The sequence below is a fragment of the Microcoleus sp. POL10_C6 genome (genome assembly GCF_036701585.1).
Lineage (GTDB): Bacteria > Cyanobacteriota > Cyanobacteriia > Cyanobacteriales > Microcoleaceae > Microcoleus.
This window is the reverse complement of record NZ_JAUBRB010000014.1, coordinates 1-57671: the sequence shown is the minus strand read 5'-3', so window position 1 is coordinate 57671 and position 57671 is coordinate 1. Positions and strand designations below refer to the sequence as shown.

Here is a 57671-nt window from a genome sequence, read left to right as displayed (position 1 = left end):
TGGGAAGTTGAAATCGGGTCGAAAATTTTTCTCTCTCCCCGACAAAACTCGGGGACTGGTATCCGTTTTTGGGCGGGGTCAAAAAAATTAACTTCTAGCTGCAGCATCCTTCCTTGGGCTTTCTAATCCTGTGATTGAGGAAAGTTGAGTACGGGAAGGCGCGAACCCCGAAAGACTTCTTCGCTTTCAACGCCGATCGACGCAACAAACTCAGCAGCAGCTTTAGCCGCCACCAACCCGCCCAGCATGGGTAAAGCGACCAAGCTCAACAAAATATCTGAGGGAACTGGCAACTTTGGACTCTCAGGTGTTTGATTTTTGAGCAAGTCTTGGTTTTCCGACGGCATAAATTCCTCCTGTGTCAATCCATAATCCTCAGTTTACAAGCCAAATAATGATCTTGACCGCTGCTTTCTGACTAATAACTTCTGAGATCAAATCCGGTGACATCCGACGAAAGATATCCTGCAAGCGATCGTCCCCGCGTAGCCAAGTCTATAAATATCTTCTCGCGAGATATTAAGCTCGCACTCGGAAAAAACGCTTTGTATAAAATCGGGATACTCCCCGAATGCGATCGTCGATCGTGCGACTCTCTCCGCGGAGCATGACGAAACCACAGCACTACAGTCGGAAAATAATAGACATTTCCAGAAAAGCCAGTCTTGAACAGGCAGGATGCCTGTTCCACAAGAATTATGAGAGAGGTCTAATTATTATTCGGATGCAAACGGAAACGATATGACTAATGACGAATAACTTGTTGATTGGCTTAATTTGGACCTATCTGTGCCAAAATGTCGAGGTATTATCAAAAAAATATTCCCCAACGGCTCGAAGCCGAGGGAATACAAGGCAAGACACTAAGTCCAGCATGGCTTAAACCAGACAAAACGGTTAGGCTCGGCAAATCAAATAATTGTCTGTAAAATCTGTAACTGTGCTATTTCTAGAAAACAAAACCAGCTTTGGCAAAATTTAGAGTTTCATGTTGAATGCGAACGGGAGCATATTGGCAGACAATCGATCGAGCGCGTCGCAGTGGGCCGGGGAAGCTTTAGGGCTTCCCGAAGTTCAAGTACAAGCGCGTTTGCGGGGAAATCACCTGCACATTTTGTGCGAAGCAGCGCAGTGCCCGTCTCAAGAATTGGTGACGGCGAGATTTACCAACGCCCTCGAACACACTGATTTAACGCAACTGCTGCCCGATCGACCTAAAATTTACCAGTTGTTTCTGTGCGGCCGCAAAATCGGTTCCCGACAAAATGACTGGACAGTCCGGCTCGATTGCAGCAGTCCCAAGCGACAGCAACAGCAACAGCCACAGCAACCGGAACCAAAAGTTGCCGAAGTGCCGCCGCCAGCGAGTTCCCCCGACGAATCGCCAGCAAGCCCTAAAAGAGGCGGATTTTTCGGCAAATTTAAGAATGACAACCAGAAACTCAAACAGACACCAAAACCGGTAGAAACAGCAGCCCACCCGCCGCAAGTACGGGAAGAACTAGATTTTGACGCCGAAAGTCTGCCCATCGCCTCCCGCATTCAATACCCAGAAGCTTTTGAAACTTCCCCCGTGACGATCGACACTTCCGCTGCTGCGACGAGGGAAGTTGTCGGTTCCGCCGTTCCCCCGCAGCAGAAAACGAACCGTGGCGCGGTGGCTTTGATTCAATCCCCCCAAGCTGACTCAGGCGAGGGCGATCCTGATGGAACATTAACGGTTTCGCCGGAAACGTTGGCGCGCCGGGGCTATCCAGATGCGATCGCCAGCTATCTCAGCGAAATCCTCGGCCCGATGGGAGTTTCGGTGAAAGTCAGCATTCGCGAAAAAGAACTCAAAACCAGCCGAGAAACCCTGCCGGTGAATGGGCCGGAAAATATCCAGCCCAAAGAACGCCGACTGCTGGTGCTGTGCGAGTCAGCCTACAGCCCCGACCCCTCATTGCTGGCCGAACCCATCGCCGGCCGGCTGCGGAAACTGCAACTAGAGGATTTCCGGGAAGCAGTGATAGCCAGCCAAGTCAGCGGCGAAGCGAAGCCGGACTGGCTGCTGCGAGTGGATTTGACTTCGCCGGACAAAATTCTCAAGGAATGGGCCAGGTGGGGAGACGTACAGTCGATCGCCAAACTGCTAAATCAACACTTGGCTGCATCAAGAGTCGAAGTGCGGGCAACCCTCAAAGAAGCAACCCTCCACCTGTTTTGCAGCAAAACTACCAAAAAAGGACAAAAGCCTAAACGGCAAGAATACCCCGACAAGCAGCAAACCACCGACGCGATCGCCCCTTTGTTAGCCTCCTTTGCGCCCCAAGGCATCCGCGCAGCTACTATCTACGGCGTAGAACCAGCCCAGGACTCTCAGGCCGCGCCGGAGTCCCCCGTGTGGATAGACTGGGTGGACTTGCCTGCCGCCCACCACCCCGACTTGGCTGCAAACGCTAGAACGCTGGCAGTCGAGGGCGACCAATTGGCTTTGACTTTTTTATTGAACAGGTTGCTCAACCCCAATCTCAGACGCAAGCTGGAAACAGGAGGGATTCGGGCTGTCGTGCTGCAAAAAGCCAACGTGCTCCACGTCATGACTGAAGCTCTGACTTGCCCTTCTCAGTCGAAGGTCGGCCCGCCGGTGGTCAAATTTTTGCGGCACTTACAAATTCCGGGAGTGGCAGGGGTGCGAGTCTACGGACGCCGCGCCGGCCAGAAACTGCCCCTGTGGCGCTACGCAATCGACCTCAGAACGGTTGTTGACGAGGAATCAGCGGCACCTGCACCGGTTCCCTCGCAAGTGGCTGTGTTGGAAAAGGAACCGGTGCCGGAGTTTGCGCCGGCGGAGGATGGGAGTTTTTCGGGTTTGGGCGACAATTTGGTGTTCGATGCTCCCACGCCCAACTCGTGGCGGCCCCGCTTCAAAATCAGACTCCCCGGATACAATCTGGGCGAGCAATTAGTTCAAGCTGCGGTGCAACCGCTTGTCGCTTCGGGTTTGTTTGTTCCCAACGATGGTTTGTCAACGAATGCTGCTGCGCCCGGTGGCGTGAGAGCCGATCGCGCGGCGCGAATGGCTTTGATTTGGGCGATCGCCGGCTGTCTGCTGGCTTTCAATACCGATTGGCTCCTCGGTCAATTTCTGCAATCTGCGACGGTCAGTCAAGCTCCTAGCGCTTCCGAAGTTTGCAGCGGCCCAAATTGTCAAAATTCATCCCCCAAGGCTGTGGAAGACGTTACAGCCCAACTTCCGAAGGCAACCCCGAAACCAGTTCCCGCTGCTGAGGAGGTGAATTTGCCTCAAACTCCGTTGCAGCCGTCGCCAGAAGCCAACCGGGAAGAAGCTTTTAATGGCTCTGGGTTTACGAAACCGGGCAATACTAGCGTTCCTGTAGCTGATGTTTCTGCTCCTCCGGTGTTCCCCACTTTGAGGAGCGAGCAGCTTGACGACCAAATAGCGCGCTATCAAGAGTATATCCACCTGCACAAAAAACCGCCGGATATTTTAATTGTCGGTAGTTCGAGGGCGCTGCGCGGTATCGACCCGGCGGTTTTGGAAACCGCTTTGGCAGCTTCGGGCTATCCGGGGCTGAGGGCTTACAATTTTGGGGTTAATGGAGCTACTCTCCAAGTTGTAGATTCGCTCATCCGCCGGATTTTGCCGCCGCAACAACTGCCGAAATTGCTGGTGTTGGCTGACGGGGCGAGGGCTCTCAACAGCGGGCGACCGGATTTGACTTTTAGTGCGATCGCTTCTTCGGAAGGTTACAGGCAATTGAGCCGGGGTAGTTTTCTGATCCGCACCAATCAATTAGAATCCGAAACATCGAAGGAAAGCGCCAACAATCCGGTGGCGACTGCGACTGAATTGGTGAACAATTTGGGAGAAGCTCAAGCTAATGTTCAGCAATTGGTGAGTCAAAAGTTGGTTGAGGGTTCTGCAACTTACAAAAAGCGCGATCGACTTAAAGGGTTTTTGCGATCGATCGTTAATCCCTCAGCCCCTGTTGCAACCGACAGCCCCCAAACCGCAGCCCTAGGTGAACAAACAAGGGAAAATAATGCCCAGCCAACTGCTGTGAGTAAACCAGTCAGCGAGTATCAACCAAATGGCTTTTTGCCGATCGATATACGCTTCAATCCCGAAACTTACTTTCAGAAGCACCCGAAAGTATCTGGTTATTACGACTCCGACTATCAAAATTTTAAATTGGTAGGCGAACAAGCTCTAGCACTCAAAAATCTGATCGAATTTACCAAAGTTCGCAACATCAATCTCGTGTTTGTGAATATGCCTCTGACTGAAGATTATTTAGACCCTGTGCGGACAGGTTACGAACAAGAATTCCGGCAATATATGCAAGAATTAGCAGCTCAAAGCGGACTAATTTTTCTAGATAAGAGTTTATTGTGGCCCCAGGCGCGGGAATCTTTTTCCGACCCCAGCCACCTCAACCGTTACGGTGCTGTTGCAGTTTCTAAACGGTTGGCTCAAGATCCCATGATTCCCTGGCCGGCGAAACAGTAGTTTTGACTTTAGAGTTGTGAGTTATTTTAGAAGTTAAATGAACCCAGCGTGTCGAGTGCTGCGCGACTATCTCAAAACTATTCTTTCCGGCGGCTAAATAGTAGTGAAAATGAAAAGATTGATATTTCCAGAAAATAGCAAAAATCAACAGATCAAAAGTCCAAGAAAAAATTGGCCTTTGATATTTTTTATATTATCTTTAGCATTTTTCTGTTTCAGTTTGTATAAAGGTTTCTTTTTACCTTTAGCTTTATCATCTGGGCCGCCCAGCAACGAACAAAGTAGCGAACAGCCAACTCTGGCCCCCTTTGAAGAGGTTGTCAAAGACGCGCAAAAGTTAGAGGGATTATTTACTCTTTACCGCAATCAAGCAACTGATAAAGTATATCTGGAAATTAAACCGCAACAACTAAACAAAAAGTTCCTGTGCTTTGTGACATTGGCTTCGGGTTTGGGGGAGTCGGGCATTTTGAGCGGAATGCCGATCGGCGATTTCTTGTTTCAACTGCGGCGCGTCCAAAATAACGTGCAGTTTGTGATCCCAAATATAAATTTTCGCACAAGTCCGGGCGACCCGCAAGCAGGTTCGGTAGCACGGGGATTTAGCGACTCGATTCTCTATTCTTTGCCTCTCAAAAGCATTCATCCGCAAAAACAAACTCTGCTGATCGATTTAGGCGATTTGCTGATGAGCGAAAAACGCGATTTACCAGGGGTAAAAGCGATTTTGCCGATGCTTTTGGGTTCTTCTTACTCGATCGATGCAGACAAGTCTTCTTTTAAAGATGTTAAAGCGTTTCCGCTGAATGTGGAGATTGCTTCTGTCTATGGTTTTTCTAGCGATAATGACAGTGAAGTTAACTATTTACCTTCGGTTCCTGACAGTCGGGCTTTTAACCTCCGCATTCACTACAGCTTCTCGGAAGTCCCGCTAAATAACGGCTATCGGCCCCGACTTGCGGACGAGCGAGTAGGCTATTTTCTCACAGCATATAAGGACTTTTCTGACAAGAGCAGCCGGGAGCCTTTTGTGCGCTATATCAATCGCTGGCATTTGCAAAAGCAAATCCCGACGGCGCCGATGTCGCCTCCGGTACAGCCGATCGTCTTTTGGATTGAAAATAATGTGCCTCCCGAATACCGAAACGCAATTCGCGAGGGGGTTTTGGAGTGGAACAAAGCTTTTGAAAAGGCAGGTTTTACTGAGGCAATTCAGGTCAAACAAATGCCGGACAATGCTAAATGGGACCCGGCTGACGTTCGCTACAATACTATCCGCTGGTCGAGTTCTTTTGAGCCTCAGTTTGCCGGCATCGGGCCGTCTCGCACTAACCCGCTGACGGGGGAAATTTTGGATGCTGACATTCTGTTGGATGCTAATGTTGTCCGGGAAATCAAACAGGGTTATCGGGCTTTGGTGGAACAAAATAAATCGCTATCTAAGAGTTTTCAAGGCCGAAACGGTTCTAATACCAATCCCTGTCAGTTTGGGATGTATTCTCGCTATTTAAATGTGCTAGAAAATGGGGATTTAGGAAAAAGCAGCGGGGAAAATGATCGAGGTGGAATTGCTGAGGATTTGCCGACTTTGGTAGAAAGATACCAAGAGCAAAAGCGCTCCTCTTTATCGCGGTTGATGTCGAGTTCGGATATGTGTTTTGGGTTGGAATCTAGCCGGCAGTTTGCGATCGGGGCAATGTCGATGGATCTGTTGCAAAATGCAGCGCCTAGCAGTGGGACGATTGACAATTATGTTAATGAATATATCCGATTTTTGACGGCCCACGAAGTAGGTCACACTCTTGGTTTGAGGCACAATTTTCACGGGAGTACGATGCTGCAACCGGAGGATTTGAACAATACTCAGGTAACTCGCACGCAAGGTATGATTGCGTCGGTGATGGATTATGTGCCGATTAATTTGGCACCGCAGGGAACTGTGCAGGGCGACTATTTTCCAACGATTGTAGGGCCTTACGACGATTGGGCGATCGAGTACGGTTACAAGGTGATTGGCGGCCCAAACCCGAACAGCGACTTACCAGCGCTGCAACAAATTGCCAGCCGCGCTGCGGAACAGCAATTAGCTTACGCGCCGGATGAAGATTCTTTTGATACTCTCGATCCCGCTGCAAATACTTTCGATCTCAGCGCTAATATGCTGAGGTATTCGCAATGGCAATTGGATAATGCTAGGGCGATGTGGAAGCGTTTAGAAAAGCGAATTCCGGCTGGGGAAGACGGTTATAACGAACTGCGGGTGATGTTTGATTCGGTGTTCGGGTATTATGTTCAGCAGGTGATGAATGCTACTTTGTACGTCGGCGGGCAGTCGTTTAACCGGCTTCGCCCTGGAGATGCTAATGCGAAGTTGCCGTTTGTGCCGATCGAGCTTTCTCAGCAGCGAGAAGCATTAGCAACATTAGAAAAGTACGTTTTTGCCCCGGATGCGTTTAGTTTTGCGCCGGAATTGCTGAATAAATTGGCGCCTTCCCGCTGGGAACACTGGGGAAGTCCGGCTTTAGTGTTTCCTCTAGATTACCCGATCGGCGATCGAATTACTTTTTTGCAGCGGTTTGTGTTGCGGGTTTTGCTATCTCCGATGCGTTTGGCGAGACTGCGGGATGCGGAGTTGAAATCATCACCGGAAACTGCTTTGAGGTTGCCGGAAGTGTTGGATACTGTGCAAAAGGATATCTGGCAAGAGGTTTTGCAGTCGGAAAAGAAGATACAAATTTCCACTTTTCGGCGTTCTTTGCAGCGGGAACATTTAGCAATTTTGATCGGAATGGTGCTGCGAAAAACCAGTGTTCCAGAGGATGCGCGGAGTTTGGCTTGGTACGAGTTGCGGCAGTTGCGGGAGGGTTTGAGCAAGAGTATTCGGAATTTGGATCGGAATGCTGATGCTTATACGCGGGCTCATTTGGAGGAAACGCGCGATCGAATTTCTAAGGTTTTGAATTCGCAAATTCAGTCGAATTAAGTCAATAAAGCTTTCATGGCGGGTTCTTCCGCCTACCCCACAAAAAACTTTATGTGTTGTGGGGTGGGCCGGAGAACCCCTTCTTGTGATAAAAAACCCGGTTTCTGTGGTGGGAGTGCATAATTTCTGATTTATTAATTAGATGATTATTGATAAAATCAAAAATTATGACTACAGATAGTTCCAAAAAACATCACCTGCGATTGGCGCTATTTTGGGCCTTACTGGGCACTCTGGCAGCGTTGGCATTATTTCCTTATGCGCTGTCTCTGAATCCAGCAGTCGCGCAACTGCCTACACCGTTACCTGTTATAGCTATTGCGTCCGCCCTTCAAACTGGACTTCTTTTGATTCTCCTGAATTGGATTGGACTACGCCTAGGCAACTCAATGGGACTCGATACCCCCCTCATTCGTGCGCTGGTGTATCGACAGCCTGTTCCAACTCTTTCTAAATCTGCCCTTAACACGGCGCTAATTGTAGGCTGCATCGGTGGCATTGTCCTGATAGGATTGAGTTTAGCTTTCCAACCTTGGATGCCGCCAACGGCAACTCCAACAACGCTCGAAATTGACCTCTGGAAACGCCTCTTAGCTTCTTTTTACGGAGGCATTACCGAAGAACTGTTGCTGAGGCTATTCGCTATGACATTGATGGCGTGGCTACTTTGGAAGATTTTTGAGCGAGACAAACTGCAACCCTCTACATGGATTTTTTGGCTGGCAATTGTGGCGGCGGCAATATTGTTTGGCGTGGGTCATTTGCCTGCCGCTGCCAATCTTTGGGGGCTAACCCCAATCGTCATTCTCCGCACCATTACACTCAATGCCCTCTTAGGAATTCCCTTTGGTTTTCTTTACTGGCGTTGGGGATTAGAATACGCTATGTTATCTCATTTTTTGGCCGATTTAGTACTGCACGGAATTGGAGGAAGTTAGCAGGAGATGCAAACAATGCAATGGTACAACGAACCTTTACAATGGCATGAGGATAACGACGTTATCCATATTACCGCCGGGGCAAAGACTGACTTTTGGCGGCAAACTCATTACGGATTCATTCGCGATAACGGCAACTTTTACTACCGTCAAGTTTCAGGCGACTTTACAGCAGAAGTCAAAATTACTGGTTGCTATCAATCGCTCTACGATCAAGCAGGATTGATGATTCGAGAAAGCGAAAATATCTGGCTCAAGTGCGGCATTGAGTTTGTTGAGGGAGTGCAAAACGTGAGTGCGGTTGTGACACGAGACTATTCCGATTGGTCTGTTATGCCGCTTGAAGTGCCACCAGTTTCCCTGTGGCTGCGGGTAAAGCGCCGAGCTGAAACGGTGGAAGTGCAATACTCTTTGAATGGGTCAGACTATTCAATGATGCGATTGGCATATCTAACTGACTCACCAATCGTTCAAGTTGGGTTAATGTGTGCGGCTCCCCAAGGTGAAGGATTTGCAGTCAAATTTGAAGGGTTTAAGCATAGTAAGCTGATATAATGTGGATGGTAAAAAAAACGATTTCTGCGCCAATCCATATATAAAATTAAAATTAGGGGTGAGTGCTTTTCACTTACCCCTGCCATTGATTTTTTGGGCGGTTTTGAACCTACTTAATACAATTTGTAGCACTAAATCGCCACAAAAACGATGCTATTTATCCTAAAAATACTTGTCGATGTTGAGGGTCAAAATCGTGAATGCTCCGAGCAAATGACCTGCGCTCATGCAAGCCAGAAATGCCGGTACGCTAACATTGTTGAACAAAGAGGGAAAGGGTAAAGGCATTTTCGGTCCGACGTGGGGATACCAAATTCGGCGGCTGAGAACTAGCAATGCTAAGATATTGCAAACAAACATCACCAGAGGCTTTTGCCAATTTCCTGATGCTGTGTCAGTCACAGTCGATGCTACTACTGCCAGTAAATTTGAGTTAATCATCGTTGTTGATGCTCCTATTTTTCATAAATTATCAGAAATGCTCGATGAGATTTCTTGCCAAAAATACAGCAGGGGCGATCGCCCTTACGCCATAAATATCTGTTGCTGTCAATATTCACTGCGTCGGCGACAGCGCCCCCACCCGTAATCATGGAATCACAGCAAGAAGTCTTTTAATGCCATTCAAAAGTAACGAAAGATACAAAGGGACAAAACCATACTCGCTGCCATTTGTAACTTTTAGCCTGTCTGGCAGTGGCGGCATTTAGTCACGCTGCCAGACAGGAAATACCGCTACTCATTACTGAGCAATGTAGGTAGGCAGAAAGTGAAGTATGTCACGGAGAACGCTATATCCAGCGGCATCCCAAAGCAAATAAGCTAAGAAACCGATCATCGCTAAGCGACCGTTCCAAAGTTCTGCTTGCGGGTTGAAGCCAAACAAAAAGGCATTCCGATCTTTGCCGTTGTAAGCATTCGCTGTAGGAGGCAAGTTAGTAGGACGAGTTTCCATGTTTTTACATTCCTTAACAATGTTTCGCTTCTCATGGTAGCGGCCTAATTTCTGCTTTGCTATCTGCCTGTAGGCTCAAGATAAACACAAGTCTAAAGGAGGATTTTGAAACCGAAAATAAAGTGTTAAGTTTTGTTGAGGGAGATTTTTAAGCGATCGCCTGTATCTGTAGATACTAAATACAACTGCAAGTTGATATGCCCGCTGTGAAAGGCTCCATCGCCCCCTAGCGACAAACAACGGCGCTGGTGACTCGACAATACCGAATCCGCGAGCTCCTAGACGCAAGAAAATTTAGTAAATTTCAGCTCAAAAGCCGAACACATCGCGCGGGAGTTAATTAAAATAGGAGATAAACAGAGCGATCAGGAGAAACAGTTATCGAAACCATCTACGGCCATCTTCAAGGTTTAAAGTCCAGCCAGCTCAAGCAACTCGAAAAGCTGTACCACCAAAGACTACCGGGCGATCGCATCACCACTGCAGAATTCGCCCAGCGCGTCGCCGCCATCAGCACGGAAATAGACAAACCAATCTGCACCTACATCAACCGCCGCGGACAAGTAATTCGCGTCGGCGTGGGTTCACCCCGGCAAACGCAGATTGCGCCCCTAGAATTGCCCCGCTACGGGGGAGGTCGCCTCAGCGGCATTCGCTGCATCGCCACCCACCTGAAGCCAGAAACCCCAAGCGAAGCAGCCCTCACAGCAATGGCAATTCAGCGCCTGGACGCCCTCGTTTGGCTGACACTGACCGGGGGAGGATTTCAGCGCCGCGGCGGCGGTGCGACTGGTTACATCCAAGAAACTTATCTCGCTCACCTGATACCCCAGGGAGATCAGCCAAATTTTGAGTTCTCTGTTTTGAGCGCTCAGTTAGAACCAGATGCAACTGATGAAATAGAAGAGCCTTCTATTCCAAAGTCACTAATTCAAACTCCACACTTTCCCTGGAAAATATCAGAACCGCTGAATTTGGACGAACTCGCTGACCAAGACTTTCTGGATTTGGTGGAAGGACTCGAAGCAGAGTTTCAAGCAGAGTTTGTCGCTAAGCAGGTCGATGCAGACCAAGACAAAGTGCTGTTGGTAGGTGTCATGACTCAGCACATGACTCAGTTGGAGTTTGAGGACGGGCTCGCAGAAATCACGCGGCTGGTTGAAAGCGCCGGGGGTCAGGTTCTGCAAACAGTGCGCCAAAAACGATCGCGCCCCCATCCGCAAACAGTCGTCGGCGAAGGCAAAGTTCAGGAAATTTCCCTCACCGCTCAGACGATTAGTGCTAATCTCGTGGTATTCGATCGCGACCTGGCCCCCGCACAAATACGGAACTTGGAAACTCAGATAGGTCTTCGCGTTGTCGATCGAACAGAGGTAATTCTCGACATCTTTGCCCAAAGAGCTCGATCGAGCGAGGGTAAATTGCAAGTCGAACTCGCTCAGCTAGAGTACGCCCTGCCCCGGCTCAGAGGTCGCGGTCAGGCAATGTCGAGACAGGGTGGCGGCATCGGTACTAGAGGCCCTGGGGAAACCAAGCTAGAAACCGAACGGCGGACGATCGCCAAACGCATTTCTCGATTGCAGCAAGAAGTAAATCAACTGCTGGCGCACCGCTTCCGGCTGCGGCAGAACCGCCATCATCACGATGTACCCTCAGTGGCGATCGTTGGCTACACCAACGCAGGTAAATCGACTCTGCTCAACCTGCTCACAAATTCCGAGGTCTACGCCGCCGACCAGTTATTTGCCACCCTCGACCCCACAACTCGACGGTTGACCATTCCCGGCACTGTCACCAGGGAACCGCTGTCGATCGTCCTCACAGATACAGTGGGCTTTATTCGCGAACTGCCCCCCGCCTTGATCGACGCTTTCCGGGCTACCCTCGAAGAAGTCACTGATGCCGATGCTTTGCTGCACCTCGTCGATCTCTCCCATCCCGCGTGGCAGAGCCAAATTCGATCTGTCATGAATATTTTGACCGATATGCCCGTAACGCCAGGGCCAGCCCTTGTAGTTTTTAACAAAATCGATGCCGTAGATGGAGATACTCTCGCTCTCGCCCGAGAAGAATTTCCTCAAGCAGTATTTATTTCGGCCGCCAAAGGTCTTGGGATGGAAACTCTCCGCGACAGACTTGCTCAGCTCATTCAATACGTCCTCTACCCTCGGTAAATACTTAAATATTCCTTTTGAATAGTTGACATCGGGGAATATACGTACATATACTGAGGACAGATCTAGTCGAACTATGAGATTATAAAAGAGTAGTCAGATTGTGCATTGCAAAGTACAATACAGCATCTCTATTTTGCGCTCGGTTAAATAAATAATTGCCCGAGACCGCGGTCAAGGTAAAAAGACTCTTTGTTAATGGCTGTAAGGGCTGTTGCTTCAGAGGTTGCAAAAAGAGGTTGCTTCACTCTGGCCCAACCACGGTACGGAATGTCAAGGTGAAAGAGAATAATATTATTAAAGTGTTTGGGCACTCATCTCAAGCGCTATACTATCTTTTACAGGCGTCCGCGAGAGAATACATCCATTTATTGTAAGAACTCTAAAATCCTTGCCCGTCGTACAGCGCTAATCTCTAGGACTATTTCTATTTTTCGATTTTACCACTGTTTAACTAAATAGTTATGTGTACGCCACTGGCAAAACTAGCAATTGGACTCTCTGCCACAATGGCAACAGCGTTTTACTATCTAGCTGCCGCCCCTCCGGCAGCAGCAGTAGATGTCTGCGGTCCGGGAAATTATTCTACTGCCTGTGCCTCCAGCCAGACATCAACAGCAACGACATCCGACCCGCAATTGGCGACCGAGGGGAGTTTGTCCCAAATATACATCACACCTTCGAGAAGCTCAACTTCTATTCCTGAACCGGGTACTGCGATCGCAGTCCTACTGACAGGTGCAGGAATGATGTGTTCGTGCAGAAAGCGAAACAAGCAGGTTGGTCCGCAGCGCTAGGCAGGCTGATGACCAACCTGTTTGCCTTTACCATGTCTCCGTTTTTTTAAGCATGGGTATTTGTTTACTTAAATTTATATAAAAAATTGTATAAAAAATAACTTGACACCTCGCTTCGGTTGTGCGCTGCAAATAGAGCCGGATGTTGAAGGAAGAAAGCGATAGCGACTTCAGTCAGGGTAAAAAAAAGGAAGAAGGCAAATGCAATTGGTGGCAAGGGTTTCAGCAATGAATAACCTCCGGTACAAAAGATAAGGTTGCTATATGTTGCTATATATAAAAATTAAAATATAAAAATTAAAATAAGATTGGTTAAGATCAATCCTTCGGACAGTTTTTTATAGGCAACCGTAGAATAAGGGTTTCAAGGTTCCAAGGCAAGTTGGCTACCAAGGAAAAATCGAGGGTTTCAGCCGAGGAACTAAAAACAGTCCGCACTATGGTTAAGATTACAATTAAAAAATATTGTTATTGTTTGAGCGTCCCATGACCCCTAAAGTAGAAATTTACACTTGGAGAACCTGCCCGTTTTGCATTCGTGCCAAAGCACTGCTGAAACGAAAAGGGGTTGATTTTACAGAGTACGCGATCGACGGAGATGAAGCAGCACGGGCTCAAATGAGCGATCGAGCCAACGGAGGCCGCACCCTGCCCCAGATATTCATTAACGACCAACACATAGGCGGCTGCGACGACATCCACAAACTGGATGCTCTAGGCCAGCTAGACCCGCTGCTAGCGGCAAAATGAGGCATTCCCTGTCGAATTTTGCGTTAGCCCAAATTTGCCTGCGACCAATTCTTAATTTTAATTGACAATGAAATTTGCATTCATCATCGATCCCCTCGCGCGACTAATTCCAGGACACGATACCAGCGTAGCGCTGATGGAGGCAGCTCAAGAGTTGGGTCACGAAGTCTGGGCGGCTCAAGCCAACGAACTAAGCGTCATCGGCGGCAAAACCTGGGCAATGCTCAGTCGGGTAGCCCTCACCCCAGTAAAAGTGGTAGATGGACGCTGGGAGGCTGCTGAGGCTTGGTACCAGGTAGAACATCCTACTTTGCAGCCTCTGGAAGCAATGGATGCAGTATTTATGCGGACAGATCCCCCAGTCAACATTCCTTACCTCTACGCTACTTACCTTCTAGATGGCATCGATCCCGCTAAAACTTTGGTAGTTAACAGTCCCAAAGGATTGCGGGCGGCGAATGAAAAGATGTATGCTTTGCAATTTGAGGGAGCGATTCCTGAGACAATTGTTTCTCAAAACAAGCAGGTAATTCGGCAATTTGTGGAGAAAAAAGGAGCAGCAGTTCTTAAACCCTTGGGTGGCAAAGCTGGCGAGGGGATTTTGTTCTTGGAAGCGGGCGATCGCAATCTCAACTCCCTGGTGGAAATTAGCACTCAACAAGGGCAAATTCCAGTGATGGTTCAGACTTATCTGCCGGAAGCCAAAGAGGGAGATAAACGGATTATATTGTTGAACGGCAAGCCCATCGGTGCTATCAACCGCATTCCCACCGGCAATGAATTTCGTGGCAACATGGCCGTCGGCGGCCGAGTCGCAAAAACAGAAATTACCGATCGCGAACTGCAAATTTGTGATCAGTTAGAACCAGTGCTGCAACGGGACGGACTGTACTTTGTCGGCATTGATATTATTGGCGGCTATCTCACAGAAGTTAATGTCACCAGCCCTACAGGGATCAGAGAAATTGACTTGTTTGATGGCGTTAGTTTGGGAAAACAAGTAATTGAATGGGTGGTTAGTCAGTAGTCATTAGTCATTAGTCAGTAGTCATTAGTCAGTAGTCATTAGTTATTAGTTATTGGTTGCAGCTAACAACTAACAACTAACAACTAACAACTGCCAACTGCCAACTGCCAACTAACAACTGCCAACAGTGAACAGTCAACAGTCAACAGTTAACAATTCCCAATTATTAAATTATGTCAAAAATAGGCGTAGCAGTAGTCGGTACAGGTTTCGGTCAAAAAGTGCACCTTCCCGGCTTCCAGGCCCATCACCGGACAGAGGTTGTGGCTGTTTACCACCGGAATTTAGACAAAGCAAAGGATCTCGCCTCTACCCACAATATCCCCTACGCTTGCGACTCGATCGCCGATATAGTAGCCATCCCAGAAGTGGCGGGCGTCAGCATTTCCACGCCGCCATTTTTGCATTTTGAAATGGCAAAAACCGTTTTGGAAGCAGGCAAGCATTTATTATTAGAAAAACCCACAGCCCTGACAGCAAATGAAGCCAGGGAACTTTACCGATTGGCCAACAACGAATCTCCAACCGATTTTAAAAATGGTGGTTCTAGAGCAATTGCCACAATGGACTTTGAGTTTCGCTTCATCCCCGCATGGCAAATGCTAGCAGAATTATTGGCAGCAGAATATGTGGGAGAGAAGCGTTTAATTAAGATTGATTGGCTGGTGTCGAGCCGCGCTGATGCTAATCGCCCCTGGAATTGGTACGCGCAAAAAGATCTAGGCGGCGGAGTTTTGGGCGCGACTGGTTCTCACGTTTTTGATTATATTAGCTGGCTGTTCGGCCCGCCCCAAAGGCTTTCTGGGCATTTGATTACAGGAATTTCGCGGCGGCCCGATCCGAATGATTCAGGAAATTTAAAATTAGTTGATGCAGATGATTCGTGCGCGTTGATGTTGGAATTAGCCGGGGGAACTCCTTGTCAAGTTTGTTTGAGTTCTGTTACTTATCAAGGGCGGGGACACTGGGTGGAAATATACGGAAGTAAGGGTACGTTGGTGTTAGGAAGCGACAACCAGCAAGATTACGTCCACGGATTTCGCTTGTGGGGTTCCCAAGGTGGAGAACCTTTAGCTGAAATCAAAATTCCTCAAAGATTGGAGTTTCCTCAAGTATATCCAGACGGGAGAATTGCCCCGTTTATTCGAGTAGTAGATAGGTGGGTAGAAGCAATAGATGCCGGTAAATCTTTGATACCGTCCCTCAGAGAAGGGGTTTACTCACAGTTGTTGATGGATTTGACCCAGGAGTCGAATGCTACGGGAACTTGGGTAGATTTACCTAATATAGATAAATTTTTGGGCACTAAGTAAAAGTAAAAACTGCCAAAGCAATCTCACGCACTCGATCGCACCCCAAACCCGATAAACTACAAATAGAGAAACTCAATCCCACCCTATATCCAGAGTCGGTAGTTGTGAATGGCGCGCCCTGAAAGTCCTTGCCTCAGTATAGCGATCGCTCGCCTGAGAACCGCTGGGGCAAACCATTTTGCCACTTGGGTTCTACAAGCTCCTTATCCCAGCGGGTACGTTCACCACGACTGTATGTGGCCCGATACCCTCTCCCAATCTTGGAAAGCTTGGCAGGAAATGTTTTCGCCCTCCGGGACAATTCACGAATTGCCCCTAAATCCTGATGGAAGTTTCGTCTCGCCGGAAAACAACCAGAATATACTGGCAGAAACTGAACAACGAAGTCCTCAGTCGCTCCACCTCGCTCCAGCGACGCCCTCTGTTCCGCTCCACCTCGGTCAACAGGGGTGGGGCGACAAAGGGGATCAGCATCCGCCTCGGCCACCGGCAAGCTACAGCAGCCGCCTGATGCAGCATTTGGGGATTAATCTTTGGCAGTGGCTGTTTGAAGGGCCGATTCAGGGTAGTCTCCAGGAAAGTAAAGGTATCGCGATCGGGCAAAATCTACCTCTGCGAGTGCGCGTAGACTTGCGCGAACCGTATTTAATTGCTTTACCTTGGGAAATTATGCAGCCTCAAGCCGGTCAACCGGCAATTTCTCTGTCGCAGCAACTGCTGTTCAGCCGAACTACCAGCAATGTTGAACCTTTGCCACCCCTGCAGCCTGCGGAGTCGCTCAACATTTTGCTAGTTTTGGGACAAGCAGAACCCGGCGGCGGTGCTAATTCTCAATTTTCCAAGAGTAATAACGGTCATTTGCAGTTGGGAGAAGAAGCACTCGCCCTAGCTGGCGTTCTGGAAAGTGCTTTTCAAACCGACGACAGCGACAAATATTTTGACATCAGCGTTCCGACTCGCGTCGATACTCTGATCGAACCTACTCCGGCGGAACTCATTTCTCGGCTGGAAACGCAAGCTTACAACATTCTGTTTTACGCAGGCCACGGGATACCGGGCCCCGACGGCGGTTTGCTGTTTTTGGGGCCGGAAACGGCGATTAATGGCACTGAACTGGCTCAGGTTTTAGTTCGGTGCCGCGTGACTCTGGCGGTGTTTAATGCCTGCTGGGGAGCTCAGCCGGCGGTGGAGAGGCTGCACTCAACTAACGGTCAGCAACAGGCGATCGCCCGCAGCAGTTTGGCTGAGGTACTGATTCATCACGGGGTGCCTGCGGTGTTGGGGATGCGGGACTCGATCGCCGATCGCGAGGCCCGGAGTTTTATCCAAACTTTTGCCCAAGCTTTGGCCGGACGGATGTCGATCGATCGGGCAGTCGCCGTCGCCAGACAGCAGTTATTGACCCTCTACAAGTTCAATCAACCGGCTTGGACGCTGCCTGTGCTTTATATGCACCCTGAGTTTGACGGTCAGCTAACTGAGCCGGTAGATGACCTCAAAACAGAATTGCCTTTAAATTCTTCTACTTGGTTGGGACGGTTGCCGTCTTGTGCTTATTTGCGGGGGCGCGATCGACCAAATGCCAAATCCACCGAATCGATTAATCAGGTTTGGCCGATTCGCGCAGGTATGGTTCGAGTCGGACGCTGGGAAGAAAATGACGTAGTGATTCGAGAACAGTGGGTTTCTCAAAAACACGCCGAGATTTTCTGCCGGAACACTATCGGAGATAGCCGGGAAGAACCTAGCTACTTCCTGCGCGATTTTTCTCGCTACGGGACTCTAGTTTTGGGATCTGAGGGATGGCAGAGAGTTCACCACCAAGAATTTCTGCTACGCAGCGGGACTCAGCTAAAATTTGGCAGTTCTCAAGGTCAGATTTTTGAGTTCACTATTGAGGTTCCTAAAACTTCGGGGTACAGTGAGACTGATTGCGGAACGAATTAAGGTGCGGGTGTAGCTAATGAAGACAAGCGGCTACTGGCACAGCAAAGTTCTGGGCCTTGAGTGTCCAGTCTGAATTTAAAAGAGTTACTCACCACTGATGGCTCGCAACTAGCTCTTGGCACAGTCCCCCTTCTGTCTTTTCCTTTTCCCACCTAGGTATTACATCATGGCTACCCAATCTACTGATTCTGAATATTTTCGCGACTCACAAACTCAAGCCCAGATGGAACTTCTCGCCACAATTGTTCAGACTGATGTTGCTTATCCCTGGAATCCTGCACAGCTTGAATCCGAATCTTATTTAGCTGCCCTAGAGCAGGAATTTGCGCTATCTGATTCCTTCAGCGACAGCGATATTGCCCTGAAGTCGCAAGTTTTATTCTCGCAATTAGAACAAGTTTGGCTGACGACTGCTCTGCACAAGTCTTTGCGCGAGAAATTTGCTCGCGTTCCTCAAGATTTTCTGGCCAGCATCGCTCAAAGCGTGCAAAACGCCACTGTTAAGTATCAATCTTTAGCTGACCAAATGGTAGAGTGCGTCTTAGATATTTTGCCTCAGTGGGCTGAGGAAGATTTGCAGGTGTTGGCACGTCCTTTGGCTTATGCCATGCGAGATGTTGATTCGGAAGGGGGGGAATTAGTCATGGCTACTACAAGACCTTGGGCCCAATTGTCGGAAATAGAACAAGCCAGAGTTAGTTTGGCTGTCGCCCGCTATGCAATCTCGCAATTAGAAATGGCTGATTAGTTTTTGGATGGCTAAATTTTTGTGCTGCGAACGCGGTAATTTTTTTAAATTAATATAAAATTAATCTACCTTTAGTTAGATGTCACATTCATCTAATTGCTAAATTTTATGGATTGCTATAGTTTGATATAGCAATCCTATTTGATTTGTAGACAAGATATAGCCTTGCTCAGTAACATGAGATCCACGCTTGATAAGCGGGCATAGGCCTCCGTGGGCATAGGCCTCCGTGGGCATAGGGCATACCTCACCAAGATTGAGAACTTCTGTAATTTTTTTTGAACTATAGCAAGCGTGCCCGACGTTTATGACCCAGATGTGGCAGTATTTTCAATCAGCTTTTTATGGGCGGCGTCGCAGAAACGGCCCACAAGAATTATTTTTTATTATGGAATAGGCCCGAAAGCCTGTTGCCGACATTGCTGAAATCCTTGCCGAAGATTGCTTCTGATATCTTTTCCGGTTGAGTGGGAATGATAAAGTCAAGGTCAATAATTCCACATTCCCCCACTCCCCACTCCCCATCATTCCAGTGTTACCGGAATCCATATGACTTCTCTCCTGGGTAACTCAAACCTTCTTCCTTCTTCCTTCTGCTATATTTTGCCAGGTTTGGACTCGCTAAGCAGTTTGGCAACAGCAAGCAAGATGAATTATCATACAATGGTCAGAATGTTAAAAAATGTAAATATACTAATGGGGGTGTGTCGGAATTTTCCACAGAATTAAAAAGTGGACAGCAGCAAACCCTTACTGTTGCATGCACGATCGGGACTTTAAAATTATTTTATGACAACTTCAAGATTTGATTTTCAAGACTTGAAACGCCGCTTTGGGCGGATTTCGCGGGTGCAGACGGCAACGCTAGTCGTGTTGGGGGCGGTTGCTTTCGCAGGTGCGATCGCCGCAGCCTGGTTTGGCAGTGAAGGTACAGTCAGCGGTATTTTTGCCACAATCAACACTTGGCAACAAAACCCGCCTGTGTGGCTGCAAGTGCCTGCTACGAGCAAGATGTATTTGTTAGTGCCGACTATCGTGCTTGTCTCCGTTGCTTTAGCTGCAATTAAAATTTCGCCTCAACCGCAGAAATGGTCGCGCGCTGTGGTAGTTGCAATTGTTCTGGCTTTAACCATTCGCTACGTTTTATGGCGATCGCTCGCTACTCTAAATTTAACCGATCCCCTCAACGGTATCTTTAGTTTGGGGCTGTTTTTCCTAGAAATGTTACTGGTTTTCAACACCAGTATTCAACTGTATTTAATGCTGAGAATGAAAGACCGGCGTCGAGAAGCCGATCGCATGGCAGTTGCAGTTGAAGCTGGAAACTTCACCCCGCCAGTAGATATTTTCATCCCAACCTACAATGAACCGGCTTTCATTTTACGGCGCAGTGTAATCGGCTGTCAAGCATTAGATTATCCCAACAAAAAAGTATATTTGCTTGACGATACTAAGCGGTCTGAAATCAAGTTGCTGGCAAAAGAACTGGGATGCGAGTATATAACCAGACCAGATAATATTCACGCCAAAGCTGGAAACATTAATCATGCCACAGCCCTTACAAATGGAGAACTAATTGTAGTTTTCGATGCGGATTTTATTCCCACTAAGAACTTTTTAACTCGCACAGTTGGATTTTTTCAAAATCCCGAAATCGCCCTCGTTCAAACACCGCAAAGCTTTTACAATCACGACCCCATCTCTCGTAATTTAGGTTTAGAAAATGTGCTGGCGCCGGAAGAAGAAATCTTTTATCGGCAAATTGAAATCATCAAAGACAGCGCCGACAGCGTGGTTTGTTGCGGTACATCTTTTGTTGTGAGGCGGACTGCTTTAGAAGCAGCGGGAGGATTGGTCACAGATTCAATCTGCGAAGATTATTTTACCGGAATTCGGCTGTCAGCAACCGGATATCAATTAGTTTATTTAGATGAAAAATTGAGTGCTGGTTTGGCGGCTGAAAATATAGAAGCTCATCTAAATCAAAGGCTACGCTGGGCGCGAGGCACTCTTCAGGCATTTTTTATTGATTCCAATCCTTTAACAATTCGCGGTCTCAGATTCGTACAAAGGCTGTCTCATTTAGAAGGATTGCTGCACTGGTTTACCAGTTTAACCAAGGTTTTATATCTGTTGATACCTGTAGCTTATTCATTTTTCGGCATAATTCCTTTGCGGGCAAGTGCGCGGGAATTACTGTACTTTTTCCTGCCTTACTATTTGGTGCAACTTACTGTGTTTTCTTGGCTGAACCGCAGATCTGGATCGGCTTTGCTTTCCGATGTTTATTCGTTCGTCCAGTGTATTCCTTTAGCGGTGACGGTGGTGAGTTCCATGCTGAATCCCTTTGGGAAAGGGTTTCAGGTGACGCCAAAAGGAATGGCGAGCGATCGCTTTCGTTTTAACTGGAATTTGGGATGGCCTTTGATTGTATTGTTCGCAGCTACAGCAGTCAGTTTGTGGCACAATTTAAACATTAATTTAGTTAAAAATGTTGACACCGTACAGTCAATATCCGAAAGTGCACATTTGTCAAAAGGAATGAGTTTGGGCTGGATTTGGAGCGGTTACAACCTGCTGATGATCGGGATTGCATTGCTGATTTTGGTGGATATTCCTAAGCCGGACATTTACGAATGGTTCAATTTACGCAGGGTTGTACAATTGAATATTGGCGGTAAAAGTTTTTGGGGTATAACCACTGTAATTTCGGAAAGTGGCGCGGAAGTTGCTTTGACGCAGTGGCCAAGTTTTGCGGTGAAAAATAAAGGCAGTAAAGAAAGTTTTACAGCACCAGAGATGTCGCAAAAATATGCCTTTGAGACAAGTGTATCCCAGGGGAAAATGAAACCACTCTCTCCCAGTGCGGCAGTCAAACCAAGGAGCTCGGTAGCGCCGTCTGTTGTTGAGTTGGGCACAGAGCGTCGTTTAGCCAAAGGTTTAATTGATTGCGATTCTGCGACTCTGGAAATCATGGAAGAGAACTGTTTTATTCCTGTGGCTAAGATTGAGTTGGTGAGCGATAAATCTCAGTTGGAGTCAAGTTTTCGGGATGGAAAAGAGTGCAGTTTTGTGGAATTTCCAACTGTGCGAATTGCGTTCGATCGCCTGAACATTAGCCAGCACCGCTGTTTGATCGAAATGCTGTACTGTCGGCCGGGCCAGTGGCAGCGCCAGGAAACTCCCGGAGAATGGCGAGCGCTGTGGCTATTGTTGAGAATTGCTTTGAAACCGAGAGCTGTTTTTGAGAGGAATAGGTCAGTTAGACCGATCGCAGTTTCGCAACTTTAGCCATATCTCGCTGTTATAGCGATCGCAAATCATTCGTAAATTAATTAAGGGTTCGATCGAGCAGCAGTTCCATTGAGTGTTGGTTCAAAAATACCAAATTTGTGTAACTTGAGAAAGTCAAAGCTTTGTGACTGTATGGTAAAATTGAAAAACCATTTAACCAAGGCATTCATAACTGAGCCGATTCCCAAATTTTCTCACCCAAGTCTTGGCATGAAGCCAAATATCTTCGACTGGATTCTGCTGCCTTGCATTAGGAGCAAACAGGACACAAGTTAAAGGCCATTCATCCCGCTCTTTACCTTGATTAATTTCTTCTAGGTAAGCTTTCATTTCTTTATATTTGTGATAGCTGGCTCCATCCCCAATAATCAAATGTCTGGCTTCGGGATTTAAAGATTGTAAGTCTTTTAAGTAAGCCACTGTATTCTCAGAATTTGCCGTTGCATATTCTCGCAGAACAAACTGTTTTGTTAAATAATTTACTGCGTCATAATAAGTTTGTTTTTCTATCTGATTCACGCCTTGGTATTTCTATTCTCTCGTTGCGCCTTCCCCAAAGATAACCACAGACATCTTCCCACAATAGATGACACTCATCAATCAAATACACCACAAGCTTTCTCGCTTCTATAGCTGAGCGGTGTTCTTCCAGAATTTCACAGATTTCTTGGTGCTTTTTTTTGACGAGGTATTCATCACGTTTTGGATTCTTTTTTTGAAATTTTTTCCAGCTAATTCCCGCTGAATTAAAAAGTTGGTAGTAGCTAGTTTTTGATTGAAATTCAATCTGATATCGCTCGGCTATATAATTTGACAATTCGGATAAATCCCACTGGTTTTTATTGGTTAACCATTGGATGACTTCCGCTCGTTATTCAGGCTTAAGTTGTCCCCGCGAACCCTGATGATTTAAGCGCAACCCTTCAATTCCCTGCAACGCATAATTGATTTTCCACTTACTGATAAATGGAGATGATACTCCCAATATCTTTTGAAGAGTTTCGCGGGGAACCCCTTCAATTAACATGCGGATAGAAGCAGCTTTTTTAAGTTCTCTTGGGTCGGGATTGCTGGCAATAAAATTTTCGAGTTACAATAAAGCTTGGACTTCATGCTCCACTTTTTGTGCCGATTTCTTTTGAGACATCTCAACTCCTACTGAGATTTACGTCCTCATTATTATACATGATTTGTGATTTACAATTCATTTGCGATCGCTATATATCCTGATTAAAACATCACAGTATGAATATTGGGGTAACATAAAGTTAGTTATTTTTCTCTAAATTACCCAATCCATGAAACTCAACTCATCTTTGTTTTATAAAGCGGTTTTGGTGGCAAATTTGCTCCTAGCATCTGTCACCAGTGTGAGTGTCGGTGTTCAAGCCGAAACCAAAAACCATCCTGAGAATTATCGCTCTAAATGCAGTTTTTACGGACAGAATCAACGACAAGCACAAACAATAGGCTGTTCAGTCAAGCAGAATCCCAACAAAATTACAATAGTATCATCTAAAAACACGCTCATTGTGTGGGTCGATATGCTTGACTTTTTCCCAATACTCTAACCTTAACTTCATGACTCTTTCTATTCCGGCTTGGCTACTTCTCACTGTTTTTTTTTACGATTTAATCCCAACTTTTGTAAGGCGTTACACATGGCTGTTCTACCCACCCAATTTCCCGTCTTCTGGGCAAATAACTCACACAATTCTAGTAAGGTTGCATCGGGATGTGCTGCCACTATTTCTCTCAAAGAAGCTGTGGAATTATTCAAATGACTGTATCTCGGTTTCCCCCTGGGTTTCGGCTGTAAATTCCCCTCTATTTTTTGTTGCTTGACCAGTTTTTGAACTAAACTTTTACTGACGGAAAATATCGCTGCTGTTTTTCTGATCGACAGCTTCTGCTCGATATGGGCTGCTACTATTTTTGTTCGCAAATCTACTGAATATGCTTTCATTGGTGTATTTTTTTAATCTATTCTTATTGTACCTCATAACACCCGGAAGTGCTGTATATGGATTTCCTTTGGGAAAGAATGTTCGTGCCACAGTTGCTGTCATTTCTGGAATTGACGAGCAGTCGCGGGGGTGAAGAGTCATAATAAATTATTTAATAGGCTGCGTGATTACACAATCATTCTGCCTATTCAGGACGGCGATGCCTGAGGGGTTTCACCCCTCAGACATTCGCCAACAGTCTCAAAAAATCCACACTACACTGTGCTAAATTCATTAGAAACTATGAACCCTAGTCTAGGAATAAACATCGCCGGCTACATTAACGGCGAATTTGGTATAGGAGAAGGTGTCAGAGCTAATATCAGAGCTGCAGAAGCCGCCGGGATTCCCTTCGCCATAAACAATTTTACCCGCAGTCCTCACCGCAAACAAGACACCACATATCAAAACTTTAGCCAAGACAATCCCCATCCCGTAAACTTAATTCAAGTCAACGCCGATCAAGTTGCAGCCTTTATCAAACATACAGGTTCCACCTATTTTGAAAACAAATACAATATCGGCTTTTGGGCCTGGGAACTTCCCGCATTTCCCCCAGAATGGCAGCCAGCATTTAATCACTTTCACGAAATATGGACTTACAGCAACTACTGCGCCGAGGCAATTTCTGCACTTGCGCCAATTCCTGTCATCAAAATCATGCCAAGTATTGATCTTCCCGCACCTTCCCTGAACAGAGAAGCACTGAATTTACCGAAAAATAAATTTATTTTCTTGTTTGTATTCGACTTTTCCAGCCGCATTGAGCGCAAAAATACTTTAGCGACAATTCAAGCATTTAAACAAGCTTTTGGCGAAGATGACCGCCTCTTGTTGATTATCAAATCTTCTAATTCAAACAAACATTTAGAGGAGCAAAATTTATTAAAATCTGCCATAGCTAATTCTTCAAATATCAAACATCTAGACGGGTATTTGTCCAAAAATAAACTTAACGGTTTGCTGTATAATTGCGACTGTTATGTATCCCTGCACCGCTGCGAAGGATTTGGATTAACAATGGCTGAAGCCATGTTTTACGGGAAACCCGTAATTGCCACCGGCTATTCATCAAATACAGAATTTATGAATGTCGGCAATAGCTATTTAGTCAAGTATAAGTTAATCCCAATTGAGCAAGATTGCGGGCCTTACAAAAAAGGCAATGTTTGGGCCGAAGCAGATGTCGAACACGCTGCAGATTTAATGCGGTACGTCTTTAACAATTACCGGGAAGCTCAACAAATGGGAGCGGTGGCGGCAGAAGAAATTAAGACTTTACTCAACCCGCAAGTTACAGGTAATAAAATTAGCAAACGTCTCGAATATATTGCCGAGATTACCGATAACTTTCAAAGCATACCTCTGTCAGGAACAGCCAAAGCGAAGTCGGCAAAAATTAGGGCTAACTTGCCACCATCACAGCAACAAAGTCAATTAAAAGGAGAACTGCCAAACGAGCAGCCGAAGGTTAGCATTTGCATTCCGACATACAACGGAGAAGCATTTATTGGGGAAGCAATTCAAAGTGCTTTGGCCCAAACATACCCTAACATAGAACTGATTATATCCGATGACGGCTCCACAGACCGCACAATTGCGATCGCCCAATCATTCCAATTACAAACTTCAGTCGATTTCCGCATCGTACTGCACCGCAACTACGGTTTATCACAAAACTGGAACTTTTGCATATCTCAAGCAAAAGGTCAATACATTAAGTTTTTGTTTCAAGACGACTTGCTCGCGCCAGAATGTATTGAGAAAATGGTCGCAATCGCCCAACAAAACCCAGAAATAGGTATGGTTTTTTCCCCGCGCGGCATCACCATAGCTGACGATGAATCTAACCCGATTTTGCGCATAGCTTCCCAATCAATTAAAGATTTGCATAAAAGTTGGTCGAATTTAAAATCTATTCAGCCCGGAAAAGAATTACTGGCTGATACTAACTGCTTGAGCAACCCCATAAATAAAATTGGCGAACCGAGTACCGTCTTAATTGCCGCGCGAGTTTTTGCAGAAATAGGATTATTTGATTCGGGATTATCTCAGTATGTAGACTTAGATATGTGGTGGCGAATCATGGGAAACTATCACATCGGATTTGTAGACGAAAAACTGTCGTCGCTGCGGATTCATCCCGAACAACAAACTTGGAAAAACTTCGCTGCTGGGGAAAATCATAAGGATGTAGTCAGATTTTACAAAAAACTACTAAATAGTCCTGATTACAGTTTCCTGGAGCAACAAATCAAACAGACAATCCGCCAAAAGTTGGCATTGAGAACCCAGCCGAGTTTATCGGAATTGTCACCACTGCTTGATCAATACAATAAATTTCCCTCAAAACAGCCTCTTCTCGCGCTGCGCCCATACCGCCAACAGCTAGCTGAATATTGGCTGAATTTGCCAGCGGAAAAATTAGAAACTGCTTACTCGAAAGATATGGGTAAAGCTCATAAATTGCTACTAGATAGCGCCCTCAAAAATGAAAGTTTAACTGAGTCAGAACAAAGTTTTGTTCAGCAGTTATCCTCGAAACTTGCTGAAGGAGGAGAAATTGCCGAGAAGATGCAATATCTCCTCGCAGCGATGCTGTACCGCGACGCTTATCAGTTGCCACTTGAATATAACAATGCAGCGATTCCCCAGTGGTTTTTTGACGATTTTCTGAAATTTATATTTCAGTCTCCCGGTTATTTTAAACAAAACTGGGAAGTAGAAAGGTACTCTGAATATTTCCAGCAGTTAATCAAGTACGTCGCTGCTAATATCGCTAGTTTTCCCGATTCAGAAGTTTGGCGTTATTTGGGGGATTTTATTGCGAAAAATGTTAGATTCCAACCTTTGTATTTTAGCGAGGTCAATCTACTCCATATATTGAGTCAGCGAGCTGATATTCTGGAATTTCATTTGAAAAATATCGGCTGTCAAATAGAATGGAATTTTCCTCATAGAGAACCTGAAAGAACTAAAATACGAGTTGGCTTTTTGCTTGATAAAATTAGTGATGAATCCGAGACTCGTGCTGCCATTTCGAGTTTTGAATATTTAGACAGAAGCAAATTTGAAATAATCGTGTACTATTTCCAGGTACAAGACGAGCGACTGGGGAAATATTGCGAAAATTGCGCCGACAAACTGGTGCAACTGTCAGAAGATTTGCCCAATCAAGTTCGAGAAATGCGATCGCACGATTTAGATATTCTGCTAATCTGCACCAATACTAGCGACACTTCTCAACCAAGTGCCCTCCTGTGCCTGCACCGACTAGCGCGGGTGCAAATAGCTACCGGTGCATCAACCCCCGCAACCACCGGCACCCGAAATATCGATTATTTCATTGCTGGAGATTTGACATTGCGCGCAGGTGCAGCAGCAGAGTATCGCGAAAAATTAATTAGTTTAGAAGGGTCGGGAGTTTGTTTAAGCTATACTGTAGGATCAGCACCTGGCAGAGTTGAACCGACTCGCAGGAGTTGGGGAGCCACCGACGAATCTGTAGTGTTCATGTCCGGCGCTCCAGCTTTGACAATTATCCCAGAATTGAGAGAAACTTGGGCAAAAATTATTGCTGCCGTACCAAATTCTATTTTAGTTTTGTATCCCTTTAGTTCCCGCTCAGAAAACTATCCGACGGTGCCTTTTTACAACCAAATTCGATCGCTCTTTGCCGAATTTGGTTGTAAAAAGCGCTTAGTTGTGATTAAAGCGCTGCCATCTCGCGCCGATTGCATAAAATGTCTGGAATTGGCTGATATATATTTAGACTCCTATCCATACAGCAGTGGCTGCTCCTTAGCAGAACCCCTGTTGGTGGGGTTGCCTGTAGTGGTAAGAAAAGGGCAAACAACTCGATCTCGACAATCAGCCGCCGTGCTCGAAGAACTACTACTTCCGGAACTGGTAGCAAACAGCGAGAACTCTTATTTAGAGCTGAGCACAGCACTGGGAACCAACCCAGAACTGCGTCGGCACTACCGCGAGCGAATCCACCAAAAAATGGCGGCAAACCCGAAATATCTCGACAGTCGCGCTTGCTCGACCCAACTCGAAACACTCTTTGAAAGACTATTGCGAGAGTGAAGGAAGAAGGAAGTTCAGCAACTAAGCAGTGTACGGGATTTAACGGATGGATGTTGAGGCAAGAAGGAAGATGGCAGAAGTAAAGATTTTCCAACTCTCCAACTCTCGCATCCCGCTACCATTATGAGACCCGCGGGGAACCCCTCGCTAGGCAGAACGTCAAGAAATAGACAGCAATAGCGCTAGCCCACTGACGGTCTGCTATCATCGGGGAATCGAGGGGTTAGTGGTTGTCGCTCTTTTCCTGCCACAGCTAAATTAAAAGGGGAAGCGCAAGTCAGTTGGAGATAAAAAAATGACAGGACTTTTTCAAATAGGCGATAAATTACTGCAAGCTCAGGATATGCCATCGCTCCTGAAGCGCTACCAGTTGATGCCGCAATTCTTGCGCGGTGTAATAGTAGACCAAGCGATCGCATCCTTTAGTTGCAGCGACGAAGAACGCCAATCCGCCGTCGAGAACTTTCTGGCACAACACCAACTGACAGCCCCGGAAGCCAAAGAAGCTTGGCTGCGCGGCCAAAATATGACGGAAGAAGAACTTCAAGAGATGGCCGTCAGGCCCTTGCTGATCGAAAAATTTAAGCAAGCCACTTGGAGACCTAAAGTAGATAATTATTTTTTAACCCGCAAAGCCAGCCTAGACCACGTAGTCTATTCCCTGGTACGCACCAAAAATCCAGCATTAGCAAACGAACTTTACTTTCGCATCCTTGAAGGGGAACAAACCTTTGCTGAAGTGGCCCGCGACTATTCCGAAGGGCCAGAGTCCAAGTCAGGCGGCTTGTTGGGCCCAGTACCCCTCAGCCAGCCCCACCCGGCAATCAGCAAACTTTTGTCCGTCAGCCAGCCAAATCAACTCTGGACGCCGCGTCCTCTGGCAGAATGGATGGTAATTATTCGACTAGAAAAGTTCATGCCGGCCCAACTCGATGAATCGATGCGGCTGCACTTGATTAACGAACTCTTTGAAAGCTGGCTCGCCGAACAGATATCGCAAATAGGCCCGCTACAGCCCCTCTCCTCCGTGTCTTCAATTTCATGACAATCAAGCAATTGGGTCAGGGGCCCCCGGATTTATCCGTGGAGACTTGAAAAAGCGTAGCATCCTGACAAAAACCCCCTGGATTCATCTGTGGATTCAATCTAAAATCTAAAATCTAAAATCTAAAATTGGATGACTTCTTCCGCTGTTTCCCTCTCCCAAATTCAGGATTTCCTAGCTCAAACACCTCCCTTTGACCGACTGTCAGAGACGGCTCTGACAGCCTTGGTGGCTAAATGCCAACTCCTTGGCTACCGGACGGGGCAACCCCTGTTTGAACGGGAAAAAATGCCGACTCAGGTGGCAATTATCTATCAAGGTCAGGCCCGGCTGCTGGGCTTTGACCAGCGCTCGCAGCGCCACGTAAGTTTACGCTTGGTGCAGTCGAAGGAAATCCTGGGCTGGGCTGGGTTGCTCAGGGGGGTTCCCTGCGAAACAGCGATCGCCTCTACAGATGTGATCGCGATCGTCCTACCCGCCGAAGATTTCCTGAGCGTACTGGAAAAACAGCCGACTTTTGGAGAAGCCTTTCGCGAACACTGTTCCTTGAGCGAAGTATTTGAACTGTTGAGCCTGGAGTTGCAGCGCCAAGCCGACGGCACTTCCAATCTCAAGGAACTCACCCTGCAAGCTTGGCAAGATGCGACAGTTGTAAACGTACCAAACGGCAACAAAAAAACTCAAGACATCGCCAAAGAGCTAGATGCCGATCGAGTTTGGCTCGTCAGCAGCGGCGTCTTGGGCGACTTTCCCACCGGCAGCCGCTTCTCTGTGGAAAACGCAGCCAAATCCTTAAAAGTAGAAGGCCGCCTCGGCGCGCGATTGGTCGGCTTCCGGGAACCCCCCGAACCTCAACCCGAAACAGACTCATTCGATGGCACGACAGAGACAGCAGGCCCTGGGCAGAATCCGCCCGGAAAATTGATCGAGGTTCTACCCGGCCCTGACCGTCCCCCAGAACCCAAAACCGACCAACCAAAGGATGCGGGGAGATACCCAGTTTTCCGCGCCAAAGGGCAGATTGAGGGCCCGCTAGCTTGCTTCCAAATGTTGAGCAAGTATTTCGGCCTGAAATTTCGTCGAGATATCATCCGCAAAGTTCTAGAAAATCAGTTAAAAACCGCAGGTTCTATCAGTATGCAAGCCTGCGGGGCGATCGCCCAAAGCATCGGCCTCACGCCCCAATTGGCGCAAGTGCCAGCAGAAGCCATCAACCGCATCAAAGCCCCCGTAATGATTAAATGGCAAGATAGCTTTGCCATTATTTACAGCATCACCGAGCAAGAATTGGTGATGGCCACGCCCGAACAGGGGCTGATGCGGAAGCGGATACCTCAGTTCAAAGAAATCTGGGGCGAACAGGGAGAAGTCCTGCTGCTGCAAGCTCCGCAAGTCGAACAAAAAGAGCAGTTCAGCTTCTGGTGGTTTGTGCCGGCGCTCATGGAACACAAGACAGTGTTTTTTGAGGTGTTGCTCGCTTCGTTTTTTGTACAGTTATTTGGTCTTGCCAACCCATTAATCAGCCAAGTAATTATTGATAAAGTCTTAGGTCAGCGCAGCATTGACACCTTGGATATTTTGGGGGCATTTCTGTTAGGTGTTGCTCTGTTTGAAGGACTGCTCAACGGTTTACGTACCTTTTTGTTTATAGATACCTCAAACCGCATCGATGTCAAATTGAGTGCAGAAGTCATCGACCACTTACTCCGGCTGCCCCAAAATTACTTTGACAATCGGCGGGTGGGAGATCTGGTCTACAAATTCAGCATGATGGGCCAGATTCGGGAATTCATGACGAGTACAGCTCTGACAGTGGTTCTTGATGCGGTATTTTCGGTGGTTTACGTCGCCGTGATGCTCTCCTACAGCGTGCAGCTAACGTTTGTATCTTTGGCAGTGGTACCGATACTGGGGCTGATGATTATTCTAATCAATCCGCTGGTGCTGCGCCTGATCAAACAAAGAAATATGCGTTTTTCTGACTCTCAATCTTATCTAGTGGAAGTAGTCAGCGGGATTCAAACTGTTAAGGCTCAAAATATTGAATTGAAATCCCGTTGGGAGTGGTCGAGCCGCTACGCAAAATACATTACAGCCAGTTTTAAAACCATTATCACCGGGACTACAGCCGGTACGATTAGCGCCTTTTTAAACCAGGTGGGTAACTTAGCTCAGTTGTGGGTGGGAGCTTATTTGGTGCTGGGAAATGAGATTACTTTGGGTCAGTTGATTGCTTTCCGAATTATTTCCGGGAACGTGACTGGTTCGCTGCTGCGGTTTGTGAGCGTGTGGCAGAGTTTCCAAGAAGTCTCTATGTCGATCGATATGCTTAAGGATGTGGTCGATACGCCGACGGAAACCAGCGAAGAAGACCGGAGCAATATCCCGCTGCCGGCAATTCAAGGGCAGGTTACCTATGAGGAGGTTTCCTTCCGATTTCTGGAGAGCGGCGCACTGCAATTGGCGAATGTGAATTTGGAATTTCCCCCTGGCAGTTTTGTGGGAATTGTGGGGGGAAGCGGTTCTGGTAAAAGTACGGCAATGAAGCTGTTGCAGCGTCTTTATCCCCCTCTGTCGGGCCGGATTTTTATTGACGGGTATGACATTGCCAAGGTGGAACTGTACTCGCTCCGCAGCCAACTTGGGGTGGTGCTGCAAGATACTTTGCTGTTTAACTGCTCGGTACAGGAAAATATTGCTCTGAGCAATCCCGATGCGAGTACGGATGAGATTGTGCGAGCTGCAAAATTAGCGGTAGCTCACGATTTTATTATGGGCTTGCCTGCTGGCTACAATACGATAGTCGGAGAGCGGGGTTCGTCGCTTTCTGGGGGTCAAAGGCAGCGTTTGGCGATCGCCCGCACGATTTTGCAAAACCCGAAACTGCTGATTTTGGACGAAGCTACAAGCGCCCTCGACTACCATTCCGAACGCCAAGTTTGCAATAACTTAGCAGAAGCTTTCGCCGGCCGCACGGTGTTTTTCATTACTCACCGCCTGACTACAATCCAAAACGCTGATGTAATTATTATGATGGATCAAGGTTCTGTAGTCGAGCGGGGAACTCATAAAGAATTAATGGCTCTTAAAGGGCGTTACTACTGCCTCTTCCAACAACAAGAGTCATCGAATACCTGAGCTCTAACAACTCACAACTGATCGCTAACGCTTAACAACTGAGAACTAACAAATGGCTATGAAATCGTTAATACTTTCTGAGCAACCAGTCATTCTCGAAAAACCAGCGATTTGGTCGCACTTGTTTTTGTGGATGATCATGCTGATGACCACTTCTGCTGTAGTTTGGGCTTATTTTGCTAGCGTAGAGCAAGCTGTCCCCGCTGTGGGTCAATTGGAGCTCAAAGATGGTGCTAGAGACATCCAAGCACCTGCTACGGGCGCAGTGGTGAGACTTCACGTTGAAAATGGCGATCGTGTGGAAAAAAACCAGCCTCTGCTCACTTTCAACCCCCTTGCACCCAGTGCCGATTTAACATCGGTTCAGAAAACTAAAGAAGCCCTGGAAAAGGAAAATAAATTTTACGAAGATGTTGTCAACGGCAAAATTCAAGGCCCTGTTCCTTCTAACCTAGAATCAACAATCAGGGACAGACAGAGCCTCACGGCACAAAATCAAGTGCTGCAAGCTTTGATTGACGAGCTGTACCTCAACAGGGGAGCAAGCGGAAATTTTGATGCTGCTCAGCAAGGACTTTATGTTAATTATCGATCGGAATTTCTGTCTCGCGTTGCTGCGGCTCAAGGCCAAGTTCAGGAGTTGGAAAAACAACTGAAGCAAGCTCAGGATGCTGAGAAAGCCGCCGGCGATCAAATGACAGTGGCACAGCAACAATTGGGTTTTGCCCAGAACCAATTAAATTATGCTCAGCAGCAGTTAAGTTCTTCGCAAGAGCAAGTAAAATCAGCCCTGGCTCAGAGAGATTTGGCCCAAGAACAGTTAGCGAAATCCCAACAAGTATTGAAGTCGAACCAAAACATTCTAGGCAGACTCGCCCCCCTTGTGGAGGAAGGAGCGATCGCTGAACTGCAAAAAGAACGTCAAGAGCAAGATGTTTTCAGAGGCCAAAGCGACGTTCTCAAACAGCAAGATCAAATCAAGCAGCGCGAAGGTGAAATCAACTCTCGCAAAGGCGAAATTAACACACGCCTCGGTGAAATCAATACGCGCCGAGGCGAAATTAACGCGCGTCAAGGTGACATCCAAAAAATTACTGCTGAAATACAGCGTCACCAAGGAGAGCAAGCGCGCATTCAGGAGTCCATCGCCCGCGCCGAAGAACAGTTGAAAAACACCAAGGATACCTGGGCGAAAGAACTTTATACCAAAATTGCTGAAAACGAGAAACAAATTGCCAGCAGCGATTCTCAGCTAAGCCGCTTCAAAGTGGAAAACCTGAAAAAGTTGTCCGAGGTGAACGCTCAGCTAGAAAAGGCTCAACAAAACCGCGACACTCAAGTGATGAAAGCTCCCGTATCGGGTGTAATCTTTGATTTGAAGCCTTCTACCAAGGAGAAAGCTAAGTTGGATATGGCGAAAGATCCGATATGCCAATCCATTATTAATTCGGTGGTGAAACCGGGCGAACCGCGCCCAGCACGCTGCGAAGAAGCTTATTACGAAGCGCAGCAAACTGAAAAGCTGCTCAAAGTTTTGGATGACGACAACGGTCTGCAAGCAGTGGTTTACCTGGAAAACAGCAATGTGGCTCTGGTATTGGATGCTTTGAGACAGAAGCGGGCAAAATTGGAGCAGTATCACGGCAAGCAATTAGACGGAGAAAAGATTGACTGCGAAATAGGTAAAAGTTGCGTTTGTCCAGAGAAGGAAGTTAACAGAGAGAAACTGGGTTTGACGAAATACCAATGCGTGCCTGTGGAAGTGAATGTAGAAGCTTTCCCGGCGCTGGAGTTTGGTACTGCTGAGGGTGAAGTGATAGAGATTAGCAGCGATGCTGAGCCTCCTACTGAACTGCGGAAATACTACGCTTTCAAAACCAAAATTAAGCTCAAAAATCAGAAGTTCGTTTTGAACAAGGGCAAGGCAAATGAAGTGGAGGTGAACTTGCAGTCGGGAATGTCCGTGAGTTCTAATATCAATATTGGCAAGCGGAGTGTTTTGCAGATGTTTATCAACCGATTTACTGGGAAAATGGATACGTTCAAGACTATTAAGTAGCGAACAGTTGACGGTTGACGGTTGACGGTTGACTGTTGACGGTTGACTGTTGATTGTCAGTCGAAAAGCTGATGATATCATGTCCGTTCGAGCGACCGCGATTTTTGTAGGGGCGGGTTCACCAACAATACTTGCGAATAATTGACAATATCAAAAACCCGCCCCGACCGGGATATTATGGTTAATCGATCGGACATGATATGACTAGATTTTACAATTCCGATGCTACCGGATTGGATATTAATGAAAAAAATCATATTATTTACTTTATATCTAATTCCTGTCCTCTTATTAATCGGATTTGTATCGAATTTTAGCGTTAACGTTCCCGTTGATGACGAGTGGAGGTTAGCTAGCCTTTTTGAGAAAATAGCTGGGGGAAATGTAACGTTTAACGATTTTTGGGCTTTGCATAGCAACCACCGCATACTTTTCCCTAAAATAATTATTGCGCTGCTGGCTTTTGCTTCCCGATGGAATATTAATTATCAGTTGTGTCTCAGCATAGGTTTGGCTGCGATAACTTTTATCGCTATGTATAAATTATCCTCGATGCAAGTTAAGAATGTCGCGGATGATTTGTGGCATTTAGCTAATATTTTAACTTGTATTTTGCTTTTCTCGCTAGTTCAGCACGAAAACTGGCTTTGGGGATTTCAAGTGGCTTGGTTTTTTGTAAATTTATGTTTTGTAGCTGCGGTTTATGCGCTGGTTTCACATCACAAATTATTGCCTAATATTAGAATCTCTATTGCTGCTGTATTCTGCTTTTTTGCGAGTTTTTCGCTCGCTCAAGGCTTGCTGTCTTGGTTGGCGGCGATTCCGGCTGTGGTGGCTTTGGAGGGAAATGCAGCGCAGAAACGAAAAAGACTTATTGTCTGGATGCTGCTCTTTGTGGCAACTTGTGCTGTTTACTCAATAGATTATCATCCGAGTCGGAAAACAAGTATTATTTCATTGTTGAAAAAGCCGTTTGTGGTGATTGATTACTTTTTAAGTTTGCTGGGTTCGCCAATTGTGCGATCGCCTGGGGTTGCGGCATTTGTAGGATTGGTAATTTTTGCAAGTTTTATATTTTTTGTCGTTTATTTTGGCCAAAAGATGGTATCAAGTTCGGTAGCTTCATCTGTGAGTGCCAACTCAGAAAAGCAACCTCAAGTCCCGGCGATTCCTTCGTCCATCGCAATCACAGATAGGAAGGATATTGCTGAGAATTATCAGGCTTTACCTTGGCTGTCAATAGGTTTTTTTTCGGTTTTATCTGCTCTGTTTATTACCGCTGGAAGGGCTGAATTTGGGGCAATCCAGGCGATCGAATCGTCGAGATATACGACTAATTCGATTTTGCTGTTAATTGCTGTGGTTCAGCTATGGCAATTGTTTGTCCGAGGTAATTATCAAGAAAGAAAAGCAACGTTAAAGAGTAATTATAAATTTATTTATCGGGTAGTAGCAGGGCTGTTAATTGCTACACTTATTTTTAACTCTCAACAGGCGATCGCCCAAACTCGCTCAGCACTTCTTTACAAACAAGGTGCTCAAGATTGTTTGCAGTTAATTAACTATCTGGAACCCTCTGATTTTTTAAAAAATTCGCCGGAAAGCTGTTTGAGAGTGCTGAGCAAAAAAACTTGGCTGGTGAGAGAAGGCTCTGCAATTATCGACAAAATAGGTTGGAGAAAGTTCGCGAAAAATGTAGAGTTTATTTCTAATACGGAGAAAGTTTACGGTTATTTAGACAAACCTCAAACTAGCGATAAATCCTTGACTGTTAAGCAAAATGATGCTGTCAAGGCTGCTGGTTGGGCGGTTTTGCCAGAAAAATTGCAACAGCCGAATATTGTACTGCTATCTGTCGGGGATAAACAATCTTTTTTTGCTAACGCTTATGTAAATTTGGACAGTCCCGACATTGCTGAGAGTTTAAAATCTGAGTTATACAATAATGCAAGGTGGGCTGTTGATTTGTCGGATAATAATTTGCCGATCGCCCAAACCGAAATTAAAGCTTGGGTGTATAATCCTCTTGACAACCAGTTTGTCCAGTTGCGCGGAGGATGAGGAGTGAAAATTTCTGTGATTATACCAGCTCACAATGAGGAGGGCTGTTTGTACGGTACTGTGCGGGCGATCGCCCAGACGCTCGATTTAGAAGGCATTCCGCACGAAATTTTGATTGTGAATGACAATAGTGTCGATCGAACTCTTGATATTTGCCAGGAGTTGTCAGAGACTTTTCCCACAGTTAGATACATCAACAATCAACCTCCCAACGGTTTCGGATTTGCTGTGCGCCGGGGATTGGCGGAATTTGACGGAGATGCTGCAGCAATTGTGATGGCGGATGCTTCCGACGATCCGATAGATTTGGTAGCAGGATACCGCAAGTTGCAAGAAGGATATGATTGCGTTTTTGGTTCCCGCTTTATCAAAGGTGGCTTTATAGTTGATTATCCAATTCACAAGTTAGCAATTAACCGCTTAGCAAACTGGTTTGTCAAAAGTATTTTCGGCTTGCGATACAGCGATGTCACCAATGCTTTTAAAATTTACCGCAGAGAAGTAATAGAAGGCGTACAACCGATTTTGAGTCATCATTTTAATTTGACCGTGGAACTGCCTTTAAAAGCAATTGTCCGGGGTTTTTCCTATACGGTGATTCCTCTGAGGTGGTACAATCGGACTGCTGGTATTTCTAAGCTGAAAATCAAAGAGATGGGCAGTAGGTATTTGTTTATTGTCTTGTATGTATGGCTGGAAAAACATCTGTCTCGCGGCGACTACCACCGGACTAGAAAGATAGCAAAATTAAAAGTGAATGCCTGAGAGAATTTTAATTGTTGGTGGTGCCGGTTTCATCGGCAGTTGTTTGGCAATTGGCCTGAAGAAACTGCACCCGGAATGGCAAATCATTTGTTTAGATAACCTGCGTCGCCGGGGTTCGGAATTGAATCTGCCTCGGCTTAAAAGTTGCGGGATTCAGTTTGTTTACGGGGATATTCGCACAGCGGCAGATTTAGATCCAGTTGCACTCAATGCTGACTGCATTATAGATTGTGCTGCGGAGCCTTCTGTGCTGGCTGGTTTTAGTTCACCTCAGTACGTTTTGCAGACGAATTTACTGGGTACTGTAAATGTTTTGGAGTTGGCGAGACAAACGGGTGCGAGTTTGCTGTTTTTGTCTACCAGTCGGGTTTATCCGATCGCCAGTGTCAAATCTGTTAATCTGTTAGAGTTGCCGAATAGATTTGCGATCGCCCCTGAGCAAACTTTACCCGGTATATCGGAGTTAGGCATATCAGAAGACTTCCCATTAAAAGGACACCGTTCACTTTACGGAGCAACTAAATTAGCTTCGGAATTGCTGATTGAGGAATACAGGGAAGCATACAATGTGCCAGCAATAATTAACCGCTGCGGGTTAATTACTGGTGCGTGGCAAATGGGTAAAGTCGATCAGGGAGTTTGCGGTTTGTGGGTGGCTGCTCACTATTTTCAAAAGTCGCTGAATTACATCGGTTTTGGGGGCAGCGGGAAGCAAGTTAGGGATTTACTGCACGTTGAAGATTTGTTGAGGTTAGTTAATTATCAACTAGAACATTTTGCTGAATTTGACGGTGAAGTTTTTAATGTTGGTGGCGGTTTGAGCAATAGTCTTTCTTTGGTTGAGACAACTGATTTGTGTCAAAAGATTACCGGGAAATCGATTTCAATTAATCCTGTGTTGGAGGAACGCGTGGGGGATATCCCGATTTTTATTACTGATTCTTCTAGGGTGATGGAGAAGACAGGATGGCGACCTGTTATTGGGCCGGAAGCTGCTTTGCAGGATATTTATGATTGGATTGCTGCTAATGAGGTGGTTTTAAGTTCGATTTTGTAGGGTTTTTAACTGCAGATGTCGGGGTATCTGTTGTGCAATTTGGTAATAAAACCATTTATTATGCGGTAGGGAAACAGCTTTTGGAGTGTCCGGTATTAGGACACGGCAGTGCCATTTCCCTACATAAATTTATACATAACCCTATTTTTTAAATCGGACGAGAGCGAATTATATCTCAATTATTGCCCGATTAAAACATCAGGAATTACCGCTCGCAGATATTAAACGCGATTCAGCATTCATCCCCAAACTTCTGTCAAATCTAAGACAAACCCAGGCAAAACATCTTCACCGGACAAACTAATAGGATTTTCCAAGACTTCTACATCTTGACTTGGCCTGTAAATCTCCACCTTTTTGTTTTTCCGATCTATCAACCAACCCAAACGAGCACCATTTTTCATATACTCTTTCATCTTGGCTCGCAGCGGTTCCATGTTGTCAGTTTTAGAACGGAGTTCTACCACAAAATCAGGACACAAGGGAATAAAACTTTCTTTTTGTTTTGGGGTAAGCTCATCCCACCTTTCTTGACGCACCCAAGCAGCATCGGGAGAGCGATCGGCTCCATTGGGTAAGTGAAAACCAGTAGAAGAGTTAAACGCTTTACCTAGTTTAGTTTGACGGTTCCACAACCAAAGCTGTCCTTCTATATCGAGATTTCTGTATCCTGTTTCGCCTCCGGTTGGTGGATTCACGATTAACTCTCCTTGTGCTGTTCTTTCTAATTGTAATTCTCGGTTGGCGATCGCCAATTCAACGAATTGCTCGCGAGTAACGGTGAGTGTTAGTGTCGGCGGAATATTCACAGCAATGGCGCGGGATGTTTGTGTCATCATTTTTTTCCTAAAATTGATGCTTTTTTAGCAAATTGATCCTGATTTTGCCCAGCCCAAACTACAGGAATACTTGCAATTTTTATTATAACAATTGAAAGGCTCTAGGGGCGGCGATCGCTTTACCCAATCGTTAATTATTTGGTTTCGATGCTTTGACAAACATTTGCCCTCCCAAAAACCGCCACAACACAGGCAATTTCAAGTAAAGTTTTAACAGCAAAGGCGAGGCAGGTCTGCCTTTAGTCGAAAACGGTAAAAATCTCGGTATAATTAGGTCGATTTCAAAGCCGACGGTTTGTAAAAGTTCTTGCAGCGATAAGTGGGTAATTGGTAATTGATGGTCGATAAAGTCGTAATACTCTTTGAAAGAATATTTAAAATTTGGTTGGACAACTAAGAGAGAACCCCCTGGCTTAAGTGCCTCAAAGCAAAATGAAATAATTTGGAGGAGTTCTTCTTTATTACGGAGATGTTCAAAAAAGTTAGAGATAAATATCCGGTCAAATTGTTTCCTAAAAGCAGGTTGGTTCTCAAAACTTAAAACATCAATGTTCAGCACTTTTACATCAGGATTGGCAAATAAATTGGAATCGGGGTTGAGATCAATTAAATATTTTTTTTTAGCCCGAATTTGATTTATAAACTCGCAGTAACCGCCGCCAATATCTAAAACGGTTGATTCGGGAGGAACATAATCTTGTAAAAATTCGTCAATTAAAACTTTCCAGAGTGCCACCTTGGCTTGCAGTTGTCGGGAATCAAATCGATTGGCGTACAAGTTTTTGAGATATGCGTCGGCTTTCATAGTAAAATAGCAGAGACTGAGTATGAGTTTATCACTTTCACAGCTAACTATGAATGTTATATCTACCGAAATACCGGAAGTTCTGATAATTGAGCCGAAAATTTTCGGAGACGCTCGCGGTTTCTTTTTTGAGAGTTTCAATCACAAAGCTTTTGTGGAACAAACAGGCGTTACTGCAGAATTTGTTCAAGACAATCATTCCAAATCTTCTAAAAATGTGCTGCGGGGTTTGCACTACCAAATTCAGCAGCCTCAAGGCAAATTGCTGCGGGTAGTTGCGGGAGAAATATTTGATGTAGCGGTGGATATTAGAAAAAGTTCGCCGACTTTTGGGCAGTGGGTTGGCTGTTTAGTGAGTGCAGAAAATAAACGGCAATTTTGGGTGCCGGCGGGATTTGCTCACGGTTTTTTAGTGGTTTCCGAGACGGCTGAAGTTTTGTACAAAACTACAGATTATTACGCACCGGCACACGAGCGGTGTATCCTATGGAATGACCCGGATTTGGCGATCGACTGGCCGCTAGATGGTGCCCAACCAATCTTATCAGCTAAAGACCAAGCGGGACAAACGTTGAAAAGAACTCAAGTGTTTTGATCATGAAAATTTTACTCGCAGGCGGCAGCGGACAGCTAGCTCAAGAATTGCAGCCGATTTTATTATCTTTGGGAGAGGTTATTGCGCTTGATCGCACTCGCCTCGACTTATCCCAACCCGAAAGCATCCGTCAAGCAATGGCTGAAATTCAACCGGATTTAGTCATCAATTCGGGTGCTTACACTGCGGTAGACAAAGCCGAAAGTGAACCAGAATTAGCATATGCAGTCAACGCTATTGCCCCAGGAATTTTTGCAGAAGAATGCGAAAAACTGGGAGCAATTTTGATGCACTTTTCTACTGATTATGTATTTGACGGCAGCCAGGGTTCTGCTTATTTGGAAACAGATTCTACGAACCCGCTGGGAACTTACGGCAAGTCGAAATTAGTAGGCGAGGCAGCTATTCGGAAAGCGGGAAACCGACATATTATTATTAGAACCGCATGGGTTTACGGTAATGGTGGCAAAGGTAATTTTGTCAAAACCATGCTGAGGTTGGGAAAGGAAAGGGAAGAAATTCGAGTAGTAGCCGATCAGATCGGAAGTCCTACTTGGACTGGGGATTTAGGTGCGGCGACTTCACAAATTATTCCTCTCCTGGGGCCAGAAACTTTTGGAACATACCAGTACACTAACAGCGGTGTTTGTAGTTGGTACGATTTTGCGATCGCAATTTTTGAGGAAGCAGCACAACTCGGCTTACCCCTAAAAGTTCAGCGCGTAATTCCTATCACCACCGCCGAATATCCGACACCCGCAAAACGTCCGGCTTTTTCGGTTCTCTCTACGGTAAAAATATCAGCACTTCTGGGTACGTATCCTCCCCACTGGCGGCAAGGGCTCAGACAAATGCTGGCAAGAGAAGTGAAATAAAAATTCGAGTAAATCTGTAAAGTAGCCAGAAACCGGGTTTTTTAACCAAAATACTTGGTTCTAACCCTCAATCAAGTAAAAAACCCGGTTTCTTTAATCCCAGCGCGTACAACTTAGCCCAAATCGATTAAAAATACCGCCATCTCCCCATCCATGAAAATCAAGCAACAATATATTTTAATTGCCGCATCAGTTCTCGGCATTCTAATACCAGCGTTATATATTTTGTACTTGATATCGCAAGCGGGAGACTTGTCCAATTTTGATTATTGGTGGATGACATGGAATTTTTATTCAGTAGACGGTTTCTCTACAAATCCTTTTAATTGGATATTTCGCGCGAACGAGCATTTTGTCTTGATTCCGGCAATTATTTATGGCTTGAATATAGTTTTCACCCAAGGTTCAAATATTGGTTTATGTTTAGTTGCCTGGTTCTTGGCTTGGATTCAGTGCCACGTATTAATTGCTCTGCTGCCGTTAAAATTGAGGCGTTTTCCGCTGCAATTTATCTCGCTACTCCTTTGCCTTTCTATTTTTAATTTTACTCCGGCGGCGGCTCACAATTGGATGCGGGGATTCAGCGGCGTTCACTGGATAATTGCTAATTTATTTGTGATTTGTTCGATATTTTGTTTGCAATCCTATGCGACGCTTTTGTCAAGTAAGAAGGAGGCGGAGCCTCTGGATATTCATTCCCAGGCAGAGCCTGGTAACGAGTTTGTAGGGGCGGTGCCCCCGTGCCCGCCCTCGCATTTACACAATAAGTGGGTAATTGGCAGCATTGTTTTTGGCGTTTTAGGCTGTATTAGTTACAGCACTCCTTTAGCTTTGTGGCCGATATTGTGTGCTGCTGCTGTTGTGCTGCGGTTTCCTCGGCGAATAACTTATTTGTATTTCATTGCTTCGATTGCAGTGATTGGCATTTATTTTTTAACTTATAAAACTCCATCTCATCACCCTTCTTTAAGTAAAATTAACCCGCTCAAAACTATCGAATATATTCCCACTTATCTCGGCGGAATTTTTAGCGAAAATATAATTGTTGCTTCAATTATTGGTATAATTGGTTTGATTGCAGTGACGGGTTTTGTGGGTTATTGGCTATTTGTAAAAAAGGTTGATCGCCCGGATTGGCTGCCTTGGCTATCAATCCAACTTTACACGCTGCAAACGGCGTTAATGGCTGCGGTTAGTCGATCGGGATTTGGCGTCGAACAAGCCACCGCTTCCCGCTACGCCACACTCCCAGCCTTGTTTTGGATGAGCACAATTGTGCTGACAGTATTGTGGGTGCGCGAGTTGCAGCCCACACCCAGAATTCAAGGGCGTTGGCTGACACCGCTGTTTGCAGTCGCCACAGTCGCGATTATTTTAATGTACGGGGTGGGAGGCGAAACTGCAATGGCGATCGCCCGCAGAGCAACCTATCAACCGTTAGTAGCCTTATCACTGCAATTAGGCATCACCGACGTAACCCTAATTAAAGACCGCGTAGGCAACAAACCGGCAGCTTTTGTCGGGTTAATCGACGCCTTAAAAACTAACAACTTAGTGCCATTTAACCGAGACATCACAAAACACAATTTCTGTGCAGCATTAGACACAAAAATAGACCCAAATTTACTGTCAGCGCCCAAAGACGGAGTACCCGGATATTTTGATACCGTAACTAAACTCGCGCCCGCCGCCTCCAGAGTAATTGGCTGGGTAGGAGATCCCGAAAACAATGTAAAATGTATTGCCATTCTCAATCAAGAAAATATCGTTCGAGGTTTCGCCATGTCAGGATTTCCCCGCCCAGATTTAGTTAAATTGTTTGGTCCTTCCTACGAATTCGCCGCTTGGAGAGGATACATTCAAACATCACCAACCGATAAATTATTGACAGCCTATGCCTCCTTTAAAAACCGCAAAGGTTGGGTAGCCTTGCGAAACTCCCAAGTTATTAATAAAAACTAAAAAACCTCTCTTTCTCCTCCTCGGCGCCCTCTGCATTTAATAAAAAAAATCTCATTGACAACAAAAATAAAATAGAATATCTCTATGCCAAAACACCTCAGCTTCGTCATCCCAGTTCACAACGAAGAAGCCACCCTCAAATTACTGTTTGAAAAAATCCAACTTGTCATGTTTCAAACAGGAATTGACAGTTACGAAGTCATCTTCATAGATGACGGTAGTCGCGATTATTCCTGGCAAGAAATCACAGATTTAGCCAGCCAACATCCCAAACTAATTAAAGCGATTAAAATGCGCCGCAACTTTGGCAAATCCGCCGCACTTTCAGCAGGATTTCGCAATGCAGCAGGGACAATTATCTTTACTCTCGATGCTGACCTTCAAGATGACCCCGCTGAAATTCCCAAGTTTTTACATCATTTAGAATCGGGATTTGATTTAGTTTCCGGTTGGCGAAAACAGCGGAACGACCCGCTTTCTAAAACTTTGCCTTCCAAGCTGTTTAATGCTGTTGCGTGTTTCCTGACTGGGGTGCAAATGCACGATATGAATTGCGGTTTTAAAGCGTATCGTAGAGAAGTTTTGCAGTCGATTAAATTGTACGGGGAATTGCACCGCTACATTCCCGCTTTAGCCAACAATTTAGGGTTTAGAATTGGGGAAGTAGTTGTCGAACATCATCCGCGAAAGCACGGAAAATCTAATTACGGCTGGGAACGTTATGCGCGGGGTTTTATTGATTTGTTGACGGTGTTAGCCACGACGCAGTATTTACACAAACCGGGCCATTTGTTTGGGGGTTTGGGATTGTGTTTTGGCTTCGTTGGAACTGTTTCGCTGAGTTATTTGATAGTTATTTGGTTTCTGAATTTGGCGGGGATGAATTTTGGGCCGATCGGGAATCGACCTTTGTTATTTTTTGGGATTTTGTGTACAATTCTGTCGGTGCAGTTGATTTCTTTGGGGATTTTAGCTGAGTTGATGGCGCGAAATGTGGATGCTGATTATGTGGATAAGCAAATTAGCGAAATTATTGATGATTCTGGTTTTGATCTTTAACCGCAGATTAAGGCTGATGAACGCTGATTAACGCAGATAAATCGGCGATGGAATTGCTTACAGACAAGCAAACTCTGTCTAGGCTGACTAAGATAAAATTATAATTGGGATTTAACAAGTTTTACCAATTACCTCTTACCTAATTTTATACAGTATCCATTTGCCTTGTTTGTCTGCGATTTCCCCTGGAATATTGGGATGCCAGTCAGTACGAGTCAGGATATAATCGGCATGATAGTTTTTGGCTACTTTGACTAAATCTGCACTGCTGCGGCGGATGAAAAAGTCATTTCCTCCCCAGATCATTTGCGGGTTTAATGGCACTCCTAAAACGGTTTCCATGCGACTTTGCCATTCTTTGATGCCTTTTTCGGTAAAGGGAAAGTTTTTGAAGTTGACGACAATCGCTCTTTCGGAGAAAAACTGAAAGCTGGTAACTGAAGGTGGAATTAATACGAGTGAATCTCGGCTGCTAATTTGCGAAAATCGCACAGCTAATTTGCTTAAGTCGTCTCTGGGAACGGCATTGATATTAACTCTTGTTTGAAATACATTTAATATAGGTTTGGGCAGAATTCCTGCTACTCCACAAACTAAGGTGGCGGTAGTTATTAAGGCTAATGTGTGAGTTAGAGTCTGTTTTATAGATGTAGCTAGGGATGTTTTTTCTAAAATAAATGGGAAGGCGAGGATTGAGAGAAAGATTGGGATACTAATTATTCGATCGCCCCTTATTTCCCATGAATCAGTCAGCGGATATATCAAGCTGAAAATTACCGTGCCTGCTGCTATAATCCACAACAATATATTATATCGTTTGGGAAATACGTATTTTTTTGTTTGCCAAACTGATAATCCTAAGAAAATGATACCCCGAAAAGGCAAAGTTAGAATAGATAACAGCAACAAGCTAACAGCTATTTGTTTGTCTCTGTAAAATTGTTCTACCGTCAAGGCAACAGCAATAAATATAATTAATTGAGCAAAAGGTACGGTTCTCGCTAACTGTAGTTTGGCGATAAAAGCCACCGGGTAAATTTCTACAAATATGTAATTTAGAAACAGCCCAAAAACGGATGTACCAATAATTATATAAAAATTAACTTTGTCTTCTTTTGGCAAGAAGTCAGAATTTTTGATGCACAGCAAGCCACCCATTATAAAACATATAAAGTTGAACCAATTCCCGACATCCCAATTTGACGGGAGGATGTGGTGAGGGTTGCGGACTTTTGCATGAATGTAGACAAACTCAGCGTTGTCGATAGTGTGAGTGCTGGTAGTACCTGTTAATAACATCGGTACGTAAACGATACTTGCCATTGCTGCTAAAAGTGCGATCGCCAAAATCAATGTTTTAAACTTCCGCTGTCTTACAGATTCAATAAATAAAACGGGAACCATCATCAATCCCGGCAACAAACCAACTAAAAATTGCAGCAAACAACCCAGTCCAAAAAATAAATATCCGGTCAGCCATTTCTGGCGCAAACTAAAGTAAATTCCCCAGATTGCGAAACCCATTGCGAAGGTACTGGGTACTGATTTGGTGGAAAATATCAGGGTGTTACCAACATCTGTAAATGAAGCGGCTATACATAAAAAAGCCATCGCTGCTGCAGGCAGCTTGGAATTAGTATAGATATTGATAATTGCGTAGCAAGCTAGGATAAATGAACCGAAGGCGAGGAATTGATAAATAAAGTGCGCTAGGGGAATGCTGGTTCCTATATTTGCGAGCAAATAGATAATATAATAATAGTAATATCTCGGATTAAACTTAACCATTTCCTGAACGTAATAGTCATTTTTATAGAGTTCAGGATTTAACATCAATTGAATTGGTGGCACTTCGGGAAAGTTGCCTCCTATCGGGAAAATATACCCAGTGGCCATCAGGGAGCCGATGATGACAAAAGTATAGAGAGATAGATTAAAATACCAGTGGGATTTTTGATGTTTTTGCATTGACGGTTCCACCTACCTACTGACAGCCAAATTGTTAATCTCCAGTTGGCATTGGTTTGATAAATCTTGTTTGCTGCTACTCAATACCTCAAGCAGCAGATAAATGGGATTTTTGCCCTCAACTAATAGATTTAAGCCGATCGCACTTTTTGAACTATAAGCCATTTCTGCTGAGTCTATTAATTTACCTTGCTTGTCCCACAAAGTCAAGCGCAGGACAAGTCCCGGACATTGTTTGTTAGGTAAATTGAGTTTGCCGGTAACTTTCACTTTGTCTGAGATGGAACCTAAATACAGGAAAGATGTATCGAGTTTCTTGCTGTTTTTAATTGGATGAGTTACAATATTATATAGGTTATCGGATTCTTGACTGATTGAATAATTGGCACTTGTGTAGATTGATTGATGCAAACTAATCCAATCTAACTGCGTGCCTGGTCGCTCGACTATTTGCCGCTGCATCGCCTCCAGAGTCCTAACTGCCGTTGCTGTATCAGTCGGCCGCACCCTCCGGTAAACGCTGACAGTCACGCCGTTTTCTAGCTTAAACTGTTCCGGTAGCAATTGGAAATCGCGGGCAATTTCCCAGTTTTGAGTAAAGGCATCGTACACAACTTTAACAACATCTTGTTCGTGCGATCGCAAAACTTGTTCGTCAGTCGGTAATACCTGCTGAAAAGGTACCGCAACCACCGCATATTGTGACTGTAACAACTCCGGTAGCGGGTAAGTATCGCGCGAGTCAATTTGCGGCCTCCCGATTGTATTTAATTTCCACCAACCCTCCGGCGGGTTTAATTTTCGGTTGGCTTGTCTGAGGATGTTAGCATTAAAACTGTTAGAAGCACCGGCAATATAAATCGGTTCTTCATTCGGTGCTAATTTTCGCAGAAACTCTACTAATTTTACAACTTCGTCGTAATCCGATCGCACTAACGGCGGAAAATTACCCACAAACAGTCTTGGCAAATCAATTTTGAGAGGAATTAACCCGACTGCGGCATTGACAACCAGGTACAAACCCGCCGCGCCCAGCATGAAATACCGGATTTTTCCCTTGAGTGTCAGCCACGTTGTCCAGAAAAATGTGGATAGTCCTAAAAGTGCGATCGGTGTAATATGAATTGTATAGTGCAAGTAGCCGTAACGCAACACTAACAGCCATTCAATCAGCGACAAAACCCCAAACAACGAAACAAAAATAGCCGCCGGAACCAGCATTCGGGTGAGAATTCCCGCAGAAAAACCAATCAGTACCAGCAGCCAAGTTCCCAAACCGTAAAAATCCGCATAACGAGTTAAAATATCACTTACAGGCAAACTCCAAGCGACATACAAATTGCGGTAGTCAACCGTCAGAGCACTGCGAGTAAAATCTCCCGCTACCAACATTAAAATACTCAAGCTAGTTACAGCTATCAAGCCCAATTTTACACCGGATTCAAACAAGCATCTGTAGGCAAACGGCGCTGCCGCGTCCTTGTCTTTTGGAGACGACAATGCCGTTTTTTTACGGTATATTAGTACAATAAACTCGATGAAAGCCTGTAAAGTCGCTGCACCCAAAAAGGCGATCGCACTATAAGCAAAATGGCGTCTCAACAGAATCGCCGCCGCCAGCAAAAACCCAATTAACGGGATTTTCCACCAAGATTTCAGCTTAACATCCTGCAAATAAACCCAAATTGCCAAGGCTACAAACACACAGCCGCCAGTATCCAGATATCCCCGCAGAGTCGGTATCCAACTCATCGGAATTAATAAACTCAGCAGCACAGTTGACCAAAACACCCGGCGCGGATAAACTGGAATTAGCTTTGCAGAAATTGCCCCCAGCAACAGGCGAAACGGCAGCACATAAATCAGGGATATACTGAGAATGTAACTCAGCCGAGATTCGCCAAATAAGAGAATAAATGGCACTAACGGCAAAGAGATTAATAGATTTTTTTCCTTAGATAGCGATTCTATAACTCCGCGCCATGCTTTATCGGGCGAGTCTCGAAATAAATTGGCCGTGTTGACTGTAGCGGTGTTGTAGCCCGCGTAATCCCACCAATAAAAAGTATGTTCGCTGGATACATAGATTGATGTTACTGCAACTGTTACAAGAACAAGTAAAAACAGAAAAAAGCCATCAATCAAACTCTTGCGAGGCAATTTAAAAGAAACCAAATCCAATAATCCCATCACTCTCGCAACCCTAAATAACTTATAAACTTCCTCTTTCTCTATTCCTTCGCGCCCTTTGCGCCTTCGCGGTTCATTAACTTACCTTAAAACAGTACCTTGCAAAAAAACTTCCAACTTTTCTGCATATTGCCGATTGGCGATCGCACTTGGATGAAGGTCATGAGGTAAATTATTATTGGCAGGTACTTTCAAATCAACCGAAATATCCGCCGTAGCAATTCCCTCCTGACTTAACTCCGCCAACATCTTAGCAGAACCCGCATTAATTCCTGCCACGACTAACTTAACGCCATTAGCCTCAGCCACACGGTGAAACTCTTCAATAATTGCCTTAGAAACCTCATGGCTTCTATATAATCCCTCTTCAAATTGATTGTAATTAACCTCCAAAAAATGGCTTAATGCAGAAACCCGCATCAGGGGGAACTCGTGATATTCAAGCTTTGCCATCTTGTAGGTAAAATTATTTTCTCCATTCAGCCTAGCATCGGGCTGGAATAAAATACCCAGTTTATTCCAAGCAGCCATTTGCTTTCTTCTCGCTCTTAACAAAGTATTGCGGCGGTCGTGAAAACCCGCATAAGCAATCACCGCAATTTGGGGTTTATTTGCTTGTTTGAGTGCTTCTTTGAATTGAATCAACGAGTGCAGCGTGCCGTAGCCGTTAACCCCGAAATTCACTATTTCATATTTGGGTAATTTCTCTTGCAGCAACCAAGCATAAGTTTCGCTATCATTCAATGACCAACCGTAGGTAAAAGAACAGCCAAAAATCCAAATTTCAGGTTTTTTTGAGGATTGATTGTAAGTATTGAGGGGATGAGTTATTCTTAAACTATTATTTAGATGAGTGGCATTAAATGAGTAATTGCCGTTAAGTGTCACCTTGAATTTACCCGGCAAATGCTTGTAGCCTAGTTCTGAGTCTTTGGTAAAAAAGTTACCTTTTGGTTCGACTGCAACATCAACATTTTCTATTTGCCAGGGTTTGTATCCCGCAACTCGCAAGACAATTTCAGCCGTGGTGGTGGATAAAAAAACGGGAAAAATTAGATAAGTTATTAATCTGAAAATAGAGGTTTTAATAAAGTTTTTTTTCATAATTTAGCGTAGGGGCGGGTTTTACAAACAATATTTGAGGTTCACCAACAATTTAGATAAACCCGCCCCCACACAGCCGATAATCTAGATTAACCTGATGTTCGAGATAGTCCAAAAAAATGTAGATTCCGATTATTCGTTGGGCGGGAGCGGGTTTATTATATTGTTGGTTTTACGCCGATATGCTTGGTAAAACCCGCCCCTACAGGCCATTGTAGGGGCGGATTTCACAACTATCTATGTCTAAAACAAACAATCTCGTAAACCCGCCCAACCAATTGATTAATTTCTAATAACCAGGCTCCTCCTCATACTCAGGAGTCTTAGTTTTCTCAGGGATATTCACCCGAGGAGCCTGGTAAGGCTTCGGTGCCTCATCGTCAGCCCAAGCATCGGCCTCCACATCATCCTCGTACTCGTACTGCACCACCGGCTGCTTGGGGCGAGAAATCTCAGGGCGAGTGTATTGCGGCTTCTCCTCGTACTCCTCCTCTTCGTAATCGTCCTCCTCGCCACCCCAATTATCCTCTTCGTAATCCTCGTAATCGTCGATGGGCTGCGGCTGTGCCTGCACCGCGCGCATCGGCGGCTGGCGAACCGCAGGCCGATTCCACTCTAAATCCTCATCCCAAGGAACTTCCTCCACCGCAGGCGCAGCTACCCGGCTCCGCATTTCCGGTGCAGGTATCCGCACGCCCGGGCCCAATTGATTTCCCGTAGCCACGGGTTTAGGATAATAACCTGCCTCGTCCTCTTCTCGTTCCCAAGGTGCTTGACCCAAACCAACGCGCTCCAGCAAACCCACACTAAGCTGCCTGAGCCTTTCCTCGGAACCTTCAAACACAATCAAGCGATTCGGGCCGCTGCTGACAATTTCTTCAATCCCCAACTCGTAAGTGCTGAGAACTTGGTCGGGGATTTGGGGGATTCCCAAGGAAGCGATAATTATAGAAACTAACTTACCGTCTTCGGGGTCGAACCTAAAGCCCCGCACCCTACCCAAAAGTTCGCCAGTTTCGGTAATAACTTCGCTGTTAATCAAAATGCTGTAGACTTCAACATCAACATCGTCTTCGAGCGCGCTCTCATCTTCCACCAACAGCACGTCGCCGATTTCACTAACATTGCTGAGGAACATAAACTTCGGCATTCCAGCGACCGCAAATATATTATCACGCAGACCGATCGCCACAACTTCCCGCCGATCGATGTCCACCCACAATTGACTAACCACCCCCAAGCGTTTACCTCTGTCGCGGGTGATGACCTGAGTGCCTAGAATGTCTGAGCGTTGGCAGATTTGTTCGGATGTCATTCTAACTTTAATCCTGATTTATTAAGTACATATATCACTCAACACGAGCGTTAACAGAAACTCCGGGACTACAACTTCAGCCCTATGACTTGAGTATAAGCTCCCCGTGCTTGAGTAACACCAATTGTACGCTCAGCCGATTGAATCATAGGTCGCCGCAAACTCACAACAATAAACTGGGCTTGTTCAGACTGTCGTTTTATCATTCTAGCTAATCGCTCCACATTTGCCCCATCCAGAAACATATCCACTTCATCAAAAGCGTAGAACGTAGACGGGCGGTAGCGTTGCAGCGCAAAAATAAAACTCAGCGCCGTCAATGACTTTTCGCCTCCAGACATGGAAGCCAGCCGCTGTACTGGTTTGCCCTTCGGGTGAGCCACCAAATTCAAGCCACTGCTGAAGGGGTCTTCCTGGTCATCTAGCTGGAGATAGCCATCGCCTTCGGAAAGTTCCGCAAAGATAGTCTGGAAGTTCTCGTTAACCGCGTCGAAAGCTTCTTTAAAAGCGCGCCGCCTCAGTGTGGTAAAATTTTCGATTCTCAACAGCAGTTCAGTACGTTCTCCTTCCAATGTCGTCAATTTTTGACTCAATTCTTGAAGGCGTTCTTGAGTGCGGTTGTACTCTTCCAAGGCTAGCATATTGACTGGTTCTAAAGCTTGAATGCGTTTGGCGATCGCCTTTACTTCCTGCTGCAATTCAGTCAAATTGGCTTTCTCGACATTTTCAGGAATCGACGGCACGGGGTCGGGCATTTCCGCCCGCTGCGCTTCCAATAGAGTGCGGATTGCGGCCAATTGTTCCCGGCGTTCTTGCTGGGTTTCGTGGAGTTTTTGCAACTGCCATTGTAACTGCTGTTTGGCTAAATGCTGTTCTCGCAGTTGAGATTCCGCCCGATCGCGCTCTCCCTTCTGCACGCCCAATTTTTCCTCAATTTCCCCCAAAGCCGCCTTAGCTGCGGCAATTTGTCCATCGAGTTCTAACTGCTGCGAAACTATGCGATCGAGTGCATCCGCCCCCGCGTTTTGCTGCACTTGCCATTCCTGCAACTTCTCGCTGCCTTCCTTAATTTTGTCTTCCAAACGCCCGAATTGATTTTCCAAGTCTACAAGGCGCTGCTGGACGTTTCTCAGAGCCAATTCTCGCTCTTGCAGTTGCGCTTCCAGAGCGCGCAAACTCGATTGCATTTGCTGCCATTCGCTGTGACTGTTCGACTCTTCCAACTGCGCCAAAGTTTGCCGGTACTGCTGCAATTGAGTTTCCTGTGCGGGCAATTCTCGTTCCAGCAACTGCAATCTCGATCGCGAATTAGTTAATTCCTGTGTATTTTTCGCAATTTGCGATCGCACTTGTTCCTGTTGCGCTTGCAAATTCTTAATTTCTGAATCCAACTGTTCCAATCGCAACTGATTTTCGCGTAAACTCTGTTTTGCTTCCATCAATTCTTGGCTACGAGTTTTGACTGCAATAGACGCGCGCTCGATCGCAACTTTGCACCTTTCCAAAATCCGCTCAATTTCCTCAAGACGTTCTTGCAGAGATGCGATCGTCCTGGCTTCACTAGCAGCCTCACTAGCCTCAACCGTGCCAAAATGCAAGGTAGATCTATTAGTAGAACTTCCCCCAGTCATCGCCCCGCTAGTTTCCAAAATTTCCCCGTCCAAAGTGACAATCCGGTACTGTCCCAAATAGCGGCGGGCGTCGCTGAGGTTGCTAAACACAACCGTACTCCCAAAAACGTAAGCAAAAATTTCCTGATACCGCGAATCGCAATCAATCAAGTTAACAGCCGCATCCACAAACCCAGCCGCGCGCCGCAAATTTTCATTCACCGAATACCTGCCGCCCCTAATCTTATTCAAAGGCAAAAAAGTCATCCTTCCCGCCCGTTTTTGTTTCAACAATTCGATCGCAGCAGCAGCCACGCTGTCATCTTCCACCACCATATTTCCCATGCGCCCGCCCGCCGCAATTTCCAGCGCCAACTGATAGCGCGGTTCTACCCGGCCCAGTTGAGCCACCAAGCCGCAAACTCCGCCAATTCCGCTTTGCGCGACAATTTTTGCAGTAAACGTCCCCGTCGCTTCTTGCAGTGCTTGAAACTGCACTTCTAGTTTGTCTAATTTGCGCTGTCTTTCCCGCTGTTCTTCCAACAAACGAGTTTGAGTTTCCTGTTGCAGTTGCAATTCTTGTTCGGCTTCGACTAAAATCTGATTTAGCGATTCTACTTGCAAAGATGCAACGCCTTTGGTTTCCACAAGGCGAGATTGCTGCTCTTTTTTCGCTGCAATTTCCTGTTCCAATACTTGCAGCGATTGGTTTTGTTCTTGAATTTGGCTGTGCAGGCGATCGGCTCTTTCGCCAATGGTAGCTTGTTCTGTACGCTGCGGTTCCAAAGTTTGTTGAATTGTTTCGATTTGGCGGTGCAATTCCGTTTGCTGCTGTACCCAAACTTCGGCCGTCGACGCGATCGCATTTGCAACTTCCCGATTTTCATCTAAACTTTGCTGCGCTGCATCCCGCTGTTCCTGCAAAGTTCCTATTTGAGACTTAACATAAGATATTTCAATCTCAATTTGCTCCAAACTTTGCCGGAATTGGCGAACTTCTTCCTCGGTTTGTGCTATGTTAGCCGCCATTTGCCCAGCAGTTTTTTCCAAATCTTGTTTGCGGTTTTGCAGTTGCCGCCGTTCCGCTTCCTGAGTCGCAATCGTCGCTTGCAAAGCCAACAATTCCGACTCTCCCAAAGCTTTAACGCGGGCATTCAGCGCATCAAGTTCGGCGGTTGCTGCTTGAATTTGGGTACTAATTGCTTGCAGTTGTTCGGTGAGAGATGCCGAAGTGCGATCGCCCGCTTCGATTTGTTCGCGCAGTTTCCATTCTTGCTTTTGCAACTGTCGGAATTTCAGCACAATTTCCCACTGCGACTTTTCTTGAAATTCCGCCCGCAATTTTTGATATTTTTCCGCTTTTGTGCGATCGGAAGCAAGTCTATCGCGCTGAGAAATCAGCTCTTTTTCTACAATGCGGCTGCGTTCTTCCACCTCCTTAACTTCATCCAACTTCTGCCTAGCTAAAGAGATTTTGCGATCGAACTGAGCCACACCAGCCAATTCGTCAATGATTTCTCTGCGTTCCTTGGAATTCATCGAAATAATGCTGGTAACGTCTCCTTGCAGCACGACGTTATAGCCTTCGGGATAAATTCGCAAGCGGTTGAGTTGTTCGTGAAGTTGAGTCAGGGTGCAAGGTGCGCCGTTAATGTAATAAGTTGAAGTGTAAGTACCTTGGCGAGTTACCCGAAGTTTGCGGGTCACACTCCACTCATCCGGTTTTGGATTTTGGATTTTGGATTTTTTATTAGTAGCGAGTAGTTGTCCGTTGTTGTCTTGAGTTGCTGCGATTTCAATTTCTTCTACGTCTTCAACAGATAACTCATCCGATTTTCGATTTTCGATTTTCGATTTTCGATTGACAGATGATTGGCTGTTGTTGTCTAGAGTTTCGGTAGTTTCTATCCCTGCGGCTTCTTCAACAGATAGAGGCGATTTTAGATTGACAGGAGATGATTGTTCGTTGTTGTCTTGAGTTTCGGCAATTTCTATCCCTTCAACTTCCTCTGCTTCAACAGATAACTCATCTGCTGCATTTTCCTCCTCATCTTCATCGCGGGCAAACCATTCCTCTCCCACATCTTCCAGCGCAAAAGTCGCAGTCACGCTAGCTTCGATCGTACCGCGTTTGTTTTGGGCGCTGTTCACCAAATCCGGCAAACGTTCAGCCCGCATTCCCTTAGAACTCGAAAGCCCGAGACAAAACAGCAAAGCGTCGAGGATGTTGGACTTCCCAGAACCGTTGGGCCCGGAAACCACAGTAAAACCGGGCAGCACGGGAATGGCCGTCGTGCCGCCAAAAGATTTAAAGTTAGTCAGTTCGATCCGTTTAATGTGAACCATATGCTAGGAGTAGCTTTGGCTCTAGGTTGTTGTCACAGGGTAGCACAGGCAATGGGGCGATCGACAATGTGTTAACTTTCTGGCATTGTCGATCGAACAGATATATTACACCTTTGTCAACCACCCAGCCGGCTTTTACTTAAAAAGTTCGTTGACAAACGTACAACATCTGCGATCGAAGCGACCGCTACAAATGAACGTAAATTTTGATACAGATAATTTCATGAGACTCGATCGGCATTATTTGTGCGCTAAAACCTGAAAGCCTTGTCCAGAGAGAATGCCAGCAAATATAATTCCCTGAATTCCTCATGTTACCCCTAGACATATAAAAACTTTCCGGTAAAATCGAACCAAAATTAATAATGTATAAAGTAACGAAGCGAATTATGGAGGGCAAACCCATTACACCAGCTCAGAACTCATCTAACCTGCCAGCTTCACCTGAAAGCGACGAACAACAAGTATTACAAATTTGGGGTCGCCAGCCCCTTACAGGACACGTCAAAATCAGCGGCGCCAAAAACTCGGCCTTAGTCGTCATGGCAGGAGCCCTGCTATGCCCAGAGGATTGCCGTCTCCGCAACGTTCCCGGTCTGGTCGATGTCGCCCGCATGGGGCAAATTCTCTCCGCTGTAGGAGTCAAATTACAGCAGAACGGCGACGTTTTAGACATCAACGCCAGCAACCTCATAGACGCTCAAGCCCCCTACGAATTAGTCAGCCAACTGCGGGCAAGCTTCTTCATCATCGGCCCACTGCTAGCGCGTTTGGGATTTGCCAAAGTGCCCTTGCCCGGTGGGTGCGCCATCGGTGCCCGACCCGTTGAACTCCACGTTCGCGGTCTGCAAGCCCTCGGTGCCGAAGTCCACATCGACCACGGCACGGTTCACGCTTACGTCAAAGGGCCGAACCGCCGCCTGAAAGGAGCCAAAATTTATTTGGACTACCCCAGCGTCGGCGCCACTGAAACTTTGATGATGGCGGCGACTCTGGCGGAAGGAGAAACCGTGATTGAAAATGCGGCTCAAGAGCCGGAAGTCGCAGATTTGGCGAATTTCTGCCGCGCCATGGGAGCAAAAATTCAAGGCGCTGGCACGAATACGATCGTCATTTCGGGAGTTCCCAAGCTGCACGCGGTAGACTATTCAATTATTCCCGATCGCATTGAAGCCGGAACATTTTTAGTAGCCGGAGCCATCACTCACTCCGAAATCAGTTTGTCGCCGGTAATTCCCGACCACCTGACCGCAGTCATTGCCAAATTGAAGACAATTGGGGCGAAAATTATTGCAGAATCCCCCGACATTTTGCGGATAGTTCCCGGCCAAACTCACTCGGCCACAGACATCGAAACTCTGCCTTATCCCGGTTTCCCCACAGATATGCAAGCTCAGTTTATGGCTTTGCTGACGCTGAGCGAAGGCGACAGCTTGATCAAAGAAACCGTGTTTGAGAATCGCTTGCGCCACGTAGCAGAACTCAACCGCATGGGCGCAGACATTCGCCTTAAAGGCAATGTAGCGATTGTGCGCGGAGTGTCGCGGCTGTCGGGTGCGCCGGTAGTGGCAACAGATTTGCGGGCTTCGGCGGCGTTAGTGTTAGCGGGACTTGCAGCCGATGGTGTCACCACCATCAGCAGCTTGCAGCACTTAGACCGCGGCTATGAGCAGTTAGAGGTGAAACTGCAAAAATTGGGAGCTAAGTTGCGGCGGGTCAAAGAGGGTACAGACCCGGCGACTGCTGAGGCTCCTGTCAATCCCGTGCGATCGGGTTTAAACTGTTAATTAGTCAGTTGACAGTTGACAGTTGACAGTTGACGGTTAACTGTTGACGGTTAACTGTTGACGGTTAACTCAGGATTAAAATGTCGAACATACCGCTCATAGGTTTGAAAGCAGACCAGTTTCGCCACCCGCTAGACTTGGAAGCCACCAGCACTCTCAAACAACTGCCCGGCCTGGATTTGATCGTGCGGCAGTTGCTGGGCCAACTTGGGGAACAGTTTTTTATGCTGGAAAATCTGGCTTCCAGCGTCCAAGTCGGCGAAAATCAATTGCCCCACCTGCATCAATTGCTGGTGGATGCGTGCAAAACTCTGGATTTGGAGGTGCCGCAGCTTTATGTCCGCCAGCATCCGATGCCGAATGCTTACACCTTTGCGATGCGGGGAAAACAGCCTTTTGTGGTGATGCACACTTCTCTGATTGATTTGCTCACAGACGAGGAAGTTAAGGCAGTCATTGCTCACGAGTTGGGGCATTTGAAGTGCGAGCACGGAGTTTACCTGACTCTGGCTAATTTAATTGTGTTGGCCGCAGGTCAAATTTCGCCTGTGGGAACCGTGCTCGCGCAGGGTTTGCAGGCGCAAATGTTGGAATGGTTGCGGTGTGCGGAATTTACGTGCGATCGCGCCGCGTTGCTCGCCACCCAAGACCCAAAAGTAGTAGCATCGCTGTTGATGAAACTGGCCGGAGGTTCGCCGACTTTAGCTTCCAAACTGAATGTCGATGCGTTTTTGGCGCAGGCGCGGGCCTACGACGACCTCAGCAGCACTCAACTGGGAGAAATGCTCAAACAAGCTCAGACGGCTCAGTTGTCCCATCCTGTACCAGTATTGCGCGCCAGAGAGATCGATCGCTGGGCAAGTTCAAAAGATTATGAATCTTTGCTTGCAAGAAATCGATCGGTGTATTATGATGCTGAAACCAACAAAAAGGGCGGGTGGCGAAATTGGTAGACGCATCAGACTCAAAATCTGACACCGAAAGGTATGAGAGTTCGATTCT

At 46.1% G+C, this 57671-nt stretch carries 37 protein-coding genes and 1 pseudogene; 25 read left to right on the top strand and 13 right to left on the bottom strand.

Going from position 1 to position 57671, the window contains the following annotated elements; genetic code table 11:
* Positions 1-122: 122 nt before the first annotated feature.
* A complete protein-coding gene (locus QUA34_RS10230) occupies positions 123-365 on the bottom strand; it encodes a hypothetical protein (protein ID WP_333082250.1) in 243 nt (80 codons plus the stop codon).
* 623 nt (positions 366-988) lie between these two features.
* On the opposite strand from QUA34_RS10230, the gene QUA34_RS10225 reads away from it, so the two are divergent.
* The 4 genes from QUA34_RS10225 (at position 989) to QUA34_RS10210 (ending at position 8989) form a co-directional block, all read left to right on the top strand.
* The gene (locus QUA34_RS10225; protein ID WP_333386226.1) at positions 989-4513 is read left to right on the top strand and encodes a hypothetical protein; all 3525 of its coding nucleotides are present in this window, start codon (positions 989-991) and stop codon (positions 4511-4513) included.
* A gap of 109 nt (positions 4514-4622) precedes the next feature.
* Positions 4623-7496: a zinc-dependent metalloprotease gene (locus tag QUA34_RS10220; protein ID WP_445242810.1), complete on the top strand. Its 2874-nt coding sequence runs from the start codon at positions 4623-4625 to the stop codon at positions 7494-7496.
* A 167-nt stretch (positions 7497-7663) separates the two neighbouring features.
* Complete coding sequence (locus QUA34_RS10215; RefSeq protein ID WP_333386220.1) at positions 7664-8434, top strand: CPBP family intramembrane glutamic endopeptidase; 771 nt, start codon at positions 7664-7666, stop codon at positions 8432-8434.
* 6 nt (positions 8435-8440) lie between these two features.
* Positions 8441-8989 carry a DUF1349 domain-containing protein gene (locus QUA34_RS10210; RefSeq protein ID WP_333386217.1) on the top strand — a complete coding sequence of 183 codons (549 nt, stop codon included), beginning with the start codon at positions 8441-8443 and terminating at the stop codon, positions 8987-8989.
* A gap of 162 nt (positions 8990-9151) precedes the next feature.
* Here QUA34_RS10210 and QUA34_RS10205 read toward each other — a convergent pair whose 3' ends face one another.
* From QUA34_RS10205 to QUA34_RS10195, 3 genes are all read right to left on the bottom strand, one after another.
* Positions 9152-9430: a Photosystem I reaction center subunit PsaK gene (locus QUA34_RS10205; RefSeq protein ID WP_333386214.1), complete on the bottom strand. Its 279-nt coding sequence runs from the start codon at positions 9428-9430 to the stop codon at positions 9152-9154.
* Between the two features lie 301 nt (positions 9431-9731).
* Positions 9732-9944, bottom strand: coding sequence for a chlorophyll a/b-binding protein (locus QUA34_RS10200; RefSeq protein WP_333041855.1), 213 nt, complete (start codon positions 9942-9944; stop codon positions 9732-9734).
* A gap of 403 nt (positions 9945-10347) precedes the next feature.
* Complete coding sequence (locus tag QUA34_RS10195) at positions 10348-10473, bottom strand: hypothetical protein (protein WP_333386212.1); 126 nt, start codon at positions 10471-10473, stop codon at positions 10348-10350.
* A gap of 49 nt (positions 10474-10522) precedes the next feature.
* On the opposite strand from QUA34_RS10195, the gene hflX reads away from it, so the two are divergent.
* The 8 genes from hflX to QUA34_RS10155 all read left to right on the top strand — a co-directional run bounded on the left by hflX (position 10523) and on the right by QUA34_RS10155 (position 21991).
* Entirely contained in the window at positions 10523-12118 is a 1596-nt protein-coding gene (hflX, locus tag QUA34_RS10190) for a GTPase HflX (protein ID WP_333386209.1), read from the top strand.
* Positions 12119-12582: 464 nt separating this feature from the next.
* The gene (locus QUA34_RS10185; RefSeq protein ID WP_333386206.1) at positions 12583-12915 is read left to right on the top strand and encodes a PEP-CTERM sorting domain-containing protein; all 333 of its coding nucleotides are present in this window, start codon (positions 12583-12585) and stop codon (positions 12913-12915) included.
* Between the two features lie 486 nt (positions 12916-13401).
* A complete protein-coding gene (grxC, locus tag QUA34_RS10180; protein ID WP_333386203.1) occupies positions 13402-13665 on the top strand; it encodes a glutaredoxin 3 in 264 nt (87 codons plus the stop codon).
* Positions 13666-13732: 67 nt separating this feature from the next.
* Complete coding sequence (gene gshB, locus QUA34_RS10175; protein WP_333386200.1) at positions 13733-14692, top strand: glutathione synthase; 960 nt, start codon at positions 13733-13735, stop codon at positions 14690-14692.
* Between the two features lie 173 nt (positions 14693-14865).
* Positions 14866-16005 carry a Gfo/Idh/MocA family oxidoreductase gene (locus tag QUA34_RS10170; protein WP_333386197.1) on the top strand — a complete coding sequence of 380 codons (1140 nt, stop codon included), beginning with the start codon at positions 14866-14868 and terminating at the stop codon, positions 16003-16005.
* A gap of 108 nt (positions 16006-16113) precedes the next feature.
* Positions 16114-17952 (top strand): CHAT domain-containing protein, encoded by a 1839-nt coding sequence (locus QUA34_RS10165; RefSeq protein WP_333386194.1) that lies wholly within the window; start codon positions 16114-16116, stop codon positions 17950-17952.
* 166 nt (positions 17953-18118) lie between these two features.
* On the top strand, positions 18119-18700 hold the full coding sequence (locus tag QUA34_RS10160; RefSeq protein ID WP_333386191.1) for a hypothetical protein: 582 nt from the start codon (positions 18119-18121) through the stop codon (positions 18698-18700).
* Positions 18701-19489: 789 nt separating this feature from the next.
* Positions 19490-21991 carry a glycosyltransferase family 2 protein gene (locus QUA34_RS10155; protein WP_333386188.1) on the top strand — a complete coding sequence of 834 codons (2502 nt, stop codon included), beginning with the start codon at positions 19490-19492 and terminating at the stop codon, positions 21989-21991.
* A 44-nt stretch (positions 21992-22035) separates the two neighbouring features.
* Here the strand turns inward: QUA34_RS10155 and QUA34_RS10150 are convergent.
* Both QUA34_RS10150 and QUA34_RS10145 read right to left on the bottom strand, forming a co-directional pair.
* Positions 22036-23141 (bottom strand): annotated as a pseudogene (locus tag QUA34_RS10150) (IS630 family transposase).
* Positions 23142-23606: 465 nt separating this feature from the next.
* Positions 23607-23960: an IS630 transposase-related protein gene (locus QUA34_RS10145; protein WP_333326771.1), complete on the bottom strand. Its 354-nt coding sequence runs from the start codon at positions 23958-23960 to the stop codon at positions 23607-23609.
* A 283-nt stretch (positions 23961-24243) separates the two neighbouring features.
* Here QUA34_RS10145 and QUA34_RS10140 point away from each other — a divergent pair, with 283 nt between their 5' ends.
* From QUA34_RS10140 to QUA34_RS10110, 7 genes are all read left to right on the top strand, one after another.
* Positions 24244-28089 carry a glycosyltransferase gene (locus QUA34_RS10140; RefSeq protein ID WP_333386185.1) on the top strand — a complete coding sequence of 1282 codons (3846 nt, stop codon included), beginning with the start codon at positions 24244-24246 and terminating at the stop codon, positions 28087-28089.
* Between the two features lie 295 nt (positions 28090-28384).
* A complete protein-coding gene (locus QUA34_RS10135; RefSeq protein ID WP_333034840.1) occupies positions 28385-29134 on the top strand; it encodes a peptidylprolyl isomerase in 750 nt (249 codons plus the stop codon).
* A gap of 132 nt (positions 29135-29266) precedes the next feature.
* Entirely contained in the window at positions 29267-32272 is a 3006-nt protein-coding gene (locus tag QUA34_RS10130; protein WP_333386182.1) for a peptidase domain-containing ABC transporter, read from the top strand.
* A gap of 58 nt (positions 32273-32330) precedes the next feature.
* The gene (locus tag QUA34_RS10125) at positions 32331-34331 is read left to right on the top strand and encodes a chromosome partitioning protein ParA (RefSeq protein ID WP_333386179.1); all 2001 of its coding nucleotides are present in this window, start codon (positions 32331-32333) and stop codon (positions 34329-34331) included.
* A gap of 243 nt (positions 34332-34574) precedes the next feature.
* Positions 34575-36392, top strand: a complete 1818-nt coding sequence (locus QUA34_RS10120) for a hypothetical protein (RefSeq protein WP_333386176.1) — start codon at positions 34575-34577, stop codon at positions 36390-36392.
* Positions 36393-36395: 3 nt separating this feature from the next.
* A complete protein-coding gene (locus QUA34_RS10115) occupies positions 36396-37157 on the top strand; it encodes a glycosyltransferase family 2 protein (RefSeq protein WP_333386173.1) in 762 nt (253 codons plus the stop codon).
* Entirely contained in the window at positions 37150-38214 is a 1065-nt protein-coding gene (locus QUA34_RS10110; RefSeq protein WP_333326782.1) for an NAD-dependent epimerase/dehydratase family protein, read from the top strand. The genes QUA34_RS10115 and QUA34_RS10110 overlap by 8 nt, the downstream gene beginning before the upstream one ends.
* Before the next feature lie 239 nt (positions 38215-38453).
* On the opposite strand, the gene QUA34_RS10105 is transcribed toward QUA34_RS10110, so the two are convergent.
* Together QUA34_RS10105 and QUA34_RS10100 are read right to left on the bottom strand one after the other, a co-directional pair.
* The gene (locus QUA34_RS10105; protein ID WP_333386170.1) at positions 38454-39053 is read right to left on the bottom strand and encodes a Uma2 family endonuclease; all 600 of its coding nucleotides are present in this window, start codon (positions 39051-39053) and stop codon (positions 38454-38456) included.
* A 130-nt stretch (positions 39054-39183) separates the two neighbouring features.
* Positions 39184-39858, bottom strand: a complete 675-nt coding sequence (locus QUA34_RS10100; protein ID WP_333386167.1) for a methyltransferase domain-containing protein — start codon at positions 39856-39858, stop codon at positions 39184-39186.
* 49 nt (positions 39859-39907) lie between these two features.
* Here QUA34_RS10100 and rfbC point away from each other — a divergent pair, with 49 nt between their 5' ends.
* From rfbC to QUA34_RS10080, 4 genes are all read left to right on the top strand, one after another.
* Positions 39908-40453: a dTDP-4-dehydrorhamnose 3,5-epimerase gene (gene rfbC / locus QUA34_RS10095; RefSeq protein ID WP_333326798.1), complete on the top strand. Its 546-nt coding sequence runs from the start codon at positions 39908-39910 to the stop codon at positions 40451-40453.
* 2 nt (positions 40454-40455) lie between these two features.
* Positions 40456-41328, top strand: a complete 873-nt coding sequence (rfbD, locus tag QUA34_RS10090; RefSeq protein ID WP_333386164.1) for a dTDP-4-dehydrorhamnose reductase — start codon at positions 40456-40458, stop codon at positions 41326-41328.
* 153 nt (positions 41329-41481) lie between these two features.
* Positions 41482-43290, top strand: coding sequence for a hypothetical protein (locus tag QUA34_RS10085; protein ID WP_333386161.1), 1809 nt, complete (start codon positions 41482-41484; stop codon positions 43288-43290).
* Between the two features lie 84 nt (positions 43291-43374).
* Positions 43375-44349 carry a glycosyltransferase family 2 protein gene (locus QUA34_RS10080; RefSeq protein ID WP_333386158.1) on the top strand — a complete coding sequence of 325 codons (975 nt, stop codon included), beginning with the start codon at positions 43375-43377 and terminating at the stop codon, positions 44347-44349.
* 135 nt (positions 44350-44484) lie between these two features.
* Here QUA34_RS10080 and QUA34_RS10075 read toward each other — a convergent pair whose 3' ends face one another.
* From QUA34_RS10075 to smc, 5 genes are all read right to left on the bottom strand, one after another.
* Entirely contained in the window at positions 44485-46317 is a 1833-nt protein-coding gene (locus QUA34_RS10075) for a DUF6798 domain-containing protein (protein ID WP_333386155.1), read from the bottom strand.
* Positions 46318-46329: 12 nt separating this feature from the next.
* On the bottom strand, positions 46330-48492 hold the full coding sequence (locus tag QUA34_RS10070; RefSeq protein WP_333386152.1) for a hypothetical protein: 2163 nt from the start codon (positions 48490-48492) through the stop codon (positions 46330-46332).
* Between the two features lie 96 nt (positions 48493-48588).
* Positions 48589-49611 carry an SGNH/GDSL hydrolase family protein gene (locus tag QUA34_RS10065; RefSeq protein WP_333327719.1) on the bottom strand — a complete coding sequence of 341 codons (1023 nt, stop codon included), beginning with the start codon at positions 49609-49611 and terminating at the stop codon, positions 48589-48591.
* Between the two features lie 289 nt (positions 49612-49900).
* Positions 49901-50926 (bottom strand): PRC-barrel domain-containing protein, encoded by a 1026-nt coding sequence (locus QUA34_RS10060; RefSeq protein ID WP_333327722.1) that lies wholly within the window; start codon positions 50924-50926, stop codon positions 49901-49903.
* 68 nt (positions 50927-50994) lie between these two features.
* Positions 50995-54882 carry a chromosome segregation protein SMC gene (gene smc / locus QUA34_RS10055; protein WP_333386150.1) on the bottom strand — a complete coding sequence of 1296 codons (3888 nt, stop codon included), beginning with the start codon at positions 54880-54882 and terminating at the stop codon, positions 50995-50997.
* 365 nt (positions 54883-55247) lie between these two features.
* Here smc and murA point away from each other — a divergent pair, with 365 nt between their 5' ends.
* Both murA and QUA34_RS10045 read left to right on the top strand, forming a co-directional pair.
* On the top strand, positions 55248-56669 hold the full coding sequence (murA, locus tag QUA34_RS10050) for a UDP-N-acetylglucosamine 1-carboxyvinyltransferase (protein WP_333386147.1): 1422 nt from the start codon (positions 55248-55250) through the stop codon (positions 56667-56669).
* A gap of 80 nt (positions 56670-56749) precedes the next feature.
* Positions 56750-57622 carry a M48 family metallopeptidase gene (locus tag QUA34_RS10045; protein WP_333386146.1) on the top strand — a complete coding sequence of 291 codons (873 nt, stop codon included), beginning with the start codon at positions 56750-56752 and terminating at the stop codon, positions 57620-57622.
* The last annotated feature ends 49 nt before the right edge of the window (positions 57623-57671 follow it).

Excerpts from the sequence above, each read along its gene's own strand:
- QUA34_RS10225 (WP_333386226.1), top strand. The coding sequence starts at position 989 with ATGTTGAATGCGAACGGGAGCATATTGGCAGACAATCGATCGAGCGCG.
- QUA34_RS10220 (WP_445242810.1), top strand. The coding sequence starts at position 4,623 with ATGAAAAGATTGATATTTCCAGAAAATAGCAAAAATCAACAGATCAAA.
- QUA34_RS10215 (WP_333386220.1), top strand. The coding sequence starts at position 7,664 with ATGACTACAGATAGTTCCAAAAAACATCACCTGCGATTGGCGCTATTT.
- QUA34_RS10210 (WP_333386217.1), top strand. The coding sequence starts at position 8,441 with ATGCAAACAATGCAATGGTACAACGAACCTTTACAATGGCATGAGGAT.
- QUA34_RS10205 (WP_333386214.1), bottom strand. The coding sequence starts at position 9,430 with ATGATTAACTCAAATTTACTGGCAGTAGTAGCATCGACTGTGACTGAC.
- QUA34_RS10200 (WP_333041855.1), bottom strand. The coding sequence starts at position 9,944 with ATGGAAACTCGTCCTACTAACTTGCCTCCTACAGCGAATGCTTACAAC.
- QUA34_RS10185 (WP_333386206.1), top strand. The coding sequence starts at position 12,583 with ATGTGTACGCCACTGGCAAAACTAGCAATTGGACTCTCTGCCACAATG.
- grxC (WP_333386203.1), top strand. The coding sequence starts at position 13,402 with ATGACCCCTAAAGTAGAAATTTACACTTGGAGAACCTGCCCGTTTTGC.
- gshB (WP_333386200.1), top strand. The coding sequence starts at position 13,733 with ATGAAATTTGCATTCATCATCGATCCCCTCGCGCGACTAATTCCAGGA.
- QUA34_RS10170 (WP_333386197.1), top strand. The coding sequence starts at position 14,866 with ATGTCAAAAATAGGCGTAGCAGTAGTCGGTACAGGTTTCGGTCAAAAA.
- QUA34_RS10165 (WP_333386194.1), top strand. The coding sequence starts at position 16,114 with ATGGCGCGCCCTGAAAGTCCTTGCCTCAGTATAGCGATCGCTCGCCTG.
- QUA34_RS10160 (WP_333386191.1), top strand. The coding sequence starts at position 18,119 with ATGGCTACCCAATCTACTGATTCTGAATATTTTCGCGACTCACAAACT.
- QUA34_RS10155 (WP_333386188.1), top strand. The coding sequence starts at position 19,490 with ATGACAACTTCAAGATTTGATTTTCAAGACTTGAAACGCCGCTTTGGG.
- QUA34_RS10145 (WP_333326771.1), bottom strand. The coding sequence starts at position 23,960 with ATGAAAGCATATTCAGTAGATTTGCGAACAAAAATAGTAGCAGCCCAT.
- QUA34_RS10140 (WP_333386185.1), top strand. The coding sequence starts at position 24,244 with ATGAACCCTAGTCTAGGAATAAACATCGCCGGCTACATTAACGGCGAA.
- QUA34_RS10135 (WP_333034840.1), top strand. The coding sequence starts at position 28,385 with ATGACAGGACTTTTTCAAATAGGCGATAAATTACTGCAAGCTCAGGAT.
- QUA34_RS10130 (WP_333386182.1), top strand. The coding sequence starts at position 29,267 with ATGACTTCTTCCGCTGTTTCCCTCTCCCAAATTCAGGATTTCCTAGCT.
- QUA34_RS10125 (WP_333386179.1), top strand. The coding sequence starts at position 32,331 with ATGAAATCGTTAATACTTTCTGAGCAACCAGTCATTCTCGAAAAACCA.
- QUA34_RS10120 (WP_333386176.1), top strand. The coding sequence starts at position 34,575 with ATGAAAAAAATCATATTATTTACTTTATATCTAATTCCTGTCCTCTTA.
- QUA34_RS10110 (WP_333326782.1), top strand. The coding sequence starts at position 37,150 with ATGCCTGAGAGAATTTTAATTGTTGGTGGTGCCGGTTTCATCGGCAGT.
- QUA34_RS10105 (WP_333386170.1), bottom strand. The coding sequence starts at position 39,053 with ATGATGACACAAACATCCCGCGCCATTGCTGTGAATATTCCGCCGACA.
- QUA34_RS10100 (WP_333386167.1), bottom strand. The coding sequence starts at position 39,858 with ATGAAAGCCGACGCATATCTCAAAAACTTGTACGCCAATCGATTTGAT.
- rfbC (WP_333326798.1), top strand. The coding sequence starts at position 39,908 with ATGAATGTTATATCTACCGAAATACCGGAAGTTCTGATAATTGAGCCG.
- rfbD (WP_333386164.1), top strand. The coding sequence starts at position 40,456 with ATGAAAATTTTACTCGCAGGCGGCAGCGGACAGCTAGCTCAAGAATTG.
- QUA34_RS10085 (WP_333386161.1), top strand. The coding sequence starts at position 41,482 with ATGAAAATCAAGCAACAATATATTTTAATTGCCGCATCAGTTCTCGGC.
- QUA34_RS10080 (WP_333386158.1), top strand. The coding sequence starts at position 43,375 with ATGCCAAAACACCTCAGCTTCGTCATCCCAGTTCACAACGAAGAAGCC.
- QUA34_RS10075 (WP_333386155.1), bottom strand. The coding sequence starts at position 46,317 with ATGCAAAAACATCAAAAATCCCACTGGTATTTTAATCTATCTCTCTAT.
- QUA34_RS10065 (WP_333327719.1), bottom strand. The coding sequence starts at position 49,611 with ATGAAAAAAAACTTTATTAAAACCTCTATTTTCAGATTAATAACTTAT.
- QUA34_RS10060 (WP_333327722.1), bottom strand. The coding sequence starts at position 50,926 with ATGACATCCGAACAAATCTGCCAACGCTCAGACATTCTAGGCACTCAG.
- smc (WP_333386150.1), bottom strand. The coding sequence starts at position 54,882 with ATGGTTCACATTAAACGGATCGAACTGACTAACTTTAAATCTTTTGGC.
- murA (WP_333386147.1), top strand. The coding sequence starts at position 55,248 with ATGTATAAAGTAACGAAGCGAATTATGGAGGGCAAACCCATTACACCA.
- QUA34_RS10045 (WP_333386146.1), top strand. The coding sequence starts at position 56,750 with ATGTCGAACATACCGCTCATAGGTTTGAAAGCAGACCAGTTTCGCCAC.